Annotated in this window: 54 protein-coding genes and 1 tRNA gene (1 of these 55 cut by a window edge); 37 read left to right on the forward strand and 18 right to left on the reverse strand. The window is 62.8% G+C overall.

Features of this window, described 5'->3' with window-relative positions; all coding sequences use genetic code 11:
• Both BRAS3843_RS05005 and BRAS3843_RS05010 read right to left on the reverse strand, forming a co-directional pair.
• Positions 1–1,299 (reverse strand): SGNH family hydrolase (locus BRAS3843_RS05005; RefSeq protein ID WP_035980871.1); only part of this gene is annotated, 1,299 nt, incomplete at its 3' end.
• A gap of 124 nt (positions 1,300–1,423) precedes the next feature.
• Entirely contained in the window at positions 1,424–2,818 is a 1,395-nt protein-coding gene (locus BRAS3843_RS05010) for a lytic murein transglycosylase (RefSeq protein ID WP_008967659.1), read from the reverse strand.
• Between the two features lie 220 nt (positions 2,819–3,038).
• Between BRAS3843_RS05010 and galU the strand changes: the two genes are divergently transcribed.
• Positions 3,039–3,914, forward strand: a complete 876-nt coding sequence (gene galU, locus BRAS3843_RS05015; protein WP_008967660.1) for a UTP--glucose-1-phosphate uridylyltransferase GalU — start codon at positions 3,039–3,041, stop codon at positions 3,912–3,914.
• Positions 3,915–4,003: 89 nt separating this feature from the next.
• On the opposite strand, the gene BRAS3843_RS05020 is transcribed toward galU, so the two are convergent.
• Positions 4,004–4,432 carry a DoxX family protein gene (locus tag BRAS3843_RS05020; protein ID WP_008967661.1) on the reverse strand — a complete coding sequence of 143 codons (429 nt, stop codon included), beginning with the start codon at positions 4,430–4,432 and terminating at the stop codon, positions 4,004–4,006.
• A 501-nt stretch (positions 4,433–4,933) separates the two neighbouring features.
• Positions 4,934–5,593: an SDR family oxidoreductase gene (locus BRAS3843_RS05025; protein ID WP_244425124.1), complete on the reverse strand. Its 660-nt coding sequence runs from the start codon at positions 5,591–5,593 to the stop codon at positions 4,934–4,936.
• Between the two features lie 406 nt (positions 5,594–5,999).
• On the opposite strand from BRAS3843_RS05025, the gene BRAS3843_RS05030 reads away from it, so the two are divergent.
• Positions 6,000–6,635 carry a TetR/AcrR family transcriptional regulator gene (locus BRAS3843_RS05030; RefSeq protein ID WP_008967665.1) on the forward strand — a complete coding sequence of 212 codons (636 nt, stop codon included), beginning with the start codon at positions 6,000–6,002 and terminating at the stop codon, positions 6,633–6,635.
• A 20-nt stretch (positions 6,636–6,655) separates the two neighbouring features.
• Here the strand turns inward: BRAS3843_RS05030 and BRAS3843_RS05035 are convergent, their stop codons facing one another.
• Together BRAS3843_RS05035 and BRAS3843_RS05040 are read right to left on the reverse strand one after the other, a co-directional pair.
• Positions 6,656–7,510: an NAD-dependent epimerase/dehydratase family protein gene (locus BRAS3843_RS05035; RefSeq protein WP_008967666.1), complete on the reverse strand. Its 855-nt coding sequence runs from the start codon at positions 7,508–7,510 to the stop codon at positions 6,656–6,658.
• A gap of 7 nt (positions 7,511–7,517) precedes the next feature.
• A complete protein-coding gene (locus BRAS3843_RS05040) occupies positions 7,518–8,750 on the reverse strand; it encodes a serine hydrolase domain-containing protein (protein ID WP_035980884.1) in 1,233 nt (410 codons plus the stop codon).
• A 292-nt stretch (positions 8,751–9,042) separates the two neighbouring features.
• Between BRAS3843_RS05040 and BRAS3843_RS05045 the strand changes: the two genes are divergently transcribed.
• The 5 genes from BRAS3843_RS05045 (at position 9,043) to BRAS3843_RS05065 (ending at position 14,385) form a co-directional block, all read left to right on the forward strand.
• Positions 9,043–11,136, forward strand: coding sequence for an NAD(+) synthase (locus tag BRAS3843_RS05045; protein WP_008967668.1), 2,094 nt, complete (start codon positions 9,043–9,045; stop codon positions 11,134–11,136).
• Positions 11,137–11,172: 36 nt separating this feature from the next.
• Positions 11,173–11,853: a substrate-binding domain-containing protein gene (locus BRAS3843_RS05050; protein ID WP_008967669.1), complete on the forward strand. Its 681-nt coding sequence runs from the start codon at positions 11,173–11,175 to the stop codon at positions 11,851–11,853.
• Between the two features lie 128 nt (positions 11,854–11,981).
• On the forward strand, positions 11,982–13,208 hold the full coding sequence (locus BRAS3843_RS05055; RefSeq protein WP_008967670.1) for an MFS transporter: 1,227 nt from the start codon (positions 11,982–11,984) through the stop codon (positions 13,206–13,208).
• Between the two features lie 132 nt (positions 13,209–13,340).
• Positions 13,341–13,568 carry a hypothetical protein gene (locus BRAS3843_RS05060; RefSeq protein WP_008967671.1) on the forward strand — a complete coding sequence of 76 codons (228 nt, stop codon included), beginning with the start codon at positions 13,341–13,343 and terminating at the stop codon, positions 13,566–13,568.
• 274 nt (positions 13,569–13,842) lie between these two features.
• Positions 13,843–14,385: a cell envelope biogenesis protein TolA gene (locus BRAS3843_RS05065; RefSeq protein ID WP_347379566.1), complete on the forward strand. Its 543-nt coding sequence runs from the start codon at positions 13,843–13,845 to the stop codon at positions 14,383–14,385.
• A gap of 110 nt (positions 14,386–14,495) precedes the next feature.
• Here BRAS3843_RS05065 and BRAS3843_RS05070 read toward each other — a convergent pair whose 3' ends face one another.
• Positions 14,496–15,371, reverse strand: a complete 876-nt coding sequence (locus tag BRAS3843_RS05070; RefSeq protein ID WP_008967674.1) for a methyltransferase domain-containing protein — start codon at positions 15,369–15,371, stop codon at positions 14,496–14,498.
• Positions 15,372–15,508: 137 nt separating this feature from the next.
• On the opposite strand from BRAS3843_RS05070, the gene BRAS3843_RS05075 reads away from it, so the two are divergent.
• On the forward strand, positions 15,509–16,081 hold the full coding sequence (locus tag BRAS3843_RS05075) for a hypothetical protein (protein ID WP_008967675.1): 573 nt from the start codon (positions 15,509–15,511) through the stop codon (positions 16,079–16,081).
• Positions 16,078–16,335 carry a hypothetical protein gene (locus tag BRAS3843_RS05080; protein ID WP_008967676.1) on the forward strand — a complete coding sequence of 86 codons (258 nt, stop codon included), beginning with the start codon at positions 16,078–16,080 and terminating at the stop codon, positions 16,333–16,335. The genes BRAS3843_RS05075 and BRAS3843_RS05080 overlap by 4 nt, the downstream gene beginning before the upstream one ends.
• Before the next feature lie 157 nt (positions 16,336–16,492).
• Here BRAS3843_RS05080 and BRAS3843_RS05085 read toward each other — a convergent pair whose 3' ends face one another.
• Positions 16,493–17,389, reverse strand: coding sequence for a DUF2189 domain-containing protein (locus BRAS3843_RS05085; RefSeq protein ID WP_008967677.1), 897 nt, complete (start codon positions 17,387–17,389; stop codon positions 16,493–16,495).
• Between the two features lie 555 nt (positions 17,390–17,944).
• On the opposite strand from BRAS3843_RS05085, the gene coxB reads away from it, so the two are divergent.
• The 9 genes from coxB (at position 17,945) to BRAS3843_RS42030 (ending at position 25,377) form a co-directional block, all read left to right on the forward strand.
• Positions 17,945–18,778, forward strand: coding sequence for a cytochrome c oxidase subunit II (gene coxB / locus BRAS3843_RS05090; RefSeq protein ID WP_008967679.1), 834 nt, complete (start codon positions 17,945–17,947; stop codon positions 18,776–18,778).
• A gap of 72 nt (positions 18,779–18,850) precedes the next feature.
• The gene (gene ctaD / locus BRAS3843_RS05095; RefSeq protein WP_008967680.1) at positions 18,851–20,626 is read left to right on the forward strand and encodes a cytochrome c oxidase subunit I; all 1,776 of its coding nucleotides are present in this window, start codon (positions 18,851–18,853) and stop codon (positions 20,624–20,626) included.
• Positions 20,623–21,327 (forward strand): cytochrome c oxidase subunit 3, encoded by a 705-nt coding sequence (locus BRAS3843_RS05100; RefSeq protein ID WP_035980889.1) that lies wholly within the window; start codon positions 20,623–20,625, stop codon positions 21,325–21,327. Before ctaD ends, BRAS3843_RS05100 begins: the two co-directional genes overlap by 4 nt.
• A gap of 145 nt (positions 21,328–21,472) precedes the next feature.
• A complete protein-coding gene (locus BRAS3843_RS05105; protein WP_008967682.1) occupies positions 21,473–22,195 on the forward strand; it encodes a heme-copper oxidase subunit III family protein in 723 nt (240 codons plus the stop codon).
• A 9-nt stretch (positions 22,196–22,204) separates the two neighbouring features.
• Positions 22,205–22,606 carry a cytochrome C oxidase subunit IV family protein gene (locus tag BRAS3843_RS05110; protein ID WP_008967683.1) on the forward strand — a complete coding sequence of 134 codons (402 nt, stop codon included), beginning with the start codon at positions 22,205–22,207 and terminating at the stop codon, positions 22,604–22,606.
• Between the two features lie 544 nt (positions 22,607–23,150).
• Positions 23,151–23,441 carry a hypothetical protein gene (locus BRAS3843_RS39390; RefSeq protein WP_083841315.1) on the forward strand — a complete coding sequence of 97 codons (291 nt, stop codon included), beginning with the start codon at positions 23,151–23,153 and terminating at the stop codon, positions 23,439–23,441.
• Positions 23,442–24,314: 873 nt separating this feature from the next.
• Complete coding sequence (locus tag BRAS3843_RS05120; protein WP_008967687.1) at positions 24,315–24,521, forward strand: DUF3311 domain-containing protein; 207 nt, start codon at positions 24,315–24,317, stop codon at positions 24,519–24,521.
• Positions 24,522–24,574: 53 nt separating this feature from the next.
• Positions 24,575–25,138: a hypothetical protein gene (locus BRAS3843_RS42025; RefSeq protein ID WP_008967688.1), complete on the forward strand. Its 564-nt coding sequence runs from the start codon at positions 24,575–24,577 to the stop codon at positions 25,136–25,138.
• On the forward strand, positions 25,111–25,377 hold the full coding sequence (locus BRAS3843_RS42030) for a hypothetical protein (RefSeq protein ID WP_244425122.1): 267 nt from the start codon (positions 25,111–25,113) through the stop codon (positions 25,375–25,377). Before BRAS3843_RS42025 ends, BRAS3843_RS42030 begins: the two co-directional genes overlap by 28 nt.
• 395 nt (positions 25,378–25,772) lie before the next feature.
• Here BRAS3843_RS42030 and BRAS3843_RS05130 read toward each other — a convergent pair whose 3' ends face one another.
• From BRAS3843_RS05130 to BRAS3843_RS05140, 3 genes are all read right to left on the reverse strand, one after another.
• A complete protein-coding gene (locus BRAS3843_RS05130) occupies positions 25,773–26,684 on the reverse strand; it encodes a helix-turn-helix domain-containing protein (RefSeq protein WP_083841317.1) in 912 nt (303 codons plus the stop codon).
• Between the two features lie 425 nt (positions 26,685–27,109).
• On the reverse strand, positions 27,110–27,982 hold the full coding sequence (locus BRAS3843_RS05135; RefSeq protein ID WP_063710291.1) for a cytochrome c: 873 nt from the start codon (positions 27,980–27,982) through the stop codon (positions 27,110–27,112).
• A gap of 971 nt (positions 27,983–28,953) precedes the next feature.
• A complete protein-coding gene (locus BRAS3843_RS05140) occupies positions 28,954–30,084 on the reverse strand; it encodes a Gfo/Idh/MocA family oxidoreductase (protein ID WP_008967691.1) in 1,131 nt (376 codons plus the stop codon).
• Positions 30,085–30,303: 219 nt separating this feature from the next.
• Here BRAS3843_RS05140 and iolD point away from each other — a divergent pair, with 219 nt between their 5' ends.
• From iolD to BRAS3843_RS05160, 4 genes are all read left to right on the forward strand, one after another.
• The gene (gene iolD, locus BRAS3843_RS05145; protein WP_008967692.1) at positions 30,304–32,175 is read left to right on the forward strand and encodes a 3D-(3,5/4)-trihydroxycyclohexane-1,2-dione acylhydrolase (decyclizing); all 1,872 of its coding nucleotides are present in this window, start codon (positions 30,304–30,306) and stop codon (positions 32,173–32,175) included.
• A gap of 5 nt (positions 32,176–32,180) precedes the next feature.
• Positions 32,181–33,080, forward strand: a complete 900-nt coding sequence (iolE, locus tag BRAS3843_RS05150; protein WP_008967693.1) for a myo-inosose-2 dehydratase — start codon at positions 32,181–32,183, stop codon at positions 33,078–33,080.
• A 94-nt stretch (positions 33,081–33,174) separates the two neighbouring features.
• Positions 33,175–34,149, forward strand: coding sequence for a Gfo/Idh/MocA family oxidoreductase (locus BRAS3843_RS05155; RefSeq protein WP_008967694.1), 975 nt, complete (start codon positions 33,175–33,177; stop codon positions 34,147–34,149).
• Between the two features lie 74 nt (positions 34,150–34,223).
• Positions 34,224–35,294: a Gfo/Idh/MocA family oxidoreductase gene (locus tag BRAS3843_RS05160; RefSeq protein WP_244425123.1), complete on the forward strand. Its 1,071-nt coding sequence runs from the start codon at positions 34,224–34,226 to the stop codon at positions 35,292–35,294.
• 46 nt (positions 35,295–35,340) lie between these two features.
• On the opposite strand, the gene BRAS3843_RS05165 is transcribed toward BRAS3843_RS05160, so the two are convergent.
• The gene (locus BRAS3843_RS05165; RefSeq protein WP_008967696.1) at positions 35,341–36,213 is read right to left on the reverse strand and encodes a MurR/RpiR family transcriptional regulator; all 873 of its coding nucleotides are present in this window, start codon (positions 36,211–36,213) and stop codon (positions 35,341–35,343) included.
• A gap of 219 nt (positions 36,214–36,432) precedes the next feature.
• On the opposite strand from BRAS3843_RS05165, the gene iolG reads away from it, so the two are divergent.
• From iolG to BRAS3843_RS05190, 5 genes are all read left to right on the forward strand, one after another.
• Positions 36,433–37,437 (forward strand): inositol 2-dehydrogenase, encoded by a 1,005-nt coding sequence (iolG, locus tag BRAS3843_RS05170; RefSeq protein WP_008967697.1) that lies wholly within the window; start codon positions 36,433–36,435, stop codon positions 37,435–37,437.
• 83 nt (positions 37,438–37,520) lie between these two features.
• Entirely contained in the window at positions 37,521–38,330 is an 810-nt protein-coding gene (locus BRAS3843_RS05175) for an SDR family oxidoreductase (RefSeq protein ID WP_008967698.1), read from the forward strand.
• A 134-nt stretch (positions 38,331–38,464) separates the two neighbouring features.
• Positions 38,465–39,205, forward strand: a complete 741-nt coding sequence (locus BRAS3843_RS05180) for an ATP-binding cassette domain-containing protein (protein WP_008967699.1) — start codon at positions 38,465–38,467, stop codon at positions 39,203–39,205.
• A complete protein-coding gene (locus BRAS3843_RS05185; RefSeq protein ID WP_008967700.1) occupies positions 39,195–40,298 on the forward strand; it encodes an ABC transporter permease in 1,104 nt (367 codons plus the stop codon). The genes BRAS3843_RS05180 and BRAS3843_RS05185 overlap by 11 nt, the downstream gene beginning before the upstream one ends.
• Before the next feature lie 55 nt (positions 40,299–40,353).
• Entirely contained in the window at positions 40,354–41,358 is a 1,005-nt protein-coding gene (locus tag BRAS3843_RS05190) for a substrate-binding domain-containing protein (RefSeq protein ID WP_008967701.1), read from the forward strand.
• 729 nt (positions 41,359–42,087) lie between these two features.
• Here BRAS3843_RS05190 and BRAS3843_RS05195 read toward each other — a convergent pair.
• Entirely contained in the window at positions 42,088–42,801 is a 714-nt protein-coding gene (locus tag BRAS3843_RS05195) for a GntR family transcriptional regulator (protein WP_008967703.1), read from the reverse strand.
• A gap of 167 nt (positions 42,802–42,968) precedes the next feature.
• Between BRAS3843_RS05195 and BRAS3843_RS05200 the strand changes: the two genes are divergently transcribed.
• The 4 genes from BRAS3843_RS05200 to BRAS3843_RS05215 all read left to right on the forward strand — a co-directional run bounded on the left by BRAS3843_RS05200 (position 42,969) and on the right by BRAS3843_RS05215 (position 47,617).
• Positions 42,969–44,600, forward strand: a complete 1,632-nt coding sequence (locus BRAS3843_RS05200) for a sugar ABC transporter ATP-binding protein (protein ID WP_008967705.1) — start codon at positions 42,969–42,971, stop codon at positions 44,598–44,600.
• Positions 44,597–45,934, forward strand: a complete 1,338-nt coding sequence (locus tag BRAS3843_RS05205; RefSeq protein ID WP_008967706.1) for an ABC transporter permease — start codon at positions 44,597–44,599, stop codon at positions 45,932–45,934. The genes BRAS3843_RS05200 and BRAS3843_RS05205 overlap by 4 nt, the downstream gene beginning before the upstream one ends.
• On the forward strand, positions 45,921–46,895 hold the full coding sequence (locus BRAS3843_RS05210) for a substrate-binding domain-containing protein (protein WP_035980878.1): 975 nt from the start codon (positions 45,921–45,923) through the stop codon (positions 46,893–46,895). Before BRAS3843_RS05205 ends, BRAS3843_RS05210 begins: the two co-directional genes overlap by 14 nt.
• A gap of 128 nt (positions 46,896–47,023) precedes the next feature.
• Complete coding sequence (locus BRAS3843_RS05215) at positions 47,024–47,617, forward strand: DUF1349 domain-containing protein (RefSeq protein WP_008967708.1); 594 nt, start codon at positions 47,024–47,026, stop codon at positions 47,615–47,617.
• Between the two features lie 295 nt (positions 47,618–47,912).
• Here BRAS3843_RS05215 and BRAS3843_RS05220 read toward each other — a convergent pair whose 3' ends face one another.
• Positions 47,913–48,830 carry an NADP-dependent oxidoreductase gene (locus BRAS3843_RS05220; RefSeq protein WP_008967709.1) on the reverse strand — a complete coding sequence of 306 codons (918 nt, stop codon included), beginning with the start codon at positions 48,828–48,830 and terminating at the stop codon, positions 47,913–47,915.
• Here BRAS3843_RS05220 and BRAS3843_RS05225 point away from each other — a divergent pair.
• Positions 48,829–50,490, forward strand: coding sequence for a PLP-dependent aminotransferase family protein (locus BRAS3843_RS05225; RefSeq protein WP_347379567.1), 1,662 nt, complete (start codon positions 48,829–48,831; stop codon positions 50,488–50,490). The genes BRAS3843_RS05220 and BRAS3843_RS05225 overlap by 2 nt on opposite strands.
• Before the next feature lie 550 nt (positions 50,491–51,040).
• Here the strand turns inward: BRAS3843_RS05225 and BRAS3843_RS05230 are convergent.
• A complete protein-coding gene (locus BRAS3843_RS05230) occupies positions 51,041–51,973 on the reverse strand; it encodes a LysR family transcriptional regulator (protein WP_008967711.1) in 933 nt (310 codons plus the stop codon).
• Positions 51,974–52,081: 108 nt separating this feature from the next.
• On the opposite strand from BRAS3843_RS05230, the gene BRAS3843_RS05235 reads away from it, so the two are divergent.
• Positions 52,082–52,495 carry a hypothetical protein gene (locus BRAS3843_RS05235; protein WP_008967712.1) on the forward strand — a complete coding sequence of 138 codons (414 nt, stop codon included), beginning with the start codon at positions 52,082–52,084 and terminating at the stop codon, positions 52,493–52,495.
• Between the two features lie 109 nt (positions 52,496–52,604).
• Here the strand turns inward: BRAS3843_RS05235 and BRAS3843_RS05240 are convergent.
• Positions 52,605–52,689: transfer RNA gene (locus BRAS3843_RS05240), tRNA-Leu, on the reverse strand.
• Between the two features lie 207 nt (positions 52,690–52,896).
• On the opposite strand from BRAS3843_RS05240, the gene BRAS3843_RS05245 reads away from it, so the two are divergent.
• Entirely contained in the window at positions 52,897–53,394 is a 498-nt protein-coding gene (locus tag BRAS3843_RS05245; RefSeq protein WP_008967713.1) for a disulfide bond formation protein B, read from the forward strand.
• On the opposite strand, the gene BRAS3843_RS05250 is transcribed toward BRAS3843_RS05245, so the two are convergent.
• Positions 53,391–54,476, reverse strand: a complete 1,086-nt coding sequence (locus tag BRAS3843_RS05250; RefSeq protein ID WP_008967714.1) for an AbrB family transcriptional regulator — start codon at positions 54,474–54,476, stop codon at positions 53,391–53,393. The two genes, BRAS3843_RS05245 and BRAS3843_RS05250, sit on opposite strands and share 4 nt — an antisense overlap.
• Positions 54,477–54,637: 161 nt before the next feature.
• On the reverse strand, positions 54,638–54,904 hold the full coding sequence (locus BRAS3843_RS05255; RefSeq protein ID WP_008967715.1) for a PsiF family protein: 267 nt from the start codon (positions 54,902–54,904) through the stop codon (positions 54,638–54,640).
• Positions 54,905–55,098: 194 nt separating this feature from the next.
• On the opposite strand from BRAS3843_RS05255, the gene BRAS3843_RS05260 reads away from it, so the two are divergent.
• The 3 genes from BRAS3843_RS05260 to BRAS3843_RS05270 form a co-directional block, all read left to right on the forward strand.
• On the forward strand, positions 55,099–55,587 hold the full coding sequence (locus BRAS3843_RS05260; protein ID WP_035980880.1) for a hypothetical protein: 489 nt from the start codon (positions 55,099–55,101) through the stop codon (positions 55,585–55,587).
• A gap of 102 nt (positions 55,588–55,689) precedes the next feature.
• Entirely contained in the window at positions 55,690–56,088 is a 399-nt protein-coding gene (locus BRAS3843_RS05265; protein WP_008967717.1) for a CidA/LrgA family protein, read from the forward strand.
• Positions 56,085–56,119, forward strand: the 5' portion of a protein-coding gene (locus BRAS3843_RS05270; protein WP_008967718.1) for an LrgB family protein. 688 nt of this gene lie beyond the right edge of the window; only the first 35 of its 723 coding nucleotides appear in the window; the start codon lies at positions 56,085–56,087; its stop codon lies beyond the right edge, outside the window. Before BRAS3843_RS05265 ends, BRAS3843_RS05270 begins: the two co-directional genes overlap by 4 nt.

The raw sequence follows: 56,119 nt of genomic DNA on the forward strand, positions 1-56,119 counted from the left end.
CGCATCGACCGCCGCTGGGCGGCTGCCGGCCCCGCCGAGCAGTTGGTCGGTCCCGACCGAGGAGGCGACCAGCGGCACGATGGGACCCGCGATCGGTCGCGGTGCCGGCTGGCCCGGCACCGCATTGGCGTCCGGCGTCGCCGGCTCGCTCGGCAACTCGATCGGCGCCGAGCGGGCGGCGAGCACGCGCGTGATCTCGCGCTCGACGTAATGCGCGAGCTTCCGTGCGCCAGCCTTGGTGAAATAGACGCCGTCATAGGTGCGCAGCTGACGGATCTGGCCCTCGAAGTCAGGACCCTTCTGCAGGAAGCGGCCTGCTTCGTCGACGAAGCCGTCCCAGATATCGACATAGGTGATGCCGGCCTTCCCTGCGACGTCGCGATACAGCGAATCCAGGAACAGCATATCGGACGTGCCCTTGGTGCCGCGGATCGCGGGCAGTCCCACCCAGATCACCGGAACCCCCTTGGACTTGGCGATCGCGATCATCTCCTCGATCTTCTTGGCGTAGAGCTCGACCCAGCGATCGTCGCGGAAATCGTACACGCCGTTGGGCGAGCGGGCGGCTTTCTCGGGCGCCGCGGCGGCCGCGTCGCCACTTTCGGCATCATCCTGCGGCAGATCGCTGTCGACTTGCTTGTCGTCGGGCTTGGCTGCGGCATCGGCCTTTTGATCCGGCTTGCCGTCCGGCCCTTTCGTCTTGGCATCCTTCTTGGCTTTGTCGGCCGGCTTCTTGTCGTCGGGCTTGTCGGTTTTCTCGATCACCGGCTCGCGGAGCGACATGCGGTCGTTCAAGCCGAGCATGATGACGATGGCATCCGCTCGCTCGCCCGGGAGAATTCCCTTGGCGGCCGCGGCCCAGTCCGCGGGATCCCCCTTCGGCTGGTATTTGATCAGGCCCGAAGTGGTCTTGATCCTGCGCGTGACGCCCATGTCGGGCTGCTCCGCATAGGCATCTTCCAGCCCGTAGGCGAGCCAGTCGGCCATGCTGTCGCCGAGCACCAACACGTAACGCTCAGGCGCATTGTCGCGCTTCTCCGGCGGCGGCGCCTTCGAGAAATCCTGGTAGACCTTCTTGGGCTGCTGCGGCTCTCGGAACGGCGAGAAGAAGTCGCCGCCGAACCAGCCACCACCGCGCGGCGCCTGGCGCTGAGGCGGCGGCGAGCCGAACGGATTGAAATTGAAGAACTGTGCGGAGGCGGGCCCGGCAATACCGACCAGCATCGCGATCGCCACCGCGAGCACGACCAGGAGGCCGGGCTCGTTCAAGACCTTCAGAAGGGACTTCAGCTTGGACATGCGGCCCGATCACGCGGCGAAATCGCTCGTCACCATATAATGGCAGCTAAATCAGGCCGCAAACGGGCATTCGCAGCCGGTCTTGTTCCCGCTCGCCGGAGGTAAGATCCGGTTAGGATCAACGTTAACGCCCCCGCAGGCGCTCCAATACCTCGGCGGAGGCAAACCCATCGGCCGGGGCGCCGATCGAGGCCTGGAAGTTCCGCAACGCCTCCCGGGTCTGGCCGCCGAACTGGCCGTCTGGCGTACCTTGGTAGAATCCGCGCTGGACCAGCAGCTGCTGCAGTTCCAGCCGCTCGGCCCGCGACAAAGTGCGCTCGTCCCGCGGCCAGGCCTGCACGAACGGCTGGCCGCCGCGCAGCCGGTCGGCGAAATGACCGATGGCGAGTGCGTAGGCCTCGGCTGGATTGTATTTCATGATGACGCGGAAGTTCTGCATCATCAGGAAACCCGGCCCTTGGGCGCCGGCCGGCGCCAGCAGATAGGCCTTCTCGGTCGGGCGCGGGAAAGTCTGCCCATTGGGCCGCTTGACGCCGATCTGCTCCCATTGCGCCAGGCTCATCACCTTGGCGCGATCGGCCAGCATGTAATTGAAGCCCTGCGGCACCACCACCTCGTAGCCCCAGCTCTGGCCGGCCTGCCAGCCGTCCTTTTTGAGGTTGTTGGCGGTGGAGGCGATCAGGTCGGCGGCATTGTCGACCACGTCGCGGCGGCCGTCGCCGTCGGCATCGACCGCGTAGCGCTTGAATGCGGTCGGCATGAACTGGGTCGGGCCGAAGGCGCCGGCCCATGAGCCGCGCATCTGCTCGGGCTTCAAGTCGCCGTGGTGGAGAATCTCCAGCGCCGACAGGAACTCGTCCTTGAAATAGGCTTGACGGCGGCCGATGCAGGCGAGCGTCGCGGTCGACTGCAGCACGTTGCGGTCGCCGATCTGGGTGGAGTAGTTCGATTCGATGCCCCAGATTGCGGCGATGATATAGCGGTCGACACCGTAAGCCCGCTCGGTCGCATCGAACTGCGCCTTGTAGGTCGTGAGCACTTCGCGGCCCTTGGCGAGCCGGTTGTCGTTCACCAGGATGTCGAGATAGTCCCAGATCGACTTGGTGAACTCCGGCTGCGCGTCCAACAGGTCCATGATGCGCAGGTCGGGCGACAGCCCCGTGGTGAAGCGCTGAAAGCTGTCCTGCGAGATGCCGCGCCGTGCGGCATCCGGCCACATGCCCGCGATGCAATTGTCGAAATTGGCGGCCGCCTCGCGAATCGCGCTGGCCGTCATCAGCGGATGGCCGGAGGCGCCGTCCTCACCGCTCCAGGGTACTGGCCCACCGTTCGGTGCTGGCTGCGGGGCCTGCGAATTGGTCGCGTTCCCCTTGGCGAAAGTGCCGGTGAAGAGATTGTCGAGGAAGTTCAACGGACCGCCGCTCGACTGGGCCCGAACCGGACCTAAGCAGGCGACCGTGACGGCGCATGCAAGCGCGCCGGCGAGCAGAATCGCGGATGGTTCGGTTCGTCTTTCCATAGTTAGCTCGCTGCCTCACAAATCAGGCATCCAGGAGGCCCTGCCTGGGTTACCAGCAGATTAAGGAACTTCCGGTTTCAGCCGTAGGCGAATTTTCCGGCCACATCCTGGCGTTCATGGAACCGCCGGCCAACATCTGCCTTTGTTCTCGGCTGCAAAACCCGCTACCAGGATGCGATCCATTTCGCATTCATATCTTTGCAAGGTCTAGTCCCATCCCATGAAAATCCGCAAAGCCGTTTTTCCGGTCGCCGGCCTCGGCACCCGCGTGCTGCCCGCTACCAAGGCCATGCCGAAAGAGATGTTGACCATCGTCGACAGGCCGCTGATCCAATATGTGTTCGACGAGGCCAAGGAGGCCGGCATCGAGCACTTCGTCTTCGTGACCGGGCGCAACAAGACCGCAATCGAGGATCATTTCGATCGCATGTACGAGCTCGATGCGACGCTTGCCGCGCGCGGCAAGAAGACCGAGATGGAAATCCTGGCGCGCGATCAGCCGGAGGCCGGCGCCGTCAGCTTCACCCGTCAGCAGTCGCCGCTTGGGCTCGGTCACGCCGTGTGGTGCGCCCGCGACATCGTCGGCGACGAGCCGTTCGCGGTGGTGCTGCCGGACGAGCTGGTGCTGAACAAACCGGGCTGCCTCGCCCAGATGATTGCCGCTGCCAGCGAGCTGCCGGAGAAGGCAAACGTGCTGGCGGTGCAGGAGGTCCCTGCCGACCAGACCCATCAATACGGCATCTGCGGCGTCGGCAAACGCGACGGCAAGATGTTCGAGGTTGACGGCATGGTGGAGAAGCCGGCCAAGGGCACGGCGCCCTCGAACTTCTCCATCACGGGCCGCTACATCCTGCAGCCCGAGATCTTCAAGATCCTGGCGACGCAGGAGCGCGGCGCAGGCGGCGAGATCCAGCTCACCGATGCGATGATCGGCCTGTCCAAGACGCAAAAATTCTACGGCGTGGAGTTCGAGGGCGAGCGGCACGATTGCGGCTCCAAATCGGGCTTCCTCCGCGCCAACATCGCCTTCGCCATGGCGCGTCCCGACCTGCGTGACGGCCTGCGGGAGGACATGAAGAAATACCTGGCGGATTGAGCGTCGGTTCGATCGAACCGAGCTATCGGAAACTGCAAAGGCCGCGCATTGCGCGGCCTTTGTTCGTTGCAGACCTGCGGTGAGCTCGCTCAGGCCGGTTGCAGCAGGAAGACGCGCCCATATTGTGCGACTTCCTTGCGCCAGGCATTCAGGGCGAGAACGAAGGAGCCGCTGCACCATAGGACGAGGTATTCGACACCGCCGAGATTCCAGAGCCAGCCCGGGCCCTTGGTGGCGATCACCGCATAGGTCGCAACCGCGATCACGCCAGCCGAGATCAGCCCGGTATATTTCAGGTAAAGATTGAAGATCAGGCCGATCGCGGAGACGCTCTCCATCACCAGCGCAAGCACGACGAAGAACAGCGCCGGATGAAAGCCCGCTTTGCCAAAGAAGGCCTGCGCGCCGTTGAGGTCCATCAGCTTGAACGCGATGTGCGGAAGGTAGAGCGCGCCCAGCATGAGGCGGAAGAAAACGGCGGGATCGGTGACATCGAAACTCGAACGGCGGTCGCTCATGGCGAGCTCCTGTGATCTATGATGCGCGGCCGCGAACGAAGCGCGAGGAGTCTGAAGCCCCCTTTGGACCCCGCGTCGCGCCGAATGCAAGAACACTATCACTGTGTCTTGCGTCGCAATTGACGTGGGTCAAGCGTGCAGGAGCGACAGGGCCTTGTGCGCCGATGCCGAAAATCGCGGCGTATTCGCCTGCGAATTTCGGAGGTCAAAAGGCACTCACTAACCGGAGCCCGGGCCGCAACTAACTAGGGCGTGTACGAATTTTCTCGCCGCGCACGCCCTTACCTCTCCCCGCTTGCGGGGAGAGGTCGGATTGCATCGTCAGATGCAATCCGGGTGAGGGGGTACAGGTCCGACAACTCGCACCGATCGTGCGCCTGCCCCTCACCCCAACCTCTCAGCGCGAGCGAAGCTCGTCGCGGCCCCGTAAGAACGGGGAGAGGGAGCACACCGAGTCCGCCGAGCAAGTCTGCGATACGCTTGATCAGGAAATGCGCTTGCCTAACCGGAGCCCGAGCCGCCGTCCGCGACCAGCGCGGAGCCGGTCATATAGGTCAGCTCCGGCGCGGCCATCGCGACCGCAAATTCCGCGATCTCTTCCGGTTTGGCCATGCGCTTGATCCCCGGCAGGTTGCTGCGCGCCCATTGGGCGGCGGCGATCTCCCACATCGCATCCGGCATCGCCTCGGTGCCGCCGACGCGGCGGACCAGCGCGGTGTCGGTGGTGCCCGGCACGATCGCATTGATGCGGATACCCTTGTCCGCATAGTCGAGCGCGGCCGACCGGACCAGGCCGATCAGGCCGGATTTGGTCGCGGTATAGACGCTGCGGCGGGCGCTGGTGCGGTGCTCATTCGACGACGACGTGACGAGGATGGTGCCGCCGCCGCGCTTGAGCATCTCCGGGATTTGATACTTCATCGCGAAGAACACGCCGCGCAGGTTGGTCTCAACGATGTCGTTCCACTCCGCCGCAACAAACTCGTGCAGCGGCTTCTCGAGCGTGATGCCGGCATTGTTGAGCGCGATGTCCAAGCCTTGGAAGGTATCGACGGCCTCACGGACGAAGTCGGCGACCTGGACCTCCTCGCGCACGTCGGCGCGGATGTAGTGCGCGCGCCCGCCCGCCTCCCTGATCTGGGCTTCGACCTCGCGCCCCAGCGTCTCGCGACGACCGCAGAAGGCGACCGCGGCGCCTTGGCGCGCAAGGCAATCGCGGCGGCCCGGCCGATGCCCGAGGTGGCCCCGGTGATCAGCACGACCTTTCCCGCGAAGCGCTTGGGCGCCTCGACGATGGTGGGCGCAGGCGAATGGCTGGCCTGCGCCAGGGCCACGCCGCCCGCAGCACCGAGCGCGATCCCGCCGGCGAAACCGGCCAACGTCAGCGCCTTGCGGCGGGACGGTATTGGAGCGGTCCCTTGCTCGTCCATGGCTGTGCACTCCCTGTCAGCGGCACTTGTCCGCAATATGAACGCTGATAACATCACTCTATGGAAAATATGATCACTGTCAACATTGGAATGCGATGACAAAGCTGAGCCGCGGAAAAAGCGCCCGAAAACGTCCAGTGCAGGAGCCGCGTCCCTATCATCACGGCGATCTCAGGCGCGCGCTGATTGCGGCAGCGACCGAGCTGTTGGAGCGGGAGGGGGCCGAGGCGCTGTCGTTTCGCGCGGTGGCGCGCACCGCAGGCGTGTCGCAGTCGGCGCCTTATAATCATTTCTCCGGCAAGGAGGATCTGCTGGCCACCGTTGCCGAGGCGGGATTCCGCGCGCTCGCGACCTCGCAGGCCGAGACGGCCGCGCACGCGCACGCCGGAGAGGCGCGCATGATCGCGCTTGGCCTGGACTATATCGGCTTTGCCGCGGACCATCCGCAGCTCTATCGGCTGATGTTCGGCGTCGGCGTGGCCGATTGGCATGCTTATCCGCATGTCTCCGAGGCCAAGCATGCGAGCTTTGCGCCGATCCGGGCCGCGCTTGCGGGGGACTTCCCTTCAACGCGTGACGCCGCGGCGATCGAGCACGCCGCGGTGGCCGCTTGGGGCCTTGCCCATGGGCTCGCCATGCTGCGCATCGACGGATCGTTGGCGCGGCGCGACGCGCCTGACCAGCCTCCCGCTGAAGAGGCCGCGTTGCAATTGTTCGCGCGCGGGCTCGCTCACGCGTTAGCCGGCGTCGGCAAGGTTGAGAAATCCTCGTAGGATAAGCGCCGGCTCGCGGCTCAGGCGCGGCCTTCGCCGGCGGCCCACAAGGCGTCGAGGCCGGCGCGATAATCCGGATAGCTGAATGTCAGCGCGAGATCGGACTTGGCCCGGATATTCCGGACGCGCCGGTTGCTGGCATAGAAGCTTCGGGCCATCGGCGACAGTTCCGCCGTCTCGAACGGCTGTTCGGGCGGCGCTGCCACGCCCATCAGCGATGCAGCATAGGCGATCACGTCCTGCGGCGGCGCCGGCTCGTCGTCGCAGATGTTCCAGGCGCCGCCGTGCGCACGTGCGATCGCACCCATGATGGCGGCGGCCGCGTCGTCGACATGGATGCGGTTGAACACCTGGCCCGGCCTGATGATGCGCCGCGCGCGTCCCTGCTGCAACTCGACCAGCGCATTGCGGCCTGGTCCGTAGATACCACCGAGCCTGAGCACGGCGAGGCGGTCGCCGAGCCGCGCGCGCCATTGCGTTTCGACCTGCACCCGCGCCTTGACCCGATCGTGCCCCGGCGCGAGTGGCGTATCCTCGTCGATCCATCCGCCCTGATGGTCGCCATAGACGCCGATGGTGGAAAGATAGACGACGCGCCGCGCATGGCCCGTGGCGATGGCGTCACCGAACGCGCCGAGCACCGGATCGTCGCCGGAGCCGGGCGGGACGGAAATCAGAATGACGTCGGCACGCGCGGCGTTGGCGATCGCATCGGCAGCGGCTGTCGTGCCGTCGAACAGGTCGATGTCGAGCGGCGCAAGCTGCGCGCGCTTCTCGGCCGTGCGCACCGTGCCGGAAATGTGCGCGAAGCGATCGCCGTAAAGATGGACGAAGCGGCCGGCGGTGTAGCCGAAGCCGATGACGAAGAGGTTCATGGGGCCATCAATTGGGCGTGGCGAACGCGTCATACACCAGCTTCTTGAAGGCCGGCGTGATGCGGCCGCGCTCGTTCTGGGTCTGCTCCATCAGGATGTAGACCATGTCGAGCTTGGGATCGACGCCGAAATAGGTGCCGCTGCCGGAGTCCCATTTCAATTCGCCGATCGAGCCCGGCGCCGGCGGCTTGGCGTCGCCCGGCTCGACCCGCACCGCGAGCCCGTAGCCATAGCCGAAACCGTCGCCGGGGAAATAGAAGAAGTCGCGTTCGACGCCTGAGCCAGGGCCAATATGGTCCGTCGTCATGTCCTTGAACGCAGCCGGACTGAGATAGCGTTTGCCGTCGAACTCGCCGCCATTGAGCAGCATCTGCGCGAAGCGCGCATAGTCGGTGGCAGTCGAGACCAGGCCGCCGCCGCCGGATTCCCATTCGGGGTGGGAGCGGCGGCCCCGCTCGGCCGCGACCAGGATCGGATCGCCCGGCAGCGGCTCGGCCATGCGCGCGCGCTCCTCCGGGGTGGTCAGCAGGAATTTGGTGCTGGTCATCCCTAAGGGATCCAGGATCTGCTGCTTCTCGAACTGATAAAGCGACTGGCCGGACACGATCTCGATCACGCGCCCGAGCACGTCGGTCGAATGGCCGTAGCGCCACAAGGTGCCCGGCTGGCGGGCCAGCGGCAGCGCGGCGATACGATCGGCGAATTCGGCATTGTCGAAACGGCCGCCGAACAGGTGCGCGGCCATGTAGGCGTGCTCGATCAGCGCGCCGCCGATATACTCATAGGTAATGCCGGAGGTGTGGCGCAGCAGGTCCATGATGGTGACCGGTCGCACCGGTGGCACCAGCTTGAGCACGCGGGAGCCGTCCATACCTGGCGTCTCGAGGCCGACCTTCGTATCGGCAAAGGCCGGAATGTATTTGGCGACCGGATCGGACAGCGCCAGCCGGCCCTGGTCGATCAGCATCATCGCGGCGAGACTCGTGATCGGCTTGGTCATCGAGTGCAGCGCGAAGATCGTATCAGGGGTCATCGGCACGCCGGTCTTGACGTCGCGCACGCCGAAGCATTTCAGATAGACCGGCTTGCCGTGCTGCTGGATCAGCACCACCGCGCCGGGCAGCCGACCGCTTGTCACCTCGTTGTCGAAGAACTGCGTGATCCGCTCGAGCTTCTCGGGCGAGGGCGCGGGGGCATCTGCGGCGAAAGCGAATGTGCTCACCAGCCACCCGCCGAGCATCAGCACGACCGCCAGCCATGCCTGCGATACGTGTGACCGAAAGAAGGGCCTGGTCGGGCCGGCGTTGTCCGTGACAATCATGCGAAACTCCGCGCGCTCTGGTGCTGCCGTCGCGCAAGTTTAACCGAGCCCGGGCAAGGCTTCGCCTTTCCTTTGGTATAGTGGCGGCATCACCGGCAAACCACCTATGCTGCGGCGCCTGAGGGCTCTCAGCCCTGCGCCGGGCGCGGCTTGCTCTGGTCCTTCCGATGCGCCATGTCATATAAAGGACGATGAGGAGATGGCGCATACGATGAGCTTCCAATCGATCTACCGGCACGGTTTTGCCCGGGTTGCGGCCTGCGTGACTGCCTCGCGCGTTGCCGACCCTTCGGCCAATGCGGCGGCGATCCTGGAGGCGGCGCAGGGCTGCCATGCCGAAGCAGCCTCGGTCGCCGTGTTCCCGGAGCTCTGCGTGTCCGGCTATGCGATCGAGGACCTCGTTAACCAAGATCCGCTCTTGGATGCGGTCCAGCGCGCGCTGGCTACGATCGTGCAAGGTTCGCGCGAACTGATGCCGGTGCTGATCGTCGGCGCGCCGCTGCGTTTCGGCAACCGCATCTACAATTGCGCGGTCGTCATCCATCGCGGCGAGGTTCTCGGCGTGGTGCCGAAGATCTATCTGCCGACCTATCGCGAGTTCTACGAAGGCCGCCACTTTGCCTCCGGCGCCGGCGTTCGGGACGAGATAATCGAGGTCGCGGAGACCATGGCGCCGTTCGGCACCGATCTCCTGTTCGCGGCGGCTGACGTCGCCGGTTTCGTCATCGGCGTCGAGATCTGCGAGGACATGTGGATCCCGGTCACGCCGGCCTCGGAGCTGGCGCTTGCCGGCGCCACCGTGCTCGCCAATCTCTCGGGCAGCCCGATCACCGTTGGCCGCGCCAGCTCGCGCTCGCTGTTGTGCCAGTCGACCTCGGCGCGCTGTCTTGCCGCCTACATCTATGCTGCCGCCGGTGTCGGCGAATCCACCACCGATCTCGCCTGGGACGGCCAGACCTCGATCTTCGAGAATGGCGTGCTGCTGGCCGAGAGCGAGCGCTTCCGCCAGAGCGGACAGACTATCTTTGCGGACGTCGATCTCGATCTGTTGCGCCAGGAACGGGCGCTGATGGGCACGTTCGACGACAATGCCCGTGTGCAGGCCAAGCATGGTGGCAAGGATGGCGCCGGCTATCGTCGCATCGGCTTCGAGCTGCAGCCGCCCGCTGATGACATCGGCTTCGTCCGCAAGCTCGAGCGCTTTCCGTTCGTGCCGAGCGAGCGTGCGCGGCTCGATCAGGATTGCTACGAGGCCTACAACATCCAGGTCGCGGGGTTGACACAGCGGCTGCGTGCCACCGGCACCAAGCGCATCGTGATCGGCGTCTCGGGCGGGCTCGATTCGACGCATGCGCTGATCGTCGCGGCAAAGGCGATGGACCTGCTCGGCCTGCCGCGGTCGAACATTCTCGCCTATAACCTGCCGGGCTTTGCCTCAGGCAGCGCGAGCAAATCCTACGCCCACGCCTTGATGCGGTCGCTTGAGGTCAACGCAGCCGAACTCGATATCCGCCCCGCGGCGACGCAGATGCTCAAGGATATCGGCCATCCGTTCGGGCGCGGCGAGGCGGTCTACGACGTTACCTTCGAGAATGTGCAGGCGGGCCTGCGCACCGACTATCTGTTCCGCATCGCCAATGATCGCGGCGGCATCGTGCTCGGCACCGGCGATCTCTCCGAGCTTGCGCTCGGCTGGTGCACCTATGGTGTCGGGGATCAGATGTCGCATTACAACGTCAATTCCGGCGTGCCGAAGACCTTGATCCAGCATCTGATCCGTTGGGTGGTTGCGACAAGACAGTTCTCCGACGAGGTCGGCAAGACGTTGGAGCAGGTGCTGGCCGCCGAGATCTCGCCGGAGCTGGTGCCGGTGGCCGAAGGCGAGACGCCGCAGAGCACGGAGGCCGCGATCGGCCCCTATGAGCTGCAGGACTTCAACCTGTTCTACACGCTGCGTTACGGCTTTCGCCCGTCGAAGATCGCGTTCATGGCGCATCACGCCTGGAAGGATGCCGAGGCCGGCGACTGGCCGCCGGGATTTCCGGCCAACAAGCGACGCGCCTACGCGCTCGCCGACATCAGGCATTGGCTGGAAGTATTCCTGCGGCGCTTCTTCGCCTTCAGCCAGTTCAAGCGATCGGCGATGCCGAACGGCCCGAAGGTGGTGGCGGGCGGTTCGCTGTCGCCGCGCGGCGACTGGCGCGCGCCCTCCGATGGCAATGCGACGGCGTGGCTCGAGGATCTCGAGCGCAACGTGCCCAAGGACGTGCAGAAGGATGTCGACAAGCGTGCCCACAAGGCGTGAGCCGGCGTCGGCAAACGGTTTTCAACGGAGTGATCGATGAGCGTGACCGGCATTTCCTCCATGGCGACGCGGCAGATCCTGGCCGAGCTTGCGGCTGCCCATGAAGAGGCGACCGGCGAGACGGTCGCAATCGAATCCGTCGGCGGCGTCGATGCCGCCAAGCGCATCCGCGCCGGCGAAGCGTTCGATGTCGCCGTGCTCGCCTCCGACGCGCTGGCGAAGCTCGAAGCCGACGGCTTCCTGGTCGCCGGCAGCATCGTCAACATGGCGGAGTCGCCGATGGCGCTGGCGGTGCGCGCCGGCCAGCCGCGGCCGAAGCTCGATGAGGCCGGCGTGCGCGCCGCGATGGCGAGTGCCCGTAGTATCGGCATCTCCACCGGCCCGAGCGGCACCCATGTGCTGAAGCTCGCGCGCGACTGGGGCCTGGAGGACGCGGTCAAGGACCGCATCGTGCAGGCCAAGCCCGGCATCCCCGTGGCCAGACTGCTTGCCGATGGCGAAGTCGAGCTCGGCTTCCAGCAGCTCAGCGAGATGATGGGGGCGCCGGGAATCGACGTCGTCGGCCTGCTGCCCGCGTCGCTGCAGCCCGGCACGGTGTTCGCCGCGGGCCTCTGCAAGGCGGCGACCCAGCCAGAGGCCGCGCGTGCCTTCATCGCTTTTCTCGCCTCGGAGGAGACCGCGGAGACCAAGCGCCAGCACGGGATGACGCCGGCCTGAACGCGCGTTCCGACACGCCTTCGCGACGGCTTCTCCGGAACCCGCGACGAAAAAACTGAGCGGCCGTGTCGTCGCGGCCGCCTCCGGTTCGTCTTCCAGCCATACGGGTATGGGAACGGAGACGAAGAATGAGCACATCGCGTTATCGCTGGGTGATCGTCGCGGCCGGCGGCCTGTTGGGCTGCGTCGCGATCGGGGGCATGTTCTCGCTGCCGGTGTTCCTCAAGCCGATCGCCGCCGAGACCGGCTGGTCGGTCGCCGGAGTGTCGAGCGCGATGACCATCGGCTTCCTGGCTATGGCGTTCACCAGCATGGCGTGGGGCACGCTCTCCGACCGCATCGGGCCGCTTCCGGTGGTGCTGACCGGCTCGGTCCTGCTCGCGGCGAGCCTGGCGCTGGCCAGCCTGGCGTCCTCGCTGATCACGTTTCAATTGCTGTTCGGCCTCATGGTCGGCGGCGCGACGGCGGCGATCTTCGCGCCGATGATGGCGACCGTCACCGGCTGGTTCGAGACCCATCGCAGCCTTGCCGTCTCGCTGGTTTCGGCCGGCATGGGCATGGCGCCGATGACGATGTCGCCGCTCGCAGCCTGGCTGGTCTCGCACCACGACTGGCGGACCTCGATGCAGATCATTGCCGCCGTGGTCGCCGCCATCATGATCCCGGTGTCGCTCCTGGTGCGCCGTGCGCCGGCGGCGGAGCGCGCCGCAGCCGCCTCGTCCGGGCCTGACGCCGCGCAATCCGAGATGACGCTGTCCCAGGCGGTGCGCTCGCCGCAGTTCATGATCCTGCTCGCCACCAACTTCTTCTGCTGCGCCACGCATTCGGGCCCGATCATCCATACCGTGAGCTATGCGGTGAGCTGCGGCATTCCGCTGATCGCGGCAGTGACGATCTACAGCGTTGAGGGGTTGGCGGGCATGGGCGGCCGGATCGCGTTCGGCCTGCTCGGCGACCGCTTCGGCGCCAAGCGCGTGCTGGTGCTCGGCCTGCTCGCACAGGCGTTCGGCGCGCTGGCCTACGTGTTCGTGCGCGAGCTCGCGGCGTTCTATTCCGTCGCCGCGGTGTTCGGCTTCATCTATGCCGGCACCATGCCGCTCTACGCGGCGATTGCGCGGGAGAACTTTCCGCTGCGCATGATGGGCACGGTCATAGGTGGAACCGCGATGGCCGGCAGCCTCGGCATGGCGACGGGCCCGCTCGCCGGCGGGCTGATCTACGACACGTTTGCCAGCTACGCTTGGCTCTATATCGGTTCCTGGCTGATGGGACTTGGCGCCTTCCTGATCGCGATGACGTTCAGACCATTCCCGAAGACAGAGCCGGAGCCGGCGTCCGTGCCGGTATCGGCCTGAAACTGAATGCATCGCAACACAATAGCTGCGTCTTCAACAGGAGCTCAACAAGGCTTAATCGGCCGGCGGGGAACTCTCGCCCCGCGGGCGGGTTGGGCGTGCGTGAGTTCAACAGGAATGGAGACCCCGTCCATGAAGAAGACCCAGCTCGCAATTGCCTTGTTCGTTGCCACCACCCTAGCCGCGGCGCCGTTCGCCGCTGAGGCGAAGCACAAGACCAAGCATCATTCGTCGACCTCGTCTGAGACGACGACGGGCGCCAACACGCGCTCCGGCAGCAGTGCGAATCCGTCGAGCCAGGGCAATGTCGGCCCGGGAACCAACCAGGCCGGCAGCATGTCGAAAGGCATGTCCAAGTAAGCGTCCAAGTAAGCGCCCAAGAGAGCTTCGTGCAGCGCGGGAGAGCCTCTGCCATCCGGGGCTTTCCTCGCGCCTAGTTGAGCTCAGTTGGCATCGGCGAGAGCCTCTCGCCCGGCGGCCTCGCGTGTCCGTGTTATAAGTACCCGCCAACTCACTCCGCACGGGCGGCATGCCAAAGAAACCTGCAAGCAAACCCGCAGGAAGACCTGCAAGAAAGCTCAAGACCTTTCAAACCTCGCTCGGCTTCTTCGATCTGGCGGTCGCCGCGCCGTCCATGAAGGCCGCCTTGGAGGCGTGGGGCGCCAGCAGCAATCTCTTCCATCAAGGTGCCGCCCGGGAAACCGACGATCCCGACATCGTCGCTGCAACGATGGCACAGCCCGGCATCGTGCTGAGGCGGCCCGTCGGCAGCAACGAACCCTTCGCGGAGCATGCCGGCCTGCCGACGACTTTGCCCGGCCCGGAGCCTGGCCGGTCGCGGACATCTCACCGCGCGTCTCAACGACAACCGTCTCGAAAGACTGACGACGCTGCCGACAGCAAGGCCGCGCTGGCATTCGCGCGGGCGCAAAAGCAGCGCGACGCTCTCAGGCGTAAGAAGGAAGAGGCCGCGCTGGCCAAGCTGCGTGCGCGCCGCGAGGCGGCGGTCGCGAAGGCGGAAGCTGCGCTTGACAAGGCACGGCGCGAGCACGAGGCGAGAGCAGGGGCGATCGACGCCGAGCGCGCGGCCATCGACGAACGTGCGGACGCCGAGGCCGAGCGCTGGCGACGGGAGAAGGAGCGGCTGGAGGCGGCGCTGCGGAAGGCGCGGGCGTAAGGAGATGGAGTTGCGCGCGTCGCATATGTGCGACGCAGCAAATTCCATCGTCCTTTAAGGCGATTGTGCGGGAGCCATGTTCCACAAGGGCATCGAGCACAACGCGTCAATCACGGGCCACACGCCGCGTCCGCCACCGCTGTCTCGCGCTCCAGCCAAAACCTCGGCCCGTGATACCAGACTCTTTCGGCATCGGCGGGAGGTGGATCGCCCAGGTGCAATGCGCGGATCGGGACTTTGCCTGTCCCGATGCCTGCGAGCGCGGCCTTCAACCGTTCTGCTCCCTCCTGGTCACGTCCGTCGACGCAGGGATAGATGCTGACGCCACCGATCGATGACGCCGCAAAGCATGTGCCCTGTCGGATCACCCTCAGCAGAAAGCCCGACCAGGAGTCCGTGGTCAGTGGCATCAGCAGCCGTCCGCCTTCGATCAGCCCATCGAGCCATTGCGGTGCCGGGTGGGTGCAGCCGGCGAAGACGATCACGGCATCGAACGCGTCGGCATCGATCGCGCGGCCATCGCCGGAAACGAACTCGACCTGTGGCCAGGGCGCAAGATTGGCCTTGGCCTGCACCGCCAGCGCCGGGTCGATCTCGACCGCCGTGACGTGACCGCCGGGTCCGACGATCTCGGCGAGCACCGCCGAGTAATAGCCGGTGCCGGCGCCGACCTGCAGCACGCGCGCGCCGCGCGCGATGTCCATCTGCTCGAAATTGCGCGCCCAGAAGCTGGGCATGCCATTGTTGAGATTGCGGCTGGCGTCGATCGCCACCAAGACGTCGTGATAGAGCCAGAGCGGGTCGCTGTCCGAGGTCAGGAACGGCTCCTGATAGGGCTGCGGGATGATACGCCAGGGCCCGGGGCCGACGAACGGCTCGCGCGGGACAGCGGCGAAGGCATCGATCACATGCAGGTTGCGTAGCACCGGCGTCTTGCGGCGCAGATCTTCGGCATACCAGCGGCGCGCCGCCGAAATCTCGTCCATGGCTCTCTCTCCTGTTGCTGACGGAGTTGATGCGGCCCCGGACCGACGGTTGCGGACAGGTCGAAATGTTTTTCGGAACGCTGTCCGCGCGGTGCCGACTGGGCCGCATACTAGAGGTCATGGAACGATCGACGGATATGTCTGGAGCTGCCGCCGCGGTGGGGCGCACCGCGGCCGACGCCGCGTCGGCGATCGAGGCGCTGTCCGAGACCGATCTGGTGCGGCTGAAGGCCTTGGCGCAATTGTGGAGCCGCGGGCTGCCGGCAGGGCTCGGCTGGGCCGACGTGCTGCATGAGGCGATCGTGCGCGTTCTCGACGGATCGCGCGTCTGGCCGCTCGGCGTTCCAATCCTGGCGTTCCTGTCGGGGGTGATGCGCAGCATCTGCGACGACTATTGGCGGCGGGTTCGTCACGAGCAGAGGCTGCTCGTCAGCCGCGACGACCATAGCCAGGGTGGCCCGGCAGCCGAGCCGGTCGATGAATTGGCAGATCCTGAGCGGGTGGCTGTCGCGGTCGCAGGGTTGGCCGAGGTGTTCCGGCTGTTTGCGGGCGATTCGGTTGCGCTGAAGATCATCGACGGCATGGCCAACGGGCTTAAGGCCAAGGACATCTGCAGCGCCTATGATATCTCGGCCCTTGACTATGACACCGCGCGGCGGCGAATGCGGCGCACGCTGCTGCGCCATCAACGACACCGGAGCGCGCCATGACACGCTGGCACCCACGCCTCGAGCTCGCGCGCCTGCTCGAAGCCCTGAGCGAGGACATCATCGCCGCGACCGATGAGGAGATACGGCAGCTGCACGGGCGGGCGATGTCCGTTACGGCCCACGAGATCAAGCTGCTCATCAAGGCCGCGCGAGCGGATAAGGGTGGCGGTGCGATGGAGGGATTGGACGAGCCCGGAGCCGGGCTGCGGCCGGCTGGGGCGCAGCGGCGACCTTCGCACCATCAGCGGCACTGATGGCGGATAACGGTCGTGGCGAGGCGCGACGACGAGCCAACCCTCTTGGAAGCGCCAAGATGGCCGGCTTCAGATCGAAACAGGTGTGCTCTTGGTCAGCATAATTCGATCCCGCCCAAGATGCGGGAAACCGTCGCCGCGGCGACTGATCACCAAACTAGCGCTCGCGGCTCCACGGGAACAGTGAGACCGGGAAATCCGCCGCATAGCGGTGACCTATCGGTGGGCCGGGCTGTTCTTCCGCGGGATTCGGGTCAGGTCTGATGACCTTCCGGTAAAGATGCCATGTGGCATGACCGAGCACTGGCAGAACGACGGCGAGACCGACGAAGAACGGCAGTGAACCCGCTGCCAGCAATGCGGCAACGATCAGCCCCCACACACCCATCTCGATGGGATTGATCATCACGGCCCGCATCGAGGTGCGGATCGCGTCGATGGCGGTCGCGTGCCGGTCGAGCATCAGCGGAAACGAGACGACGCTGACGCACAGGGCGATCACGGCAAACAGCAAGCCGATGCCGCAGCCTATGATGATGAGCGACCAGCCTTGAGATGTCGTCAGTATGCGCTGCGCGAAATCAGGGATGCTCGCGGCGGGAGCATAGCCGAAGATCGAGATGTAGATCGCGTCCGCGGCGACGATCCAGACGCCGAACAGAACGAGAAGGAGGACGCCAAGCTCGAAGATGGCGCCAAAGGACGGTGCGCGCAGTACGCGCATGGCATCCCAGGCGGCTGCTTCTTCGCCGCGCTCACGACGGCGGCTCAGCTCGTAGAGGCCGAGGGCGGCGAACGGGCCGATCAGGGTGAAACCGGCGGCAAGCGGAAAGAGCAACGGCAGCACCGAGTGGCCAAGGACCAGTCGGAACAGGACAAGTCCGAGCACGGGATAGATCACGCACAGGACGATGGCGTGAGTCGGAACGGCCTTGAAGTCTTCCCAGCCCAGGCGCAACGCGTCGCCAAGATCGGAGAGGGTGATCTTGCGAACGACGTAGGTGGTAGAGACGCCAAAGAACTGCAGTTTCGGTCTTGCGAATACTGTGGCCATGGCTCCGGCCTCCTTGCCGGTGGTTGCAGGGAACGGAGCGCTCGCGAGAACACGCGCATCCGTCTCGTGCGCGAAAATCGCGATCGAGCCCGGCAAACCAAGGTCAACGAAAAGAGGCTTTGTCGGGCGACACTGTCGCGACCGGTAAGAAAGGTTAGCGCGATGCCCGGCAGAAGCAAAGCTGACACTTGCGATCGAGAGTATTTGTGCATCCGCACAATCGATTGCTGCGTCGCGTCGTCGAATGATCGACGCGCGATGGGCGTTCTCCTGCAGGCTATACGTTCGGGCCGCCCGCGCCTGGAAGCACTGTTCCATATCGACTCTATTGACGCCGGGCGCGGCGGATATCATCATCAAACAACTGAATGCCCCCAGCTGTGAAGAGAGTGCGGTTAGATTGCGGTCCTGACGTTTGATCTGTGTCACGTTCGAAGGTCGCGACCGACAGAATGGGCGAGGCAAAAGCGCTGCGATGGTGAATGACGCCATCGCTCCAACATGAGCTCCGCCCGTCGTTCATCCCCTAGCCTCGAATGGCAAGGAGGATCGGGAATGGCTGTCGCAATCATATTGCTGCTGATTGCAGTTGCCTCGGTGCTGTTTCACCTCTTGAGCCCGTGGTGGTGGACGCCGCTTGCCTCAAACTGGGGCTACATCGACGACACCATCACCCTGACGTTCTGGATCACCGGAGCGGTGTTCTCCGCGGTCGTCTTGTTCACGGCCTATTGTGTGTTCCGCTTTCGTCACAAGGAGGGACAGAGGGCCGAATACAATCCCGAAAACAAGAAGCTCGAATCCTGGCTCACCGTCGCGACAGCGGTCGGCGTTGCCGCCATGTTGGCACCCGGGCTCGTTGTCTGGCACCAGTTCGTTACGGTTCCGGCCGGCGCGACCGAAATCGAGGTCATGGGACAGCAGTGGCAATGGAGCTATCGGCTGCCCGGCAAGGACGGTCGGCTCGGGACATCGGATGCTCGCCTCATCAGTCCCGAAAATCCGATGGGATTGCGTCCTGACGATCCAAACGGACAAGACGACATTGTCGTTCAAAACGATGACTTGCACCTTCCGGTCGGGAAACCGGTGAAGGTGCTGCTTCGCTCGATCGACGTCCTGCATGATTTCTATGTGCCCGAGTTCCGAGCAAAGATGGACATGATACCGGGCTCAGTGACCTACTACTGGTTCACGCCCACGCGCGCCGGAACGTTCGATGTGCTCTGCGCTGAGCTCTGCGGGGTTGCCCATGCGCAAATGCGGAGCAAGGTCATCGTCGAGGAAGAGAAAGACTATCACGCCTGGCTTGAGAAGCAGCGGACGTTCGCCGAGTTGTCGGGGCGGGGCAACGTCGCGAAAGCCGCTTATAAAACTGAGAGCGAGTGAAGATCGACGAGGAGACGCCTGTCATCGTCAGGCGGACTCTTTGCCAAAGAGAGGACCAAGGAGGTTATTCCCATGGTCGATATCCCGTTGGACACCGTCGCAGGCATCCCACCTGCTGAAGTGGGTGAGGTCGAGCTTTATCATCCGCGAAGCTGGTGGACGAGATACGTCTTTTCTCAGGACGCCAAGGTTATCGCTGTGCAGTACTCGATCACGGCGATGGCGATCGGAATGGTCGCGCTGGTGCTGTCCTGGCTGATGCGGCTGCAACTCGGATTCCCCGGCACGTTTTCATTCATCGATGCGAACCAGTATCTTCAGTTTATCACCATGCACGGCATGATCATGGTGGTCTATCTTCTCACCGCGCTGTTTCTGGGAGGTTTCGGCAACTACCTGATCCCGCTGATGGTCGGCGCCCGCGACATGGTGTTCCCCTATGTGAACATGCTGAGCTACTGGATCTACTTGCTTGCCGTCCTGGTGCTGGTCTCGACCTTCTTCATGCCCGGCGGGCCCACCGGCGCCGGCTGGACGCTGTACCCGCCACAGGCGATTCTTTCCGGTACCCCCGGGCAGGATTGGGGTATCATTCTCATGCTGGCTTCCCTGATCCTGTTTATCATCGGCTTCACCATGGGCGGCCTGAACTACGTGGTGACGGTGCTGCAGGGTCGCACGCGCGGCATGACGCTGATGCGCATGCCTTTGACGGTGTGGGGGATCTTCACGGCCACGGTCATGGCGCTGCTGGCCTTCCCGGCGCTGTTCGTCGCCTCGGTCATGCTGCTGCTGGACCGTCTTTTGGAAACCAGCTTCTTCATGCCGACGCTGGTTGAGATGGGCGAGCTGAAGCAGTATAGCGGCGGCAGCCCGATCCTGTTCCAGCACCTCTTCTGGTTTTTCGGCCATCCCGAAGTCTACATCGTTGCCTTGCCGGCCTTCGGCATCATTTCCGATCTGATCAGCGTCCACGCCCGAAAGAACATCTTCGGCTATCGCATGATGGTGTGGGCCATCGTTGGGATCGGTGCCCTCAGCTTCGTGGTGTGGGCGCACCACATGTATGTGAGCGGCATGAACCCGTATTTCGGGTTCTTCTTCGCCACGACCACGCTCATCATCGCTATCCCGACCGCGATCAAGGTCTACAACTGGGTGCTGACCCTTTGGCGTGGTGACATTCATCTCACCATCCCGATGCTGTTCGCGCTGGCGTTCATCATCACCTTCGTGAACGGCGGCCTCACCGGCCTGTTTCTTGGCAACGTGGTCGTGGACGTTCCGTTGTCCGACACGATGTTCGTTGTCGCCCATTTTCACATGGTGATGGGTATTGCGCCGATCATGGCCGTATTCGGCGGCATCTATCATTGGTATCCGAAAGTCACCGGACGGATGCTCAATGAGGCGCTTGGACGATTCCACTTCTGGGTCTCGTTCCTCGGGGCCTATGCGATTTTCTTCCCCATGCACTATCTGGGCCTCTTGGGTATGCCCCGCCGCTATCATGACATCGGCGAAACAGCCTTCGTTCCGGCGTCGGCGCATGACCTCAATGCGTTCATGAGCGTGGCGGCCCTGATCGTCGGCTTTGCCCAGCTCGTGTTCCTGTTCAATCTGGTTTGGAGCCTGTTCAAGGGCAAAGAGGCAGGCGGCAATCCTTGGGGAGCCGCGTCGCTGGAATGGCAAACTCCCGAAACGCCGCCGGCGCACGGCAACTGGGGCAAGGAGCTCCCGATTGTCTATCGCTGGGCCTACGACTACAGCGTCCCCGGCGCGCCTCAGGATTTCGTGCCGCAAAATGAGCCGCCGGCCGGATGGTCGGCGCGGGGGGCCCACCCGTGAGCGCCATTATCCTGTTCATGGCTGGATTGGCGGCTATCGCGGGGTGGTGGCTCTCGCAACAGCGGCTGACAGCCAAGCCATGGCTGGAGCAAGGAGTGATGGTCGATCTTCGCGAGGCAGGCACTGCATCGCCGCCCGCCGCGAAGATCGGATTGGGCGTCTTTCTCGCGGTCGTCGGTTCGTTGTTCGCACTCTTCATCAGCGCTTACTCGATGCGCATGACCATGGCGGACTGGCGGGCGCTGCCGATGCCGAGGCTGCTGTGGTTCAACACGGCCGTCCTGGTCCTGAGCAGTGTGGCGCTGCAATGGACATACATGGCGGCGCGCCGGGACGACATTGGCGGCGTCATCTTCGGTCTATGCGCAGGCGGTGCATCCGCCATTACTTTCCTGATTGGGCAGCTCCTGGCGTGGCGCCAGCTGAGCGCTGCGGGGTATTTCCTCGCGTCCAATCCAGCCAACTCGTTCTTCTACCTGATCACGGCTGTGCACGGGTTGCATTTGATGGGCGGCCTGGTCGCCCTCGGCAGGACGACTGCCAAGGTGTGGCTTGGCGCGCCGGTGGCGCAGGTGCGCCTGAGCGTCGAGCTCTGCGCCATCTACTGGCACTTCCTGCTGCTGGTCTGGCTGGTTCTGCTCGGCCTGCTGACGGGCTGGACAGACAATGTCGTGGAGATTTGCAGCCAGTTGCTGAGCTAGAGAATGATCCGGAAAAGTGGAAACCGGTTTTCCCTCGCGACAAACGCCGAAGGCGGATTGCGCGGAGATCATGCTCAAACAAAGAGATGAGGTCACGATCCAATTCCGTCTAATCGGATCGTGATCTCGAAAGGGCAAGGACGAGATGGCAGAAACGGCGCTGATCAACAACCTGGAACCGCCGGCGCGGGCTGGAGGCTTGCAAGGCATCGTCGCCGACTGGTCCTCGGATCAGCGCGCCTTCAAGAACGTGTCCTGGGGGAAGGCCATGATGTGGATCTTCCTCCTCAGCGACACCTTCATTTTCAGTTGTTTTCTGCTGTCGTACATGACGGCGCGAATGTCCACGACGGTGCCGTGGCCCAATCCCAGCGAGGTCTTTGCGCTGAGGATCGGAGGCAGGGAAATTCCGCTCATCCTCATCGCCATCATGACCTTCATCCTGATCAGCAGCAGCGGCACCATGGCGATGGCCGTCAACTTCGGCTATCGCCGCGATCGCGTGAAGACTGCAGCCTTGATGTTTGTCACGGCGGCATTCGGCGCAACGTTCGTCGGAATGCAAGCTTTCGAATGGACCAAGCTGATCATGGAAGGCGTCCGGCCGTGGGGCAACCCCTGGGGGGCGGCGCAGTTTGGTTCGAGCTTCTTCATGATCACGGGCTTCCATGGCACGCACGTGACGATCGGCGTGATCTTCCTGATCGCCATCGCGCGAAAGGTTCTGCGAGGGGACTTCGATGTCGGAAGGCGCGGCTTTTTCACCAGCCGGAAGGGGCATTACGAGATCGTCGAAATCACCGGCCTCTACTGGCACTTCGTCGATCTGGTGTGGGTGTTCATCTTTGCGCTTTTCTATCTCTGGTGAGGTCGCAGCATGACAAACATCGCGGTACATCCGGAAGCGCAGCAACATTCGCTGCAGGATCACGGGCATCATGCGGTCGCATCAGGAGCCGCGCATGCAGAGGGCCAGCAGCATCCGATCAAGCTTTATCTCGTGGTCTGGGGATGGTTGTTCGTCCTCAGCACCTGCTCGTACCTTGTCGACTATTTCGGCCTCCAGGGTCATCTCAGATGGTCACTGATCCTGCTGTTCATGGTGTTGAAGGCTGGCCTGATCGTCGCGGTCTTCATGCACATGGCCTGGGAGCGGCTCGCTTTGGCCTACGCGATCCTGCTGCCACCGACGGTGCTGCTGGTATTCGTCGCGATCATGGTGTTCGAATCCGACTACACGCATCTGCTCCGGATGATATTTTTCGCGCAGGCGACATAGCCGCGGTTGCTTGGTAGCAGGACGGATGACGCCGGCTGGTCGCACCGCCGCCAGCCTCGATTGAGGGCTGTCCGAGACTGATCTGGTACGGCTGAACGTCTTGGCTCAAATGGAAGGCCTTACCTAAAATATGGAGTCGCGGGCTGCCGGCAGGGCTCGGCTGAGCCCACGTGCTGCATGAGGCGATCGTGCGCGTTCTCAACGGATCGCGCGTCTGGCCGTTCGGCGTCCCGATTCTGGCAGTCCTGTCGGGAGTGACGCGCAGCATCCGCGACGATTATCGGCGGCGGGTTCGTCACGAGCCGCGGCTGGGCACCATCAGCGGCACTGATCGCGCCCGGCAAGGGGCGATGGACGAGCTCGGAGTTCTGGCAGCGTGCAAGTCCGGATCTCGCCTTGCGGCCGCGGTGGTCGCGCAGTGTCGGGTCATCTGCTTCGGAACCTCCCTTCTCTGTTATGATTGCTCTCGCGAATGTGCGCGGCATACGCGCGCTTAGTGCCTAGATTCAAATCCAGATCACTGGAACGACCTGGAGCATGAATCATGAGGCTGTTGTTCCTTTCTTGCTTCACCCTTTGTTTCGTCCTTTCTGCTACCGCCGCCTCTGCCCGCGGCGGCATGGGATCAATAGGGCCGCACATGTCGATGGGTGGTGGCGCACTCGGTACGAGCGCCGCGACGCCAGGAACGAATTCACTCGGCACGGCGCTGCCGTCCTCCGGCGTAGGCGGGCATACCATGAAAGGTCCGGCACTCGGGACCGATGCCGCAATCGATCAGGAAGATGCGCGACTGCAAAAGATGCTGGAGGGATCGATCTGCCGGGGGTGTTGAGGCTCGCGGGGCGTTCGCGTTTGCCCGCTTCGCTTCATTCAGCCGCTGAGATTGTTACGCTTCAACAACATTACGTGTGCTCTACCGGGTTTAGAACATCAAGTCGTGAAGAACGCGCGTTGGCCACCAACTACGTGAGAAAGGATTCGCCATAATGACAACGAGATTATTGATTGCCGCGTTCGTGACCGCGGGGCTGGCGCTTCCACCATTTTCCGCTGAAGCGAAGAGGTCCAGGCACCTCAGGCATTACGTCTCGACCGTGCAATTCCATCGGACCCAGGGATTGTCGGCACCGCAACCCAGGACCTATGGGACATCCGGAACATCGATCGGAACTGTCACCGCCCCCTCAGTGGGCTCCTATTATTGGCCGTCGGTTGGCGTGACAAACGCGGTGCCGACCTGGAGCAATACCAATCCTCCTGTCCGGTAAGGGAGTTGCCAAGGCAGCGGGATCGTTGCGAACGTAACATCGAAAACGCGCGGAAACCCTCACGATGACCCCCCCTTGCGTTGCTTCTTCGCGTTCAGGCTCGGATGTCGCTGGACCACCAGGCCCGTTAGTACCTGGGACGCGCCGAGTCGTCGGGCGCGTCCTGTGGCCGTGGCTCAGCGCGCGCTCTGACGCCAACTTTACCATACTGCACGCTGGTCAATTTTCGGATCGATCGGCGGCATTTCAAGTGATGCTCTCGCCATCATTGTCGCGGAGATTCCGCCGGGCCACGGAATGGAATTCGGTCTGATACTGCCCGGAACCACACCTGAGGAAGAGGCGAGCTGGCTCAAGGAGCATAGGCGTTGAATCTCCGGTAGGTTTTTGAATCCAGCCGGTTACGCAGCCGATTGGATCCGCCCCCAGGAGGCACGATGGCTGGATTGCGCAAAAAGCGGCAAGAGTGGAGCTGGTGGCACCTGCTCTTGCTCGTTCAATTTATCGCGGTCCTCTGGCCGCCCTTCTACAACAGGGCGGAGCCCGCTTTGATCGGCACGCCGTTCTTCTATTGGTATCAGCTGTCTTGGGTGGTCATCGGCGCTGTTCTCACCGCGATCGTCCACTTTGCGACTGACGAGTAGCGGTCTGGCACGGCTGAACCCGGAGCCCTCATTAGAACCAGCAGGAAACCGTTGTGTCGGAAGTCAACTGGATTGCTCTCAGCGTCTTCGCATTGTTATTTGGCTTAGTCACTTGGTTAGGCTTTGCTGCGGCCAGGTGGCGAAAAGGCGATCTCGACTTACTGCATGAATGGGGGCTCGGCGGCCGACGTTTCGGTGCGGTCATCACCTGGTTTCTCATAGGCGGTGATATCTACACCGCCTACACTTTCATTGCCGTTCCCTCGCTCGCCTTTGGCGCCGGGGCCATCGCTTTGTTCGCGGTTCCGTTTACGATAGTCGCCTATCCAATCTTCTTCCTGGTGTTCCCGCGTCTCTGGCATGTCTGTCACAAGCACAACTATATCACCGCCGGTGACTTCGTGCGCGGCCGCTTTGGGAATCGTTGGCTGGGTATCAAGATTGCGGACGGGAATGGAAACGAATTGCCACGAGACGGCGTGTCGGTCGGGCGGCTCATGGTCCGGGGTCCCTGGGTTACGAGCGGCTATTTCCGCGACGAAGTCCATTGTTGGAAGACGGATGGTTCAACACTGGGGATCTGGCCGTCATGGACGACGACCATCACATTCGTCTGACGGACCGAGCCAAGGACGTGATCAAGTCTGGTGGTGAATGGATCAGTTCCATTGATGTAGAGAATCTCACGGTTAGCTGCCCCGGCGTTGCAGATGCTGCGTTGATCGGAATTCCTCACCCGCAATGGGAAGAGCGACCGCTGCTTCTGATCGTCCCCCGCTGCATCCAACCCCGCCACGGCAGCGTCTATATACGCTTTTCTCCAAGGCAAGATTGCGAAATGGTGGCTTCCCGATGACATCATTTTCGTCGAAGCGCTCGTCTATCGTGCCACGGGTAAGGTGCAGAAAATGGAGCTGCGTCGTCGCTACGCTCGGCACTACTTGGCTCGGAAGCCCGTTATGCCTTCGAGCGAGAAGTAGCAGACCGAATAGCAATCGGAGGGACCGGCTCGCTAAAAGCACCAGTGCGGAACGTCGCGGAACAGCCTGAGATCCGAGCCCTAAGGAGAAAAGATGATAACGCAGCTATCGGTTAATCACCTCGTCTACAGCACGACACGTTCGTTCGACGCAGTCGTCGTGGCGTTCGAGACCGTCGTGGGGACTCTCGAAAGATGTTGGTTGGGCTTCAATTCCGGCAGCAGTTAGGTGGAATCATCGAATTCGATCTTGGCCGTTTCGGACATGGGCTTCAAGGAACTGTGATCGGCCGGGCAACGGGCGCGGCGCGCTGAATAATGAGGTTGGCTTCGTCCATACCGCTGGCGCCGACGCTAAGCTCGTGAGCAAAAAAATCTGTCGGCGCTTCGCCTACCAGGTCGTGGAATTCGTCGATAAGGTGCGCCTGATCGGTTAAACCACAGGCGTAGGCGGTCTGCGCCCAGGATCGGCTGCGGCGGCGTTCTGCGAGGATCTTCTGGAAACGAGCCAACCGCGCAAACCGCTTCGGACTCAGGCCAAAAGCAGCACTGAAGGCACGCGAAAGGTTGCGTGAACTGGTGCCAAGCCTCGCTGCAAGTGAACTCATCTGTATTGTTGGGTTTCTCCTGAGATAGCAAGCCGCGCGGTTAGCGAGGCTATCTGTATGGGGGCGAAGGTGTTGAAGCAGGAATGCCTGGACACCGGCAACGCGCTCTTCGCTCGTCTGCGCCGTCGCGAGCATTTCATCGCACATTGCCACTTCCCAGGCCCTGAACAAATCGCTCAGATGAAGATCGGCGTTTGCGAGCTCCCTGATCGGAGCTTGGACTATGCGGCTCGCCGCGTCGGACCTAAGAGAAACGATGATAACGCCAAGCCCTCCGGTGGGGCGCAAGGTGACGGCATGCGATTGAATGTGGGTCGCGCACTTCGCTGGCAGAATCTTGGCGCGTTGATGTATCTCGGCCGGTCGTCGATATTGACCAATTAGCTGAAGAGAGGTGCCGGGGGCGCACTTGATTGTAAGCGATTTTGCGAATCTCGCATTCGGAATATCGCAATCCCAGATTGCCTCGAGAATATCGGAAAGGGGCGGTGGTGAACGAAAACATCTTAAAATGCCAGTCTCCTCCTCCGCTGAGGCTTTTGCGCCGACGTCAATTGGATACTCAACGAAGTTCATGCGACCGTAGCGCTCCACGTGGTTACGATTGGGGGAAAAATGGCACGTTTCATGGGGCGGACGTATCCAAATTGCACGGAGCGCGGTTGTGCATACCTGTCATCTGGACAAACGAGTAGTTCCACGAAGCGCGGCGGACGGCGCCGACCAGGAGTAGGCGAGCGAAATCGGATGCGTCAGCACCTGAAGCTAGCTTGTCATCGCCGTGGGAATGAGGCAACCAGCCGCATCAAGCCTTGCGCTCTCGCGAAATCCCGATCAGCCGCGGTGAACAAAAAAGATCAGGCCAATGCCGGCCTGCACAGTATGGATCGACCGCCGGCTGTCGATGATCAGCAGCCCAATGCCCTCAGCTATCATGTTCGTCAAGGCATCCAGGAAACCCGCGCACTGGAATCCTTCCGTAGCGCGCTATCGAGATCAAATCACTTTCGTGTGCACGACGAATCGTTTGCTTGACGGAGGCATTCCCCTGAGGTCGTCGCCATGGTGTGCAAATAGGCGACCAGCGCATCGAGGTCCGCGTCTGAGACGTTACGTTTGCTGAAGCCGATCATCTGTTGAGCTGGCCAGGTGCGGACTGCCTTCGGATCTCGGATGATGGCGCGCAATCCGGCATCGGTCAGGTATTGTGTCGGAAACATCGGGCGTCCGAAGTCGGGGCCGGTATCGCTCGCGCCGCCTCCATTCAACCGATGACACGGCAGACATTGCGCAACAAAAACGTCTTGCCCGCGTCGAGCTGGAGCGTCGGCTGCCGTCGTCGGGGGCACCGCGATCTGAGGCCAGCGGTGGACCGGGCTCTCGACGAGGGTCACGCGGGTCAACTGATAGGGCCATTGCTCGCGTGCGATTTCTGATGTCTCCGGATTGTCCCAGATAAGGTAAAAGGGACCAGCCGTCTCTGTTTTCTGCGGCAGTGGCGGCCAGGGATGCGCAGGATCTTCGACGGCAATATAAGCGGCGGATCCCCCGATTGCGCCGCGCTTGATCAGCGTAAACGGAATTTGGCTGACGAAGCCGTCTCGTGCCTCCATTTCGACGGTATCGAATTTCGGATCAACGCTGTTGCTCAAGAGGGCCAAAAACGGCACGGCGCGATAGACGACGGTGTGATGATAGATGTCACCCGTTGCGCTCAACATTACGGTGTCGGGCCTGTTTAGCAATTGGGCGGCCGTAAAGCGCTGCTCGTTCGCTCCGTTGTTGATGACAAGCACAGGTTCTGCTGCTGGTCTGAACTCTGAGCGGGCTTGGCTCCATGCAGCAGGCGTCAGCAGTATGACGATGGTTGCCACTAGAGCAGGCCCCCGCAGCAGTACGCTGCAGCGGCAGGGAAGACACCGTCGCTTCGTGTCGCCGAAACAGACCAAGTATGACATCTATCATCTCCAGGGAACAGGCATTAACGCGTGAGCCTGAGCCACAGGGCGGGCGACTCGCTGTGCTCAAGCAGGCTGGTGTGCAGATCGCTCCAGCGTCTCTGGTGAACACGTCGGCCAGCCAACCAAAGTTGCCACCATTCGGGATCCATGCTGCGTAGGCAAGTTCATCGTCGAGCGGCTCGCGTGTGAACTCGCTACCAGGGTTGCCCCGCGGCATAACGGCGCGGCATTTTGGGTAATCGCGAACGTCATTCGGGATGATGCGTTGGAAAGAATGCCAGTCGAACGCGTCGGCGAAGTGCATCATGGCTGTCTGTTGATCTGACCAGTTTGGCAAAACGGACTAATCCAGATAGGTCTTCGAGGTGTTCGTAGAGCGCGGCGGGCCGAAAGGTCCGTTTCCGATCTGTTCGCCGCTATCGTAAGGCTTTTGGCACCACGAGTTGGGATCCGCAGCGATAAAAACGAGATAGGGGCCATTCGCTACACCTCAGTTTCAAATCGTCATGAGTGAGTTACGCATGAAATGCGAACGATTGCCGTTGAGCGGCTTCCAGACTCGATCTGGAGTCCAAGCAATTCGCGCTGGCAATCAATCAACCAAGAACACCGGTGCGCTAGCCACCATGACTGAATGGCGATCAAGTAGTTGCCGACGCGTCTCGCAGTGAGCGCTGCTGCAGTTCGTGTGGACGAGAGTAGCAGGTTCGCCATCTTGTGACGCATCTATGTAAAATCTTGTGCCTGGCTTGTATGCCGACGGCAAGGTCCCGGCCTTGATGAAAGGTTCGTTTGTGTCTATCGCATCCTCAGATTACGAACTCGTCGCGCCGGATCGTCCTGTCGAGAGTGTCGAGAAAGCTCCGAAGCAGCGCAACGCACACTCAACCAACGTCCTTCCACGTTCCGGCGCGACTTGAGGCGTGAATGGCCTCTACGAGCATTTGGATGCGCAGGCCAGCGCGGAAATTGTATGGCTCCGATCGATGTCCAGCGATGGCGTCTAGGTACGCTGCTGCTTCGATCGCCTTCAGGTCGTTGAAACCAAGCTGGTGGCCAGGCGCAACGCAGAACAGGCCATATGGCCGATGGTCCGGGCCTGCCTCGATCCGGCGGAATCCCTGACGGCCAGGGTGATCGTCGGTCGAGAAGAAGTGCAGCTCGTTGAATCGTTCCTGGCTGAAGGCAAGAGCGCCTTTGCTTCCATAGACCTCGAAGTCGTGCTGCATCTTCCGCCCGGTCGCAATCCAATTCCCCTCGATCGAGCCGGAGGCGCCGTTGGCGAAACGGAGGAAAGCCCGGCCGACATCGTCGACTTCGACGCGCCTCCGTCCGCCCTTGCCGTCCGGACGTTCCTTGATCATCGTCACGCAATCGCCCATCACTTGGGTGATCGGTCCCGCGGCTGGACTCAACAGGAATTCTGCGGTCGCCAAGGCGTGGCTACCAATATCGGCCAGCGCGCCGCCGCCCGCCGGGTCGTGCCGAAAGGTGAAGGGTCCGGCGCTGTCTGCCATGTAGTCCTCGGCGTGGACACCGCGGTAGCCGCGTATCTCGCCGAGTTCTCCGGCCGCGATCATGTCGCGCGCGAAGCCCAGCATGGGGTTGCAGAGATAGTTGAAGCCGACTTGCGTCTTTACTCCCGCCGCTTCGGCGGCCTCCGCCATTTCCCGGGCGTCTGTCGCAAGCGGCGCCAGCGGCTTTTCACAATAGACATGTTTACCCCCGGCAATTGCCGCCAAGGCCATGTCCCTGTGAAGCGTGTTGGGCGTGGTGATGTTGACGACGTCGATGTCGGGACTCGTCACGAGCGAACGCCAATCTGAAGTTGAGCGCGCGAAGCCCAGGGAGGAGGCGGCTTTCGCGGCCGCCTCGTCGGTGATGTCCGCGATCGTATGCAGTTCCAGATCGAAGGGAAGGTCAAAGACGCGCATCGCAATTGAGTAACCGAAAACGTGAGCCTTCCCCATGAAGCCGCTGCCGATGAGGCCGATGCGAAGCTTCCGTTTGGTCATGTCGGAATCCTTGTTCACGATGAGGTCGCAGTTCAGTGACCGGCGAGAAACCCGAACACGTTCTGACGAAGAGATTTGTCGTCGATCGCCGCAACGCCCGGTCGGAAGAGTTATGGATGTCGCCGTCGCTATTGGCAATAATTGTTGCGGAGAAAGTATATTGTCAATATTCAATGCAAGAGGTTATGTTGGCCACAAACCGTCGAGGGAGGAGACCACATGACCGGAGCCACAATCCGACTCACCATGGCCCAGGCCTTGGTGCGATGGCTTACTCAACAGTTCACTGAAATCGAAGGCGTTCGCGTCCCCCTGTTCGCCGGTGTCTTCGGCATTTTTGGTCATGGCAACGTGACGTGCCTGTCCGAGGCTCTGGAAACTGTGCAGGATCGTCTACCGACCTGGCGCGGGCAGAACGAACAGTCGATGGCATTGGCGGCCGTTGGTTTCGCCAAGGCCAAGCTCCGGCGGCAAATCATGATAGCTACGTCGTCGATCGGCCCTGGGGCGCTGAACATGGTGACGGCGGCGGGAACGGCTCATGCAAACCGCTTGCCGGTTCTTCTCATCTCCGGCGATACGTTCACCAACCGCTTGCCAGATCCGGTTCTCCAGCAGGTCGAGCATTTTGGCGATCCGACCGTCACTGTGAACGACGCGTTCAAGGCGGTCACACGCTACTGGGATCGCATCACCCATCCGGCGCAGATCATTTCGTCGCTCCCGCAGGCGGCGGCAGCGATGCTCGATCCGGCCGACTGTGGCCCGGCCTTCCTCGCGCTGCCGCAGGACACCCAGGAGGTGGCTTTTGACTACCCCGAGGTCTTCTTCGAGGCTCGAACCTGGACCATCTCACGTCCGCGTCCCGACCGCCATAAACTCGCGGAAGCCGCCGCACTGCTCAAGACCGCGAAGAAGCCGCTCCTCATCTCCGGCGGCGGCGTGCGCTACTCGCTGGCAGGACATGTCGTCGCGGAGTTTGCGGTCAAGCATGGAATTCCTATTGTCGAGACGGTCGCAGGGAAGGGCGCCGTCACCCACTATCACCCGGCCCATGCGGGACCGATCGGAGTTATCGGCTCAACCTCGGCGAACGCGCTCGCAGCCGAAGCCGATGTGATCCTTGCGGTGGGGACACGTCTCCAGGATTTCACGACGGGATCATGGACTGCTTTCGGCGCGAACGCGCGCTTCGTCTCGATCAACGCCGCCAGGTACGATGCGGTAAAGCATCGTGCGCTGGCGGTGGTCGGCGACGCGCGGGAGACGGTTACGGAGCTGGATGCCGAGCTCGGCGCGTGGCGCGTCGATCCCGCTCACATGGCGCGTGCTCAGATGCTCTTCAGGGAATGGGATGCTTTGCTGGAGTCGTTGCAGGCTCCGAATAACGCACCGGTTCCGACCTACGCGCAAGTGGTCCAGGCTGTGAACGCCTCCGCGGGCGAGAGAGACACGCTGATTTCCGCCGCCGGCGGCCTGCCTGGCGAAGTAGCAAAAGGCTGGCGCGTCAAGGCACCGAACACCTTTGACCTCGAGTTCGGCTTTTCCTGCATGGGCTACGAGATCGCAGCCGGCTGGGGTCACGCGATGGCCAATTCTGGTCCCGGCGGGCTGGGTGGCACGCCGATCGTGATGGTTGGAGACGGCACGTATCTGATGATGAACTCAGACATCTACTCGACAGTTCTGAGTGGCCACAAGATGATTGTCGTGGTCTGTGACAATGGCGGGTTCGCGGTGATCAACCGGTTGCAGCAATTCAAAGGCGTGCCAGGGTTCAATAACTTATTGACCGATTGTCGCGTTCAGAATCGCGACAATCCTCCTCACGTTGATTTTGCCAAGCACGCCGAGTCCATGGGGGCTGCTGCACGGCGGTGCGAGAGCCTCGCCGACCTTGTCGCCGCGCTCGAATGGGCCAAAGGCAACGACCGCACCACCGTGCTTTCGATCGCATCAGACGCGTATTCATGGGTTCCTGGCGACGCCGACTGGGACGTGGGCGTGCCAGAAGTATCCTCGCGCGAGACGGTTCGAAGCGCGCGCAAGCAGCAGGACGAGATCCGCGCGAAGCAGCGCATCGGAGTGTGACAGCCATGAAAGTGAAACTTGGAATTGCCCCCATTGCCTGGTGGAACGACGATCTGGCCGAATTGTCCGATGACGTGAGTCTGGAGGAGTGTTTGCGCCAAGCGAGCGTCGCTGGTTTCACGGGGATGGAAACCGGACGACGGTTCCCCATGAACATGGAGGAACTCGGGCCGTTGCTCGCCCGATTTGGCATTTCCGTATGCGGCGGCTGGTTCTCCGGCCTTCTGCTCGACGGCGACATCGAGCGGGAAAAAGATCGCATTCGCGCCCAGATGGAGTTCTTCATCGCGGCGAAGGCGCCCTGCATCATCTACGGCGAAACCGCTCGTTCCATCCAGGGTATTCGCTCTGCGCCGCTCGATACCAAACCCAGGCTCTCGGAGGAGGAGATCAGGGCGTATGGACGCAAGATGACGGCTTTCGCGGAGTGGTGCGCCGGGCAGGGAATGCCGATCGCCTATCATCACCACATGGCTGCGGCGATCGAGACCGAAGCCGAGCTCGACCTGCTCATGGCGAATTCGGGTGAGGCGCTACCGCTGTTGTTCGATGCTGGCCACATGGCTTTTGCCGGCGGTGACGTCTTGCGTGTCATCGACAAACATCATTCCCGCATCAGCCATGTGCACACCAAAGATATCCGCAGCAGCGTCATCGAGAAGCTCGACTGGAAGCGGGAGAGCTTCCTCGATGCAGTGGTGAAAGGGGCGTTCACGGTGCCGGGCGACGGCTCGCTCGACTTCGCTGCGATCATCGCGCGCCTCGCGTCCTACGGTTACGAGGGGTGGTTTGTCGTCGAAGCGGAACAGGACCCGAAGGTCAGTCCGCCGCTCGAGATGGCCAAGAAAGGTCATGCGGAACTGATGCGCTTGATGGCCTCGGCTGGATATGAAGTCGTGCAATGAACCGCAGGGCTCCGATATCGTCGTGCTCGAAGAAGCACGCAGGTCTTGCACTGGCTTGGCGGGTTATGTTGGCGAGCCTGGCGATGGAGGTGAAATGAGCGTCGGGATAGGAATCATCGGAACAGGTGTTATGGGCGCGGAGCACGCCCGGATACTCCGGCACGAGACTCCGGGTGCTCATCTCGTGGGGATTTTTGATGCCGACGCGGCTCGGGCGGAGGCCGTTGCTTCTGGAGCAACCGTTTTTTCGGACCCTCATTCGCTGATCGGGTCGGATCGGATCGACGCGATCGTGATTGCATCTCCCGATGCGACACATGCCTCCCTGACACGCGCCTGCATCGCGGCGGGGAAGCCCGTTCTCTGCGAAAAGCCCTTGGCATCCTCAGCAGCGGATGCCCTCGACGTCGTGCAGGCGGAAGTCGCTTTCGGTCGCAGGCTCATCCAGGTCGGCTATATGCGCCGCTTCGATCCAGGCTATCGGGAGATCAAGCGCGTCAAGGACACCGGCGGCTTGGGCGAACCGGTGTTGCTGCACAACGTGCACCGAAACGTCCGCGCCCCGGAGTGGTTCACCGGTCCGATGGCCGTCACCAATTCGTTCGTCCACGAGATCGATGCCAGCCGTTGGCTTCTGGGATCGGAGATGATTTCGGCGCATGTGGAAGCGGGGTCCGGCGGCGAACCCCTCATGATCACGATGAAAACCGACAAAGACGAGATCGTTTCGACCGAGGTGTTCGTGAATGCTGGTTACGGCTACCATGTGCATGTCGAACTGGTCGGTCGGCAAGGCACAGTGTCGCTGGCTCCGGCGTCGCTGACGCTGTTGAACAGAGACGGAGCAGCTCGTCATTCGTATCCGGACAATTGGGTGCCGAGGTTCGAAGAGGCATATCGCAGGCAAATGGCCGAGTGGATCAGCGCCGTGAAAGCTGGAGTATCTGTCGGAGCGAGCGCGTGGGACGGCTATCTCGCCTCGGCCATCGCGGAGCAAATCGCAGAGGCGCTTGCCGGAAATGGTGTGGCTCGCCTGAAATATGGGCCGCGTCCGTCGTTGTATGACTGACAGAGCGAGCGAGGGCTGGGCGGGATGCGATCAGCCTCTTGCGCGAGAGAACGCTAGTCCTGGGAGAGGAAATGATGATCAAGTATGCGGTCGTTGGTGCAGGCTGGATCTCGCAACAAGCCTTTCTGCCGGGAGTCGGACAGTCGACAAATTCGAAGGTCACCGCGATCGTGACCGGCGACCGGGACAAGGCCGCGCGGTTGGCGGATTTCCATGGGATTGGCCAGATCGTCGGCTACGATGGATACGATGCCCTTTTGAGGGGCTCTGACGTCGATGCGGTGTACATTGCTCTGCCCAACCACCTGCACGCGGACTACGCTATTCGGGCGGCTCGCGCCGGCAAGCACATCCTGGTCGAGAAGCCGTTAGCCACCAACGAACAAGATGCGCTGGCCATGATCGCCGCGGCGCGCGAAGCCGGCGTGTTTCTGATGACGGCGTACAGGCTCCACAACGAGCCCGGAACCGTGGCGGTCCTCGAACATATCCGCAACGGCGCCATTGGCCGGCCGCTCTTCTTTCAATCGGACTTCAGTTTTCAGGCCGCGCAAGGCAATCACAGACTGAAGGCCGCAAGTTGGGGGGGACCGCTCCAGGACATCGGTGTCTATTGCGTCAACGCGGCTCGCCACATCTTTGCTGAAGAACCGATCGAGGCCATGGCGATGGTGCACCGACCAAGCGATGACCCGCGCTTTCGCGAGGTGGATGCATCGCTCGCGGCCTTGCTGCGGTTCCCTTCGGGCGGTTTGGCGCAATTCGTTGCCAGCTTCGGGGCGGCCGACGTCGACAACTATCGGGTTGTCGGAACGGCGGGAGACCTTGAACTCGACCCCGGCTTCAGGTTCGAGACCGCGACAAAACTGCGCCTGCGCCGCGATGGCGAGATCCGCGAAACCCAGTTTCGGCAAATCGACCATTTTGGCGCACAGGTAGATTACTTTTCGGATTGCATTAAGGCCGGAACGCCGCCCGAGGCCGATGGCGAGGAAGGGTTGGCCGATTTGCGCGCATTGGTTGCAATTGAAACGGCCGCTCTGACCGGACAACCGCAAACCATCACATCGCTTCCTCGTGCCCGCCATCCAACACCCGACATGGTGCGAGTGACCCCTGTAACCGATCGACGACTGGTGTTCTGAGGCGCTACAAACCTGGCGGGGCCTTGGCGCGCATGCTCGCGTTGTTCTACTGACTAGTAACCGTGGGAATCCGCGGATTGACATCGTTTTTCTGTAGTCTCGCCGCCAGCGCGACTGTCAAAGCCTGGGCGAGGCACATCGGAGCGGCGAGTGAACGCGAAAACGTATATTCGTGTTCTGGAACTGCGAACAGCACGCGGGCACTCTTGGCCAACGGAGATAGTGTGCTGTCCGATATCCCAATGATCGGAATCCCGTTGCGACCGGCCTCCTCGACCACGTTGACGACCTCGTTTGCGTAGAAGCGGAACGACACCGCCAGAAGCACGTCCTTCTTGCGGATCGTGCGCGCGATGTGTGTCGCGAGTCCGCCGCCTGCATCGAGCAGCACGCAGCGTTTGCCCAGCATGGTCAATATGTAGCGAAGGAATTCAACGACGGGCGCCGAACGCAGTTGGCCGATCAGAAAAACGGAATCGGCTTTCTCAAGGAGGCTCACCGCGTCCGCGAGAGCTTTCGGGGAAATGTCCGCGAGCATGTCCTGAAGGGAGGCGATGTCGCGGACGACCAGGTCGCGGAGGAAACCGACCTCGCTGCGATCGGCGCGGGCGCCCAACTCGATTTCCAGTGCTTTGATGCGCGCCTCGAAACCGGGAGCAGCAGTCGACAGGCGCCGTTGAAACAACGCCTGAAGCTCCTTGAAACCCTCATAGCCAAGTGACTGGGCGAAGCGCACGAAACTCGATGCATGGATGCCGCAGCGATCGGCGATGGCGTTGACCGACAGGACTGCGACATCGTTTGGGTTCTGGGTCAGATAAACCGCTATCTTCTGATAGGATTTGCTCATGTCATCATAGCGGTCGTGGATGACACGGATCAATTCCTCGTAGTCTTCCGGTGTCGTCACGTCCTGCATTCAAGGTGCTCTCGTCATTGTTTCATCGTGCGCGGATGCTGACAGCTTTGCTCTCGTCAGGCCGGACAGGCCAAAGACAAAGGAGATCGACGCGCTCTAGCCTCACTCTCCTGATACGCAGCAGAATCGTCGATTGTGCTGGTGAACAATTATTGACATTTTTGCATATTTGCAATAATTCTTGCAATAAAATCGAACATTTGTCGGCGGGAGGAAATGGTGGCGATCAAATTCGCATTGCTCGGGTGCGGGCGCATCGGCGTCTTGCACGCACGCAATCTCGCCGGTGCGGAAGGAGCCCGCCTGGAGACGGTATTCGATCCGAACACATCTGCTGCCGAGGCGGTCGCCAGTGCAAATGGCTGCAGGGTCGCAGCCAGTGCAGGAGATGCGATCGAGAAGGCCGACGCGGTTCTGATCGCGACGTCGACTCCCACGCATGCCGATCTGATCGAGCTCGCGGCAAAGGCCGGCAAGGCGATCTTGTGCGAGAAGCCGATTGATCTCAATCTGGATCGGGTACGCGCATGCCGCAAGGCCATTGAAGGCTGCAACGTACCAATTCAGATTGGCTTCAATCGCCGCTTCGATCCCGGGCACCGCGCCGCGCGCGAGGCCTGTGCCGCGGGCAAAATCGGGAAACTCGAGCAGGTCGTCATCACGTCGCGGGATCCCGGGATGCCACCCCGAAATTACGTTGCGGTATCGGGCGGCATCTTCCGCGACATGACGATCCATGATTTCGACGTGGCGCGTTTCATGTTGAACGACGAGCCGACCGAGGTCTTCGCCACCGGCAGTGCACTTGTCGACCCTGCCACAGGCTCTGATTTTGGCGACTTCGACTCAATCATGGTGATCATGCGCACTGCCGATGGGAAGCTGTGCCATATCAATAACTCGCGACGCGCAACGTTCGGCTATGATCAGCGGATCGAGCTGTTTGGCAGCGAGGGGATGGTCATCTCCGATAACAAGAAGAAGCACGAGCTGAAGTTTTACGGCTCGACCACGACTGATGCGGCCGAGCCCTACCTCAACTTCTTCATCGAACGTTACGCCGAGGCCTATCAGGCCGAGATCGCCGCTTTCATTGCCGCCGTTCGCGACGGGCGGCCGATCCAGGCGACTTTCGACGACGGTTACCGTGCGCTCGTGCTCGCGGAGGCTGCGATCGAGTCCGCCAAGACCGGCAAGAAGGTCGAGGTTCGCGATATCGCATGATGCCAAATGGGGCGTGCTTCCAGGCATCGAGCAGCGATGCGGCAAGCTAAACAGCGCTCCTGCCGGGCGTTGGAGAACTCAAAATGACTTCGATGCATGGAAAGATCGCGATCGTTACGGGCGGCACGCAGGGGCTCGGTGCCGCCATTGCTAAACTCTTCGCCGAGCGTGGCGCCAAGGGCATCGTCACGTGCGGTCGTGACGAGGCGAAGGGCCGCGCGAAAGCAGATGCGATCGCCGCAGCCACAGGCGCAGCGGTCGTCTTTGTGCGTGCTGACCTCGCGAAAACGGAGGATTGCGCCCGAGTCGTGGCCGAGGCGGACAGGGCGTTCGGGCACGTCGATGCCCTGGTGAACGCCGCGGGTGACACGAGCCGCGGCACGATCATCGACACGAGCCCCGAACTGTTCGACAGGATCTTCGCAATCAATACCCGTGCACCCTTCTTTTTGATGCAGGACACGGTCAAGCTCATGCGCCGCGACAAGGTGCAGGGCACGATCGTCAACATCTCATCGATGTCGGCGATGGGGGGCCAATCCTTCATCGCAGCATATTGCGCATCGAAAGGCGCGCTCGACACGCTGACGCGAAACACGGCTCATGCGCTGCTACGCAACCGCATCCGAGTGAATGGTCTCAATATCGGCTGGATGGCCTCGGAAGGCGAATACAACACCCAGCAGGTCTATCACGGCCGCACTGCGGACTGGCTCGAGGAAGCCGCCGCGCGGCAACCCTTCGGCCGATTGCTCGATCCGGTCGAGGTTGCGCGCGCCGTTGCGTTCTTGTCCTGCGATGAATCCGGAATGATGACGGGAGCCACGATCAACTTCGACCAAAGTATCTGGGGCGCCTACGATACGTCACCGCAACCGGAAACGCTGCTCTGAGCAATTGCGCTGCCAAGGCGATCCTAGATTGCATGAAGTAGATGTTGCGACATTGGCGTTTGTGCAATATTGATTGCATAGATCGAGGAGGTGAAGCAGCCGGATAGAGCTGCCACCGCACGATGGAGGGACGCGTGGCTTTGCTTGACGTGCGAAGTATCTCGAAGAGCTTTGGTGCCATTCGGGCACTGCACGACGTCAGTTTTTCGGTCGATGCAGGTGAGGTGGTCGGGCTGATGGGCGACAACGGCGCCGGCAAATCGACCATGGTGAAACTGATTGCCGGAAACTTTCCGCCGAGCGAGGGCGCCATCGTCGTCGATGGCAAGGCATGCCATTTCCACAGGCCGATCGAGGCGCGGGCGGAGGGCATCGAGGTCGTCTACCAGGAACTCGCGCTGGCCGATAATCTCACCGCCGCGGAAAACGTCTTCCTCGGGCGCGAAATAAAAAAAGGATTCTGGCCGCTCCGCATCCTCGACAAGCAGTCGATGATCAGGCGCGCCGGCGAGCTGTTCGACGAGCTCAAATCGGAAACCCGGCCCCGGGATCTCGTGAAGAAGATGTCAGGGGGGCAGCGGCAGGCTGTTGCAATTGCCCGGGCTCGGCTGTCCAATGCCAAGCTCGTCCTGATGGACGAGCCGACCGCGGCCATTTCGGTGCGACAGGTCGCTGAGGTGCTCGAACTCATCCGGCGGCTGAAATCGAGCGGCGTGTCGGTGATGCTGATCAGCCACCGCATGCCCGATGTGTTCACCGTCTGCGATCGTATCGTCGTGCTCCGGCGTGGCTCGAAGGTGGCCGACAAGGAAACAGCCAAGACCTCGCCGGAGCAGATCACCGGGCTGATTACGGGAGCGATCCGTGAAGCTTAGTGCAATTCAAGCGACCGAAGAGACCCACGCGGCAATCAGCGATATCGTCAACATCCGCGAGCAGAGCGCCCTCCATCGCGTGATGACCAGTCAGGCATTCTGGGTGGCCGCCGCGCTGTTTGCTCTGGTGGTCTTCATGACCTGGCTGGAGCCGACCTTTGGCACAGCCGATAACGTAACGAACATAACGCGCAACTTTGCTCCGCTTGCGATCATGAGCCTCGGCATGACCGTGGTCATCATCACCGGGGGAATCGATCTGTCCGTCGGTTCGGTGATGGGGCTCGTTGCCATTGTCACCGGGTTGCTGCTGACCTGGCACCATTCCTGGTATGTCGCCTTCGCAGCCGGGCTTTTGGCGGGCCTGGCATGTGGAGCCTTCAACGGCTTCTTCGTCGCCTATATTGGCATGCCATCGTTCGTCGTGACGCTTGGCATGCTCTCGATCGCGCGCTCGCTCGCCGTCGTGCTTTCTGGCAACCAGATGCTGTACCAATTTGGCCCGGACGCGCCGATCGTCAGGGCAATCGGTCAGGCGAAATGGCCGTTGCATCCGCCGACCGGCTGGGCGCCGCGCTGGATGCCGGAGTTCTCCTCCCATTTTTGGGTGATGGTGATCCTCGCTCTCATTCTCGGTGCCATCTTCATCTTCACGGCCTGGGCGCGCCATCTCTATGCGATCGGCTCCAACGAGAACGCTGCGCGCCTGACCGGCGTGTCGGTCGACTGGATCAAGTTCCAGGCGTACGTCTTTTCGGCTTTGACGGCTTCGATCGCCTCGCTGCTGCTCCTCGGCTACAGCGGCTCGGCTATCAACGCGATGGGGACCGGCTACGAGCTTCGAGTTATCGCGGGCACCGTCATCGGTGGCGCCAACCTGATGGGCGGCTACGGAACCGCATTCGGTGCCGTGATCGGCTCAGCCTTCCTCGAGGTGATCCGCAACGCGCTTCTCATGGCTGGCATCGATTCAAATTGGCAGGGCGCCTTTGTCGGCATGTTCATCGTCATTGCCGTGCTGCTCGGCATGCAGACGAGCGGAACGTCGCTTGTTGCTACGATCCGCGAGTGGATTGTCTGGAAGCGGGTTTAGGAGGCCGGCGACAACAGAGTCGGAAAGTTGGAGTCAACAAACAGGGAGGAGACACGTGCATAAACATCTACTGATGGCTGCCGTCGCATTTTCCGCGCTGATGGGAGGACAGGCCTGCGCGCAGCAGAAGTTCACTTTTGCGCTCGTTCCCAAGAACATGAACAACCCGTTCTTCGACCAGGCGCGCGACGGCTGCAAGAAGGCAGAAGCCGAGTCCAAGGGAGCCTTCCAATGCATGTATATTGGCCCCGGCGAGCATGGCGGCGGCGAGGAGCAGGTGCAGATCGTGCAAGACCTCGTCGCGAAGAAGGTGGACGGCATTGCGGTGTCACCATCCAACGCGGCTGCGATGGCCGTTGCGCTGCAGAATGCTAAGGCAGCGGGCATTCCCGTGCTGACATGGGACTCCGACCTGCTGCCCGAGAACAAGGACCTGCGCCTTGCCTATATTGGGACCCATAACTACGAGATCGGCGTCAATATCGCCAAGATCGTGCAGACCATCAAGCCGAAAGGCGGCACAATCTGCATCCAGTCCGGCGGCGCCGCCGCAGCCAACCACAACGAGCGCATGAAGGGTATCCGTGACACGCTGGCCGGCAAGGAGTCTGCTCAATCGCCCGGGGAACGGCTGACTGGGCAGAACGGCTGGAAGGAGATCGACGGCTGCCCGCTCTACACCAACGACGATTTCCCGCTGTCGGTGCAGCAATTCCAGGACACCATGGCAAAGAACCCGAACCTGGACGCGTTCACCCCGACGGGCGGCTTCCCGCAATTCCTGCCGGACGCCAATCGCGCCGCGGTCGCGCCGTTTAAGGACAAGATCGCCAAGAAAGAACTCGCGTTGGTGGTTGCCGATACGCTGCCGGTTCAGATCGATCAGATGAAGGAAGGGCTTTCGCTCGGCCAGGTTGGACAGCGTCCGTTCGAGATGGGCTATAAGACTATGTTCGCGCTGAAGGACATCAAGGACGGCAAGGCTGCGCCCGCCGATCCAACCTATACGGGCCTCGACGTTTGCACGACCAAGAACATCGACACCTGTGTCGCCAAGTAGTCCGTACTTGATAGCACAGCGGCCTGGCTACCAAGATCCTAGGTTCTGCCGGGGAGGCAGCAAAAGCCTGACATTCGCGGAAATCGTCCATCGTCGAAACTCTTCGTCTCGTGAGCCATCACGAACACGACAGGGAGCTTCGCGATGGACGATTTCGAGAGCCCAAATCCGAGGAAATGGGAGTAGCTCAGAAAGCAGCAAGTCATGTCCCGCAACCGAAAAGTGCGAGATATCGAGCGCATCCATGAAGGCTGTCGCATCCAATGCGAGGACGCCCGTATTGCCCGTTCTTAGCGCCTTATCAGACGTAAGCCTTATCAGACGTAAAGAGCGTCTCGCCGAATCCTCTCAAGGAAGGCACCATGCCCCCCCAGCCCGCGGCAGCAAGGTCGGGTGCGATGCCATTCCAGGTGGACAAATCATCAGGCCATCCGTGGAGCGACGGAGCGGCCTACCGATCTCTGCTCGTTGTATGAAATCTCGAGATCTCCGGCCGTGATCGTTGCCATGACAGGTCTCAGTTTCGGGGCCGAGGGTAACATCACCGCATTCGAACCGTTCCCATGATGCAGGCAATGCAGCATTTGGTCCAGCCATCGCATTGAAGCAGACCGTCACCACGCACGAGATTCGCGAGGGCAGGCTGATCCAGAAACCGCCCAAGGAAAGCGACGCTAGTCGCCCAAGCCACGGCGGTCGCGATATGTATTCGACCCCGCCGCACCACATTCATTCGTCAAAGAACAGTGGATGTTTCGCCACAAATGTCTGTAGCTCGCGCGCGACGCGGTCGAGATGGTTGGCCATCGCGAGCTTTGCCTGATCTGGGGCGCGCCCGGCGATCGCGCGGTAGATTGCCTCGTGCTCGCGGTACGTTCCTTCAGGCCGTCCGGGCTCGGGGAGCAGGGTGCGGCGAACGCGCTCGAGATGGGTTCGGATCGGATCGAGCACTTCGCCGACGCGCGCGAGACTGAGGCTCTCGGTCATCTGGTGATGAAATCTGGTGTCGAGTTCGTGGAACCCTTCGAGATCCCCGCTCGCGATGGCTGCCTTCTGATAGGCGAGATTCTGACCAAGCGCCGCGATCGCATCATCCGACATGCTTGCGGCGCAGACGCCGACCACCTCCACCTCCAACGCGCGGCGCATCAGCATCCACTGCCGGACGTCCTCGAGGTGAATCTTCGCGACGTAGGAGCCACTCTGCGGCTCGACCAGGACAAGACCTTCGAAGGCGAGCCGATTGATGGCTGTCGTGATCGACAGTTTCGACACTTCGAACGCCGCGCACCACTCGTTCTTGTCGATCGGCGTCTCGGGCGCGAGCGCCCCCGACACGATCGCCCGTTTCAGCGCGAGATAGGCCTGATCGACCTTCGATCCGCCCGCTCTGCGCCCTCGCACTGTTCCCGTGCCGCCGTTGACCCCGCCGACCGAATGCATGCTGTGTTCCCCCGGAGCGATCTACACGTTCCGACGCCATGGTCGCCAGCCGCGCAGCCAAAAGACTTGACGAGCGCCAACTGACATAACTAGCATATCAGTTAAAGAAGCAATGAACACCTGCGCCTCGGATCGTCTTCCAGAGACGGCCGGGAGGAAATAATTCCATGGAGGCACCCTTGGCCGCGCTCGGCGCCGAAGGAGGGAGCGTCTCGTCTCGCGTGGTCGAGCTTGGCGCTCGCGCCGGGGGGCCGTGCGGCCACGACGTGCTGTGCACAGAGCAAATCTCCAAATCCTTCGCGGGTGTCCAAGCCCTTCATCGCGTCGATTTCGATCTGCGCCACGGCGAAGTGCACGCGTTGATGGGCGAGAACGGAGCCGGAAAGAGCACCTTGATGAAGATCCTCGCCGGCGTGCACACGAGCTACGACGGCGACATCCGGATCGCGGGCCGCACGGTGTCGTTCAGCGACGTGCGTGATGCCGAAAACGCCGGCGTGGCCATTATCCACCAGGAGCTCAATCTCGTCCCCGAGCTGAGCGTGGCGGAGAATATCTTCCTTGGCCGCGAGCCGCTGATCGGTGGTGTGCTGATCGACAGGCGCCGCTTGGTTCGTGCGGCGGAACGCCTGCTTGCGCGGCTTGGCGTGTCCATTGCGTCCGAAACCAGGATTGCCGGCTTGCGCGTCGGCGAGCAGCAGCTCGTCGAGATCGCCAAGGCGCTGTCGCTCAATGCCCGCATTCTGATCATGGACGAGCCGACCTCGGCCTTGTCCTCCTCGGAATGCGACACGCTGTTCAAGATCGTACGCCAGCTCGCAAGCGAGGGCGTAGCGATCATCTATACCTCGCACCGCATCGAGGAGGTCTTGGAGCTTGCGGACCGCGTCACCGTGCTGCGCGACGGCCGGCGAGTGATGACCGCGCCGATCGGCGAACTCTCGCGCAGGGCGATCATTTCGGCGATGGTCGGACGCGAGGTGATCGCGAACGAGCGTGGCATGACGGCGCAGGACGGCGCGGATGTCCTCTCGGTCCGGAACCTGACGCTGGATACGCTCGGTCCGCACGGGTGGCGACGGACGCTGCACGGCGTCACTTTCGAGTTGAAAACTGGCGAAATCCTCGGCATTGGCGGGCTGCTCGGTTCCGGCCGGACGGAGATCCTGGAATCGATCTTCGGCGTGGCGAAGGGTTGGCGTGACGGCACCGTTGCGATCGATGGTTCGGTCGTCGAGATCAACTCACCGGCCGATGCCTATCAGCTTGGCGTTGCGCTGGTCAGCGAGGACCGCAAGGAGCGTGGCCTGCACCTGACGGCGTCGATTTGCGATAATGTCGCCCTGCCTTCGATCGGCGCGCTCTCGCGATTTGGCCTGCGTTCATTCGCCGGCGAACGCGCTCTCGCCATCGACATGATCAGGCGGCTCTCGATCCGCTGCACCGGTGTTGGCCAGGAAGCGGCCGCGCTCTCCGGCGGCAATCAGCAGAAGGTCGTGATCGGCAAGTGGCTCGCGACCGATCCTCGCATCCTGCTGCTCGATGAGCCGACCCGCGGCATCGACATCGGTGCCAAGCAGGAGATCTATCGGCTGATCTTCGATCTCGCCGCGCAAGGGCTCGGCATCATCGTGGTGACCTCGGAAATGCCGGAGCTCCTGCTGTTGTCCGATCGGATACTCGTCATGTGCGAGGGACGGCAGACCGGGATCCTCGCGCGCGAGAACGCGACTCAGGAGACCGTGATGCGTCTTGCAGCGCCGGGCATGGCCGCGTGGTCGCAGGAAGCCGCATCATGAAAGCGCTGCTCCGCCTTCTCTCCCGAACAAAGCTCTATTGGGGATTGGTGTTGATCTGTCTGATCGGCGCTCTCACCTCGCCGCAGACCTCGTCCGGCCACAACATTTTCCTGTCCTACGGCAACCTCACCGACGTGCTGCGCCAGGTCTCGATCACCGGGCTGGTCGCGACGGGCATGACCATGGTCATCCTGCTCGGCGGGATCGACCTGTCGGTCGGCTCCGTGATGGGCTTCTCGACAGTGATCTGCGCCATGCTGCTTACCAAGCCGGGCTGGACCTCGGCGACCATCATGGGAGTGCCGGCCGCGATCGTCGTCAGCGGCGCTGCCGTGGCACTGGCTGCGCGCTTCGTGGTCGCGGGGCTCGCCCGGGGGCGCGACGTCAGCGCCGGACGGCGCCGTGAGGTCGCGCTTTCGCGGTGGCAAGGCCTGGGCCTTCCGGGCTTGCTCGGCCTCGTCACCGCAGTCGCGGTCGGCTGGTGGGTGATGAATCAGGTACCGACCAAATTCGGTGTTCTCGGTGTGCTGCTCGTGGCGTCGTGTCTTGCGTTGCTGCTCGGAGCGCTCAATGGCGTCCTGATCGTCACCGGACGGTTGCAGCCGTTCATCGCGACGCTCGCGATGATGGTCAGCGCGCTGGGCATCGCGCGATTGACAGCGGGTTCTGACAACGCCGTAGTGCCGGTCTACACCGGCACCAATGCGACCGAGGCGTTCGAGCTGTTGCGTTCGATGTTGTGGGGTGTGCTGCCGGTACCGAGCGTCTTCTTCCTTGCCGCCATCTGCCTCTTCGGCGCCGTCCTGCGGTTCACGACCTTCGGTCGTTACGCCTACGCGATCGGAGGCAACGTTGAGGCCGCGAAGCTTTCGGGCATCAAGGTCGCGCGGGTGCAGCTCACGACCTATCTGTTGTCCGGCCTGCTCGCCGGAATCGCGGGTGTCCTGTTCGTGGCGCAGTATCGACAGGGCAAGCCCGATGCGGGCGCGGGGCTGGAGCTTGACGCGATCGCGGCAGTCGTGATTGGCGGCACCAGCTTGATGGGTGGACGCGGCGGTCTCGCCGGCACCTTTGTAGGCGTGCTGATCTTCGGCCTGCTTTCCGATATCCTCCAGCTTCAGAACATCGACTCTAACGTCCAGCTCCTGATGAAGGGGTTGATCATCGTGTGCACCGTGCTGGTGCAGGAGCAGAATCTCGGCCAGCTCATTGCGCGATGGCGGTTCAGCCATTCAGGCCAAGCGCGAGCCGATCCGCAAACAGCCGAGCCCCATCGGCTGCAAAACGCCGCAAAGGCGCAATTCGCAAGGGAGGATCTCGATGAAGCGTCGTGAATTCCTAAAATTGTCGACCACCGCGGCCGGCGCCGCGATGACGATCTACCTGCCGGTCGGCTGGACTCCGGCGAAAGCCGCCGGCAAGTCGAGAGTCGGCTTCAGCCAATGCACGACACTCGAGCCGTGGCGCGTGCAGTTCAACAAGGACATCCAGGCCGAGGCGAAGAACCATCCGGATATCGACCTCATCATCACCGACGGCCAGGACAAGACCGAAAAGCAGGTCGCCGACTGCGAGAACCTCATCGTGCAGCAGGTCAACGTGCTCCTGATCTCGCCGAAGGAATCGGCGGGCCTGACCGGCGTCGTGGAGAAGGCGATCGACGCCAAGATTCCGGTCATCGTGCTCGACCGCAACGTCGACACCAAGCGTATCACCCAGTTCATCGGTGGCGATAACGTCGCGATCGGCAAGGCGGCCGGTGAACATGCAGTCAAGCTGCTCGGCGGCTCCGGCAAGGCGGCGGGCAATGTCGTCGAGATCTGGGGCGGCATGGGCACCCAGCCCGCGCATGATCGGCACGACGGCTTCCATGCGCACACCGACAAGGAACCGGGTATCAAGTACCTGCTCAACAACCAGTCGGGCGACTGGAAGCAGGACAAGGCCTACAACATCATGACGACGGCGCTGCGCAACAACGAGAAGATCGACCTGGTCTATGGCCACAACGACCCGATGGCCTATGGCGCCTATCTCGCTGCCAAGGATGCCGGCCGCGACAAGGACATCAAGTTCATCATCGGCATCGATGGCTTGCCGGACGAAGGCGTCACCTGGGTTTCCAAGGGGCAGCTCACCGCAACGTTCCTTTACGCGACACCTGGCGCAGAAGGGCTGCGGCAGGCCGCCAAGCTGTTGAAGGGCGAGAAACTTGAACCGGTCATCACCCTGCCGACGATGCTGATCACCAAGGAGAACGCGCCGGAGATTCTCAAGAAGAACGGATTGCTCTGAGCCGGTTCAGCCTATTTGAACGTGGCGCGGAGTTCGGGCTAACGAGCCTCGAGCAGAACTCTTCAAATCGGGGGCCTGATCGCGCGCGTCGACCGCGCAAGATCAGGCCCTCCCGAACCGAGGTCAGCGTGGACGATCCAATCTTCGATAGAAGTGACGGAGTGTGGCTGAACGAGCCGGAACAATGGACTGCGCTTGCCGGCGGTCTGCATGTCGTCACCGATCGCGCCACCGATTTCTGGCAGGAAACCCACTACGGCTTCCACCGCGATAATGGGCACTTCCTCGGCTTTCCGACGACCGATGCTTTTACGGCCGAGATGCGGGTGCAGGGCGATTTTCAGGCGCTGTACGATCAAGCTGGCATCATGGTCCGCATCGATGCGCAACATTGGGTCAAGGCCGGTATCGAATTCTCAGATGGTCGAGCCATGCTCGCCAGCGTCCTGACAGACGGGCGATCGGACTGGGCTACTGCGCCCTATGAGCATGACCCTAGGGACTTCTGGGTGCGCGCAACCGTTGCGAACGGGACGCTTCGCCTACAGGTTTCACACGACGGCCGGGTCTGGCCGCTTATGCGGTTGTCGCCGTTCCCGAGGGCAAGCTGCTACCGCGTCGGACCCATGGCCTGCACACCCGAGCGCGCCGGCTTGCAGGTGGCCTTCTCGATGTTTCGCCTGACGGCGCCCCTCGGGAGGGGGCTGCACGATCTCGCTTGAAAGTCGCTGCTATAGCGGTAGCCGTGATGTCAGCCGATCCGGATTGGTCTGCGACAAGCCGAAGCGCGATTCGCCGAGCAAGGCGCGCGCGTCGGCGTCGAGTGAACATGTCAATAAAAGAACGATGCAGGTTGGAAAACCATCTAGACGAATGCCATGAGTTTCGAGACCTGATCTTGCCGACGATGTGATCGAATGGGCTATTCACTGCCGCTCCTGTGGCCTACCCGGACCTCGCCAGCCTGGCGACCTGGACAGCGCCGGCCGGCTCCGTGCATCAATGGGGGCGCGTCGCTCAGGGACGAACGCGGATGATCGTCATCCCCTTGCGTCGCTTGGTCGGGTTCAAGGCGACGACGGCCTCGTCGAGGGTCGAGACGTGGCCGATGTTCGTCCGCAGTCGTCCGTCCCGCACCCGCTGGACGATCTCACTCAGTTGGGCACGATCGGACTCGACGACGAAGTCGACTACGATGCCGTCGGTGGGCCGTGCCTCGGCCGGGCCGACGATGGACACGAACGCTCCACCGGCTCGAACGAGGCGTGCGGACCGCTTCCCGATGTCGCCGCCGATGACGTCGAACACCAGATCGACTCCGCCGACGTCTTCCAGGGCGCCGTTGTCGAGGTCGACGAACGCCTTGGCGCCTAAGTCGAGCACCGTCTGACGGTCGGCGGCGCGTCCGCTGCCGATGACGTGGGCGCCGAACTCTCGTGCGAGCTGTGTCACCATCGAACCGACTGCGCCGGCCGCGCCGTGCACGAGCACGCTCTGCCCTGCCTGAAGGCGGCCATGCTGGAACAGTCCTTGCCAAGCGGTGAGGCCCGAGATCGGCAGGCTCGCGCCCACCGTGAAGTCGACGTCGCCCGCGAGCGGCGCGAGGTTGCGCGCCTCCATGGCCACATACTCCGCCAGGGCGCCGTCGCGATACCAGTCGGCGAGGCCGAACACGCGCTGTCCCACTGACAGCCCCGTTGTGCCGTAGCCGAGAGCGGTGACCACTCCGGCCAGCTCGTGGCCGGGGATCGACGGTGTTCGGTCTTGGCCGAGGCGATCGGTCCAGGTCGAGGGCCACTCGAGTTCAGTCGGGACAAATCGCGACGCATGAACCTGAACGATAACGTCGTTTATCGCCGCCTGCGGCTTCGGTCGCTCCGCCAGCTTCATTCCACCCGTTCCTGCGGCCTGATCCGTCACAACGATTGCCTTCATGATCATTTTCTCCTCGGTCATTTGTCTCTTTGCTCGAAATGTTGCAGGCGGCGTGGACGCGCCGGCACTCCACAAATGCCGGCCATTGTCGAACTGTTTGTCTGCGCGTCTGCGATCTGCGCTGTCTGCGTCGACCGAGTTCCACGAAGCCCGATGGATCGGGAATCGTTCCAGCCGCTGGTGCTGGCGAATAGATGCGTTGCGCCTGATCATAAAACAGTACCAAGACTGCCGATTTTGGCAGTACCATCACACGATGGCTGCCCTCCGCATCCAACTCGATCGTGCCAGAAGGACTCCGCTGGCTGCCCAGATTTATTCGGCGATCCGAGAGGGCATCGAGAACGGACGGCTCGCCTCGGGCGCGCGGTTGCCCTCCTGGCAGGATCTGGCCGCTCAACTCGGCGTCTCCCGCGGCACCGTCCGTGTGGCTTACGAGCGTCTCATCGCCGAGCAATTCGCGATTGGTCTTGGGGCGGCAGGAACTCGTGTGGCCGAGCGGCAGTCCAGATCCTCAATACCTGATTGGTCGCCGGAAGCCCCGCTTCTGCCGGACCTCTTCTACGAGTTCGGAAGGGCACCACTGGCATTTCAGATGGGCGTTCCCGCTCAAGACGCCTTCCCATTCAAGCTGTGGTCGCGCGTCCTCTCTCGTGAGACCCGGCGGGCTGCGGCCGCACCGGTGACGTATCCGGATCCGCGTGGCGATCCGGAGCTGCGAAAGGAAGTCGCGGCTTACTTGGGGCTCGCCCGCGGCATCCGGTGCACCCCCTCTCAGGTGCTCATAACAGGTGGATTCTCCGGTGCGCTCGGTCTGGCGATCCGAGGGCTTCAGCTTGCAAATATGGGAGCTTGGATCGAGGATCCAGGCTTTCCGCTCACCCGCACCGCCCTCGGCCTGGCTGGCTTGGCCGTGACAGCTGTCCCGGTCGATGCGGAAGGACTAGATGTTGCTGCTGGTGTCCAGAACGCCGCTGGAGCGAAATTGGCAGTTGTGACACCAGGCCAGCAGGCGCCGCTCGGGATGCCAATGTCGCTGCCGCGGCGGCTTGCGCTGCTCGCCTGGGCTCGGCGCAACGACACCTGGATCATCGAGGACGACTACTTGAGCGAACTGCAGCTGAAAGGACGGGCGGCTCCGGCTCTTGCATCGCTCGATCATGGAGGACGGGTGCTGCACATAGGCAGTTTCAGCAAAACGATCAGCCCGGCGCTGCGCCTGGGTTTCATGGTCGTGCCGCCGGAACTGAGTGGTCGGTTCGCTGAACTCGCTGCTTGCCTAGCACCGGCGCCGGCTGCAGCCGTGCAGCGCGCTGTGGCGGAATTCCTGCGGGAAGGGCACTACATTCGCCATCTGCGCCGCATGAAACGGCTTTACGCCGCTCGACGGGAGGCCCTGCTTCGTTATCTGGGAGAGGCGGCATCAGACTCGATAAAGTCGCAGGCAACCGCCGGTCTGGCTGTGGTGATCTTGCTTCCCGAGTTTGTATCAGACGTGGACGTAGCTTTGCGCGCCCTACAGTTCGGCCTGGCCCCGGCTCCCTTGTCGCCGTGGTACAGGCAGCCTCCGCGGCGGCAGGGACTGCTGCTCTGCGTGACCAACCTCAATGAACGGCGGCTGCAGGCCGACTGTCATCGGTTGTTGGAATTGGCGCGATAGCACTCATGGAAGCACGGCACCTACGCATTGTCGTCCGTTTCGACGCTATCGTTTCAACGAGCAGACGTATCGCTCGTCTTCCCAAGCGATTTGACCGAGCGGGGCTTACCAGTACTCCGACAGAACGTAGGCGCAAATGGCGCGCCTTCACACTTAACCCTGTCATATCGTAGGGGGGCCATGATCGCTCGTTCAACGGGATCGAGCCGGGCCAGCCTGATAACCCGGTGAGGGCGTATCAATTATTGATCCTCTTCTTGGTTTTCGCCCCTGTCGTGCCCCACACGTCGGAGCCACGAGTTCGAAGCCGGATTCGTACGTCCATTTGGCTCAGAGCAGGGCGCGAAGAGAATGGCTTCAGGCGGCTTTGCTTTCCCTCCAGATAACGATGAATAGTTCCGGGAGCGCAGGGAAACGCGTAAACCGTCCAGGACTCGATCCGAACTAGGAGGCATCGATCTACTACACGGTCTCAAGTCCTCCGATTTTCCTTCCCAAGCTGATCGCGTCCTACGCGCCGATCGCGGAGCCCGGCTGACCGCCCGACGCTTCATCCCGCCTTGCTGAACGCGGCGGGAAGCGTGGCGAGGAACGACATCACGCGCTGCGTGCGCAGGGGCGGGCGGCGGTTGGAGGTGCGCAGCATCCATAGTGGCTCCGCCGGCGCGCGCCAGGGCGCAAGCACTTCGACGAGCCGGCCGGTGCGCAGGTCTTCGTGGACGAGCCACGCCGGCCCCCAGCCGATGCCGAATCCATTCGCGATCAAGGCGACCGAAGCGTGCGCGTCGTCGCAAATGTGCTTGGGCTTGGGCGCGACGCGAACGGGTTTTTTGCCGCGCGGATCGGTGAAGCGCCAAGTCAGGATTTGGCCGTTCGCGGGATTGCGGAAGCCGACGTGGTCATGCGCGGAAAGCTCGTATGGAGTCGCCGGCACGCCGCGCGCGTTCAGATAGGCGGGCGAGGCGCAAGCGATCCAGGAGAACGTGCAAAGCCGCCGCGCCTGATGGCCGGGCACGCGGTCGAGGGGTCCTGAGCGGATCGCGACGTCGACGCCTTCCGCCGCGAGATCGAGAATCTCGTTGCGGAATTTGACCTCGATCTCGATTTCCGGTCGCTCCCGCAGGAACGCGGGCAGTCGCGGCAGGATGCAGGCGCGCGCGAACGAGGCGGGGGCCGTCACGCGCACCCGTCCGCCATCGTCGCGCGCGGCTTCACCGAGCGCGGATTGGACGCGGGCGAGACTTTCGGCCAGCGTGCGTCCTGCCGCCATCAGCCGGTCGCCTTCTTCGGTCAGCGCCAGCGAATGGGTGGAGCGATGCAAGAGCCGCATTCCGCGAGCCTGTTCGAGGCGGGCGACCGCCTTGGACATCGCCGAGGTGGTCGTCCCCGCTCGCCGCGCGGCTTCGGCGAAGGAGCCCGCCTCGACGACGCGAACGAAGGCGAGGAGACGCGAGAGGTCGGGAGGCAAGGTCGTTGTGGACATTCAGTCCACATAGTCATGGCGGCATGGTCGCTACAAGAGCCGTTCCCGACGGGCCAAATGGGGAGCGTCAGCGCGCAATCTGCGCAGCTAGGAACAGCGGGAAGTCCCATGAACCCCATCGAAATCACCCTGGAAGCCCTCGACGCCGCCGAGCGCGCAATTCCCCCCGGCCAGCCGGTCTATATGCTCAATCTGCTCCGCTACCGCCCGTATGCGCGTTACGAGGACGGCTTCGACGCCGCGCCCTGTTCGGGCCGCGAAGCCTTTCATGAACGCTATAGACCGGCATTTCGGCGTCTCGCGGCCGGTAAGCCGCTGGTGCGGATGTTTTCCGGGCCGGTCCTGGCGAGCCTGGTCGGCCCGCAAGGCGAACGCTGGGACGAAGCGGCGATCAATGAATACGGCGATTTCGCCACTTTCCGCTCGATCGTCGACACCGAGACCTACCGGCGCGAAGCCGCCCCGCATCGGCACGCGGCGCTCGAGGATTTCCGGTTGTTCGCGCTCGCCAAGGCGATGTGAACGCATTGAGGCGGGCGACCGTGCGTTCGCCTCAACGAAGCTCAACGCTACAACGATGCTGCGCACGCGGTCAGTGGGGACGCTTGAGAGCGAGGTTGAGCAGCCTAGTTGGTGCCCCTGGCCGGAATCGAACCAGCACTCCTTGCGGAACTCGATTTTGAGTCGAGCGCGTCTACCAGTTCCGCCACAGGGGCATTCGCTTGTCTCCCGTGGCCGGGGCTTGCGAAGCGGGCGGACTATAGCGGGCGGCGAGACGGGGTCAACCCGCGCGGACGTGATTGTTCCCGATCTCGACAGCGGCGCACGGCGGGGATAGAGGCAGGCAGACCGCCCGAATGCAGGCGAGGGAGAGCGACGTGACCACCGATACTTCAGCGCTGGCGCGCTCCGCAGGCACTACGATGAATCCGGCGCTCACGGCGGCGCTGCTGGCCGCCGGCATTGCCGCGGCGACCCTGGCCGGCGCCTGGTACATGCAGCTGGTCTGGGGCCTGCAGCCCTGCGAGCTCTGCCTCAAGCAGCGCTATGCCTATTACGCGATCGTGCCGCTCGGGCTCTTGCTGGCGCTGGCGGCGAGCCGGGGCGCGCCGCGGCCGCTGCTCGTGGCAGGACTTGTGCTGATCGCGCTGGCCGCCCTCGGCAATGCCGGGCTCGGCGTCTATCATTCCGGCGTCGAATGGGGATTTTGGCAGGGGCCGACCGAATGCACCGGGCCCGTCGGCAATTTCGGCAGCGCCGGAAGCCTGCTGGAGCAGCTCGACAAGGTCAAGGTCGTGCGCTGCGACGAGGTGCAGTTTCGCTTCCTGGGCCTGTCGCTCGCCGGATACAACGTGCTGATCTCGCTGCTGATGGCCGCGATCGCCGCCTGGGGCATCAGCCGGGCGCCCCGAAACGTCTAATCGTCCACGTCATCCTGCGGCCGTCCGAACAGATGGACGATGCCCGGCGTGGCGATGGTGACGAACACGAAACGCGACAGATGGTGCGCGCCGACGAAGATCGGGTCGATGTGCAGGGTCAGCGCCAGCGCCATCATCGCGTCCATCGCGCCCGGCGCGAAGGCGACGATGGTGTCGGAGAACCGCACATGGGTGCTCAGCACGATCACCACGACGAAGACGGCTGAGATCAGGACGGCCACGGCGAATGAGCCGAGGCCCGCGTGGAGGTGGCCGACCAGGGTCTTGACCCGCATGCGCGCGAAGCGGCTGCCGATCAGGGCGCCGATCCCGATCAGCGCCACGCCGCGCATCCAGGGCGGCAGGCCGCCGTCGACCCAGCCGATTCCATGCAGGATGCCGGCCGCGAGCATCGCACCGAACAGCCAGCTCGCCGGAAACTTGATCAGCTGCAGCAGCAGCGAGACGGCCAGCGAGCCGACCAGCATGGCGGCAAGCCCGAGCGGCGAGGCGACCGCCATGGTCATGGCCGGGGAGGAGGCAGAGGTGACGCCAGCAAGCGCCAGCACCAGGGGCAGCGCGGCGGTGAGGATGATGACGCGCAGGGTCTGCACGACAGCGATCGCCGGCAGGTCGGCGCCGCGCTCGACCGCGAGAATGGTGATCTGCGACAGCGCCCCGGGGCTGCCGGCGAGGAAGGCCGAGGTGCGGTCCCAGCCGTGAATGCGCTGCAGATACACGCTGGAGGCGAAGGTGGAGCAGAACGTCGCCAGCGCCAGCAGGCCGATGGTCACGGGATAGGCGCTGACATGGTTGATCAGGTCGCGCGACACAACCGAGCCGATGGAGATGCCGAGCAACAGCAGCAAGGTCTGGGTGATGATCGGCGGCACTAACAGCGGCCGCCCGGCGATCGCCGCGATTCCGGTCGCGACCATCGCGCCCGAGATCAGGCCGCCGGGCAGGTGGGCGACGAGAAAGATCAGGCCGCCGGCGGTGCCGATGGCGAGCGTCTCGACCGCGCTCAAGGCCTTGGCGCGGCTGGGAAGATCGATAGCGAGGGAGGAGATGATCTGGCGCACGCCGCCTTATGCCAAATCGCGCTGCAGCGAACAATCATTCGGCTTGCGGAGCAGCAATGCAGGAGGGGGCGCGAGAGCCGATCGCGAAAACCGCCGGCGAAGGTCACCGGCGCGCAGGGCTCGTGGCCCCGCGCGCCTGGCTTGTCTGTCCTCGGCAGCGATTACTTCATCTTCGTATCGGTCGCGGCCCCGCTCTGCTGCTTCTTGCACTCGGAGCGGAATTTCTTGCGCTCCTTGCCGTGCAGGCCCTTGGCATCGGCTTCCTTGGAGCATTCGAGCGAGGCGGCGCTGCGCGCCTTCTTGTCGGCCGGCGCAGCCTTCTCCGCTGCGGGAGCATCGGCCTTGGGAGCCGAGGATTGGGCGAAGGCGGGGGCGGCGAGCAGGAGCGTGGCAAGGGCGGCACCTGCGAGGCGGGCGGTCAGTGTCATGTCGAAACCCCTATGTGACGAAAGCCGAAAGCTCGGCTTTTGATGCTGAACCGCGCATGAATGGCGCACTGCGGAATGTCGATTCGATCGGACTATATTTTCGCAAAGACTGCGTCGGACCGCTTTGTCAGTTCGGCACGCTGCCGGTAGTATTACCGTCTCATTTGTTGTCATACCCTTCAGGGAGACCAAGGATGACCTTTCAAGCCAAATTATTGATCGCCGCCGTGTCAGGCTTCGCGGCCTTCGCTGCGGTCGCGCCGGCCCAGGCGCTGACCATGCAGGAATGCAGCGCGAAGTATAAGCAGGCCAAGGACGCCGGCACGCTCAATGGCCAGAAGTGGAACGACTTCCGCAAGGCCCAGTGCGGCGCTGACGCGACCGCCGCGGCGCCGGCGGCAGCGCCCGCCGCTCCGGCTGCGCCGGCAGCCGAGGCCAAGCCGGCGAAGCAAGCGACCAAGGAGGCGGCCCCGGCCGCTCCTGCCGCAGTCGGCAACGCGGTTTTCCCCTCGGCAGTCGACCAGAAATATTCCAAGGAGACGGCCGGCAAGGCGCGCATGCACACCTGCGTCGACCAGTACAATGCCAACAAGGCCACCAACGCCAATGGCGGGCTGAAGTGGATCCAGAAGGGCGGCGGCTATTACAGCGAGTGCACCAAGCGCCTGAAGGGCGCGGCCTGACCGGCCGATTGACGGGCGGCCGGATACGGACGTGTCCGGCCGCAGACCTGCCAGCTTCCTGGGAGGCCCCGCTCTGGCGGCGGCCGCCACGATCGATCTGCAATGATTGCAAGCCTCAGTCTCATTCTGCTTTGCCAACTGGTCGGCGAAGTCGTGGTCCGCGCGTCAGCGCTGCCGCTGCCCGGACCGGTGCTCGGGCTGGTGCTGCTGCTCCTCCTCTTGCTGTTGCGCGACCGGATCGGCGGGCTCGCGATCGGTCCGCTCTCCAAACATGAAACGAAGGACGGCGTCGAGGACGTCAGCCGGGTGCTGCTCGCCAACCTCTCGCTGCTGTTCGTGCCGGCCGGCGTCGGCGTGGTGCAGAAGCTCGATCTCATCGCCGCGCATGGCCTCGCAATCGTCGCGGTCCTGCTGATCTCGGTGGTGATCACGCTGCTGGTGACGGTCGCGGTCTTCCTCGTGATCAGCCGATGGCTGGCGCGGAGCCCAGGCAAGCCATGACGACCAATCCATTCTCGCTCTGGGTTTATCT

It is taken from the genome of Bradyrhizobium sp. STM 3843 (assembly GCF_000239815.1).
In the GTDB taxonomy this organism is placed as follows: domain Bacteria; phylum Pseudomonadota; class Alphaproteobacteria; order Rhizobiales; family Xanthobacteraceae; genus Bradyrhizobium.

Coding starts and splice junctions, on each gene's coding strand:
- BRAS3843_RS05160 (WP_244425123.1), top strand. CDS start 34,224: ATGATCAAGTATGCGGTCGTTGGTGCAGGCTGGATCTCGCAACAAGCC.
- BRAS3843_RS05070 (WP_008967674.1), bottom strand. CDS start 15,371: ATGGACGAGATTTCGGCGGCGCGCCGCTGGTATGCCGAAGATCTGCGC.
- BRAS3843_RS05055 (WP_008967670.1), top strand. CDS start 11,982: ATGAGCACATCGCGTTATCGCTGGGTGATCGTCGCGGCCGGCGGCCTG.
- BRAS3843_RS05045 (WP_008967668.1), top strand. CDS start 9,043: ATGAGCTTCCAATCGATCTACCGGCACGGTTTTGCCCGGGTTGCGGCC.
- BRAS3843_RS05035 (WP_008967666.1), bottom strand. CDS start 7,510: ATGAACCTCTTCGTCATCGGCTTCGGCTACACCGCCGGCCGCTTCGTC.
- BRAS3843_RS05080 (WP_008967676.1), top strand. CDS start 16,078: ATGACACGCTGGCACCCACGCCTCGAGCTCGCGCGCCTGCTCGAAGCC.
- BRAS3843_RS05060 (WP_008967671.1), top strand. CDS start 13,341: ATGAAGAAGACCCAGCTCGCAATTGCCTTGTTCGTTGCCACCACCCTA.
- BRAS3843_RS05235 (WP_008967712.1), top strand. CDS start 52,082: ATGAACCCCATCGAAATCACCCTGGAAGCCCTCGACGCCGCCGAGCGC.
- BRAS3843_RS05225 (WP_347379567.1), top strand. CDS start 48,829: ATGATCATTTTCTCCTCGGTCATTTGTCTCTTTGCTCGAAATGTTGCA.
- BRAS3843_RS05165 (WP_008967696.1), bottom strand. CDS start 36,213: ATGCAGGACGTGACGACACCGGAAGACTACGAGGAATTGATCCGTGTC.
- BRAS3843_RS05140 (WP_008967691.1), bottom strand. CDS start 30,084: ATGACCAAACGGAAGCTTCGCATCGGCCTCATCGGCAGCGGCTTCATG.
- BRAS3843_RS42030 (WP_244425122.1), top strand. CDS start 25,111: ATGGACGACGACCATCACATTCGTCTGACGGACCGAGCCAAGGACGTG.
- ctaD (WP_008967680.1), top strand. CDS start 18,851: ATGGTCGATATCCCGTTGGACACCGTCGCAGGCATCCCACCTGCTGAA.
- BRAS3843_RS05120 (WP_008967687.1), top strand. CDS start 24,315: ATGGCTGGATTGCGCAAAAAGCGGCAAGAGTGGAGCTGGTGGCACCTG.
- BRAS3843_RS05220 (WP_008967709.1), bottom strand. CDS start 48,830: ATGAAGGCAATCGTTGTGACGGATCAGGCCGCAGGAACGGGTGGAATG.
- BRAS3843_RS05155 (WP_008967694.1), top strand. CDS start 33,175: ATGAGCGTCGGGATAGGAATCATCGGAACAGGTGTTATGGGCGCGGAG.
- galU (WP_008967660.1), top strand. CDS start 3,039: ATGAAAATCCGCAAAGCCGTTTTTCCGGTCGCCGGCCTCGGCACCCGC.
- BRAS3843_RS39390 (WP_083841315.1), top strand. CDS start 23,151: ATGAGGCTGTTGTTCCTTTCTTGCTTCACCCTTTGTTTCGTCCTTTCT.
- BRAS3843_RS05075 (WP_008967675.1), top strand. CDS start 15,509: ATGTCTGGAGCTGCCGCCGCGGTGGGGCGCACCGCGGCCGACGCCGCG.
- BRAS3843_RS05020 (WP_008967661.1), bottom strand. CDS start 4,432: ATGAGCGACCGCCGTTCGAGTTTCGATGTCACCGATCCCGCCGTTTTC.
- BRAS3843_RS05210 (WP_035980878.1), top strand. CDS start 45,921: ATGAAGCGTCGTGAATTCCTAAAATTGTCGACCACCGCGGCCGGCGCC.
- BRAS3843_RS05085 (WP_008967677.1), bottom strand. CDS start 17,389: ATGGCCACAGTATTCGCAAGACCGAAACTGCAGTTCTTTGGCGTCTCT.
- BRAS3843_RS05105 (WP_008967682.1), top strand. CDS start 21,473: ATGGCAGAAACGGCGCTGATCAACAACCTGGAACCGCCGGCGCGGGCT.
- BRAS3843_RS05130 (WP_083841317.1), bottom strand. CDS start 26,684: ATGAACTTCGTTGAGTATCCAATTGACGTCGGCGCAAAAGCCTCAGCG.
- BRAS3843_RS05065 (WP_347379566.1), top strand. CDS start 13,843: ATGAAGGCCGCCTTGGAGGCGTGGGGCGCCAGCAGCAATCTCTTCCAT.
- BRAS3843_RS05175 (WP_008967698.1), top strand. CDS start 37,521: ATGACTTCGATGCATGGAAAGATCGCGATCGTTACGGGCGGCACGCAG.
- BRAS3843_RS05200 (WP_008967705.1), top strand. CDS start 42,969: ATGGAGGCACCCTTGGCCGCGCTCGGCGCCGAAGGAGGGAGCGTCTCG.
- BRAS3843_RS05265 (WP_008967717.1), top strand. CDS start 55,690: ATGATTGCAAGCCTCAGTCTCATTCTGCTTTGCCAACTGGTCGGCGAA.
- BRAS3843_RS05195 (WP_008967703.1), bottom strand. CDS start 42,801: ATGCATTCGGTCGGCGGGGTCAACGGCGGCACGGGAACAGTGCGAGGG.
- BRAS3843_RS05050 (WP_008967669.1), top strand. CDS start 11,173: ATGAGCGTGACCGGCATTTCCTCCATGGCGACGCGGCAGATCCTGGCC.
- BRAS3843_RS05205 (WP_008967706.1), top strand. CDS start 44,597: ATGAAAGCGCTGCTCCGCCTTCTCTCCCGAACAAAGCTCTATTGGGGA.
- BRAS3843_RS05260 (WP_035980880.1), top strand. CDS start 55,099: ATGACCTTTCAAGCCAAATTATTGATCGCCGCCGTGTCAGGCTTCGCG.
- coxB (WP_008967679.1), top strand. CDS start 17,945: ATGGCTGTCGCAATCATATTGCTGCTGATTGCAGTTGCCTCGGTGCTG.
- BRAS3843_RS05230 (WP_008967711.1), bottom strand. CDS start 51,973: ATGTCCACAACGACCTTGCCTCCCGACCTCTCGCGTCTCCTCGCCTTC.
- iolE (WP_008967693.1), top strand. CDS start 32,181: ATGAAAGTGAAACTTGGAATTGCCCCCATTGCCTGGTGGAACGACGAT.
- BRAS3843_RS05255 (WP_008967715.1), bottom strand. CDS start 54,904: ATGACACTGACCGCCCGCCTCGCAGGTGCCGCCCTTGCCACGCTCCTG.
- BRAS3843_RS05040 (WP_035980884.1), bottom strand. CDS start 8,750: ATGCTCGGCGGGTGGCTGGTGAGCACATTCGCTTTCGCCGCAGATGCC.
- BRAS3843_RS05010 (WP_008967659.1), bottom strand. CDS start 2,818: ATGGAAAGACGAACCGAACCATCCGCGATTCTGCTCGCCGGCGCGCTT.
- BRAS3843_RS05110 (WP_008967683.1), top strand. CDS start 22,205: ATGACAAACATCGCGGTACATCCGGAAGCGCAGCAACATTCGCTGCAG.
- BRAS3843_RS05245 (WP_008967713.1), top strand. CDS start 52,897: ATGAATCCGGCGCTCACGGCGGCGCTGCTGGCCGCCGGCATTGCCGCG.
- iolD (WP_008967692.1), top strand. CDS start 30,304: ATGACCGGAGCCACAATCCGACTCACCATGGCCCAGGCCTTGGTGCGA.